General features: G+C 45.1%; 64 protein-coding genes (2 of these 64 running past the window's edge). All 64 read right to left on the minus strand.

Translation table 11 applies throughout. From position 1 onward, the window contains the following. Positions 1–1345: the 5' portion of a proline--tRNA ligase gene (locus tag J7E26_RS05050; protein WP_214799252.1), read on the minus strand. It extends 350 nt beyond the left edge of the window; the window shows 1345 of its 1695 coding nt (coding positions 1–1345); it begins with the start codon at positions 1343–1345; its stop codon lies off the left edge, out of view. A 32-nt stretch (positions 1346–1377) separates the two neighbouring features. Beyond that, positions 1378–2646, minus strand: coding sequence for an RIP metalloprotease RseP (gene rseP, locus J7E26_RS05055; RefSeq protein WP_214799254.1), 1269 nt, complete (start codon positions 2644–2646; stop codon positions 1378–1380). Between the two features lie 6 nt (positions 2647–2652). Next, complete coding sequence (gene dxr, locus J7E26_RS05060; protein ID WP_214799256.1) at positions 2653–3804, minus strand: 1-deoxy-D-xylulose-5-phosphate reductoisomerase; 1152 nt, start codon at positions 3802–3804, stop codon at positions 2653–2655. Positions 3805–3859: 55 nt separating this feature from the next. Next, entirely contained in the window at positions 3860–4657 is a 798-nt protein-coding gene (locus J7E26_RS05065) for a phosphatidate cytidylyltransferase (protein ID WP_214799258.1), read from the minus strand. Between the two features lie 3 nt (positions 4658–4660). Then, entirely contained in the window at positions 4661–5443 is a 783-nt protein-coding gene (locus J7E26_RS05070) for an undecaprenyl pyrophosphate synthase (RefSeq protein ID WP_214799260.1), read from the minus strand. Positions 5444–5569: 126 nt separating this feature from the next. Continuing rightward, positions 5570–6127 carry a ribosome recycling factor gene (gene frr / locus J7E26_RS05075; protein WP_061520548.1) on the minus strand — a complete coding sequence of 186 codons (558 nt, stop codon included), beginning with the start codon at positions 6125–6127 and terminating at the stop codon, positions 5570–5572. A 1-nt stretch (position 6128) separates the two neighbouring features. Beyond that, entirely contained in the window at positions 6129–6851 is a 723-nt protein-coding gene (gene pyrH / locus J7E26_RS05080; RefSeq protein ID WP_214799262.1) for a UMP kinase, read from the minus strand. A gap of 145 nt (positions 6852–6996) precedes the next feature. Beyond that, positions 6997–7878, minus strand: coding sequence for a translation elongation factor Ts (gene tsf / locus J7E26_RS05085; RefSeq protein ID WP_214799264.1), 882 nt, complete (start codon positions 7876–7878; stop codon positions 6997–6999). A 99-nt stretch (positions 7879–7977) separates the two neighbouring features. Further along, a complete protein-coding gene (rpsB, locus tag J7E26_RS05090; RefSeq protein ID WP_214799266.1) occupies positions 7978–8715 on the minus strand; it encodes a 30S ribosomal protein S2 in 738 nt (245 codons plus the stop codon). Between the two features lie 143 nt (positions 8716–8858). Further along, a complete protein-coding gene (locus J7E26_RS05095; RefSeq protein WP_214799268.1) occupies positions 8859–9335 on the minus strand; it encodes a DUF6115 domain-containing protein in 477 nt (158 codons plus the stop codon). 27 nt (positions 9336–9362) lie between these two features. Next, the gene (gene sigD, locus J7E26_RS05100) at positions 9363–10127 is read right to left on the minus strand and encodes a FliA/WhiG family RNA polymerase sigma factor (RefSeq protein WP_214799270.1); all 765 of its coding nucleotides are present in this window, start codon (positions 10125–10127) and stop codon (positions 9363–9365) included. A gap of 26 nt (positions 10128–10153) precedes the next feature. Further along, a complete protein-coding gene (gene cheD, locus J7E26_RS05105; RefSeq protein WP_214799272.1) occupies positions 10154–10654 on the minus strand; it encodes a chemotaxis protein CheD in 501 nt (166 codons plus the stop codon). After that, positions 10651–11280 carry a chemotaxis protein CheC gene (gene cheC, locus J7E26_RS05110; protein WP_214799274.1) on the minus strand — a complete coding sequence of 210 codons (630 nt, stop codon included), beginning with the start codon at positions 11278–11280 and terminating at the stop codon, positions 10651–10653. Before cheC ends, cheD begins: the two co-directional genes overlap by 4 nt. A gap of 15 nt (positions 11281–11295) precedes the next feature. Continuing rightward, positions 11296–11769: a chemotaxis protein CheW gene (gene cheW / locus J7E26_RS05115; protein ID WP_214799276.1), complete on the minus strand. Its 474-nt coding sequence runs from the start codon at positions 11767–11769 to the stop codon at positions 11296–11298. 20 nt (positions 11770–11789) lie between these two features. After that, positions 11790–13814, minus strand: a complete 2025-nt coding sequence (cheA, locus tag J7E26_RS05120; RefSeq protein ID WP_214799277.1) for a chemotaxis protein CheA — start codon at positions 13812–13814, stop codon at positions 11790–11792. 5 nt (positions 13815–13819) lie between these two features. Further along, positions 13820–14887 (minus strand): protein-glutamate methylesterase/protein-glutamine glutaminase, encoded by a 1068-nt coding sequence (locus tag J7E26_RS05125; RefSeq protein ID WP_214799280.1) that lies wholly within the window; start codon positions 14885–14887, stop codon positions 13820–13822. Next, positions 14884–15777: a MinD/ParA family protein gene (locus J7E26_RS05130; RefSeq protein WP_214799282.1), complete on the minus strand. Its 894-nt coding sequence runs from the start codon at positions 15775–15777 to the stop codon at positions 14884–14886. Before J7E26_RS05130 ends, J7E26_RS05125 begins: the two co-directional genes overlap by 4 nt. Beyond that, positions 15774–16868 (minus strand): flagellar biosynthesis GTPase FlhF, encoded by a 1095-nt coding sequence (gene flhF, locus J7E26_RS05135; RefSeq protein WP_214799283.1) that lies wholly within the window; start codon positions 16866–16868, stop codon positions 15774–15776. The genes J7E26_RS05130 and flhF overlap by 4 nt, the downstream gene beginning before the upstream one ends. Continuing rightward, positions 16868–18901: a flagellar biosynthesis protein FlhA gene (gene flhA, locus J7E26_RS05140; RefSeq protein WP_214799285.1), complete on the minus strand. Its 2034-nt coding sequence runs from the start codon at positions 18899–18901 to the stop codon at positions 16868–16870. The genes flhF and flhA overlap by 1 nt, the downstream gene beginning before the upstream one ends. A 33-nt stretch (positions 18902–18934) precedes the next feature. Next, on the minus strand, positions 18935–20014 hold the full coding sequence (flhB, locus tag J7E26_RS05145) for a flagellar biosynthesis protein FlhB (protein WP_214799287.1): 1080 nt from the start codon (positions 20012–20014) through the stop codon (positions 18935–18937). After that, a complete protein-coding gene (gene fliR / locus J7E26_RS05150) occupies positions 20014–20793 on the minus strand; it encodes a flagellar biosynthetic protein FliR (RefSeq protein WP_214799289.1) in 780 nt (259 codons plus the stop codon). Before fliR ends, flhB begins: the two co-directional genes overlap by 1 nt. 6 nt (positions 20794–20799) lie before the next feature. Further along, on the minus strand, positions 20800–21069 hold the full coding sequence (gene fliQ / locus J7E26_RS05155) for a flagellar biosynthesis protein FliQ (RefSeq protein WP_061520532.1): 270 nt from the start codon (positions 21067–21069) through the stop codon (positions 20800–20802). A 14-nt stretch (positions 21070–21083) separates the two neighbouring features. Continuing rightward, positions 21084–21749: a flagellar type III secretion system pore protein FliP gene (gene fliP, locus J7E26_RS05160; protein ID WP_214799291.1), complete on the minus strand. Its 666-nt coding sequence runs from the start codon at positions 21747–21749 to the stop codon at positions 21084–21086. Continuing rightward, a complete protein-coding gene (gene fliZ / locus J7E26_RS05165; protein ID WP_214799293.1) occupies positions 21742–22395 on the minus strand; it encodes a flagella biosynthesis regulatory protein FliZ in 654 nt (217 codons plus the stop codon). The genes fliP and fliZ overlap by 8 nt, the downstream gene beginning before the upstream one ends. A 14-nt stretch (positions 22396–22409) precedes the next feature. After that, entirely contained in the window at positions 22410–22772 is a 363-nt protein-coding gene (gene cheY / locus J7E26_RS05170) for a chemotaxis protein CheY (protein WP_003154238.1), read from the minus strand. Positions 22773–22799: 27 nt separating this feature from the next. Further along, complete coding sequence (gene fliY, locus J7E26_RS05175) at positions 22800–23927, minus strand: flagellar motor switch phosphatase FliY (protein WP_214799295.1); 1128 nt, start codon at positions 23925–23927, stop codon at positions 22800–22802. Beyond that, the gene (fliM, locus tag J7E26_RS05180) at positions 23917–24915 is read right to left on the minus strand and encodes a flagellar motor switch protein FliM (RefSeq protein ID WP_214799297.1); all 999 of its coding nucleotides are present in this window, start codon (positions 24913–24915) and stop codon (positions 23917–23919) included. Before fliM ends, fliY begins: the two co-directional genes overlap by 11 nt. A 33-nt stretch (positions 24916–24948) precedes the next feature. Continuing rightward, a complete protein-coding gene (gene fliL / locus J7E26_RS05185; RefSeq protein ID WP_214799299.1) occupies positions 24949–25368 on the minus strand; it encodes a flagellar basal body-associated protein FliL in 420 nt (139 codons plus the stop codon). Further along, complete coding sequence (gene swrD, locus J7E26_RS05190) at positions 25365–25580, minus strand: swarming motility protein SwrD (protein ID WP_214799301.1); 216 nt, start codon at positions 25578–25580, stop codon at positions 25365–25367. The genes fliL and swrD overlap by 4 nt, the downstream gene beginning before the upstream one ends. Before the next feature lie 39 nt (positions 25581–25619). Then, positions 25620–26396: a flagellar basal body rod protein FlgG gene (gene flgG / locus J7E26_RS05195; RefSeq protein ID WP_214799303.1), complete on the minus strand. Its 777-nt coding sequence runs from the start codon at positions 26394–26396 to the stop codon at positions 25620–25622. Between the two features lie 24 nt (positions 26397–26420). Beyond that, positions 26421–26846, minus strand: coding sequence for a flagellar hook assembly protein FlgD (gene flgD, locus J7E26_RS05200; RefSeq protein WP_214799305.1), 426 nt, complete (start codon positions 26844–26846; stop codon positions 26421–26423). Beyond that, positions 26847–28214 carry a flagellar hook-length control protein FliK gene (locus J7E26_RS05205; protein WP_214799307.1) on the minus strand — a complete coding sequence of 456 codons (1368 nt, stop codon included), beginning with the start codon at positions 28212–28214 and terminating at the stop codon, positions 26847–26849. Positions 28215–28226: 12 nt separating this feature from the next. Then, positions 28227–28835 (minus strand): MotE family protein, encoded by a 609-nt coding sequence (locus tag J7E26_RS05210; protein ID WP_214799309.1) that lies wholly within the window; start codon positions 28833–28835, stop codon positions 28227–28229. A gap of 11 nt (positions 28836–28846) precedes the next feature. Then, the gene (gene fliJ, locus J7E26_RS05215; protein ID WP_214799311.1) at positions 28847–29290 is read right to left on the minus strand and encodes a flagellar export protein FliJ; all 444 of its coding nucleotides are present in this window, start codon (positions 29288–29290) and stop codon (positions 28847–28849) included. Positions 29291–29293: 3 nt separating this feature from the next. Next, on the minus strand, positions 29294–30610 hold the full coding sequence (gene fliI / locus J7E26_RS05220) for a flagellar protein export ATPase FliI (RefSeq protein ID WP_214799313.1): 1317 nt from the start codon (positions 30608–30610) through the stop codon (positions 29294–29296). Further along, a complete protein-coding gene (fliH, locus tag J7E26_RS05225; RefSeq protein ID WP_214799315.1) occupies positions 30607–31362 on the minus strand; it encodes a flagellar assembly protein FliH in 756 nt (251 codons plus the stop codon). Before fliH ends, fliI begins: the two co-directional genes overlap by 4 nt. Then, complete coding sequence (gene fliG / locus J7E26_RS05230; RefSeq protein ID WP_214799316.1) at positions 31355–32371, minus strand: flagellar motor switch protein FliG; 1017 nt, start codon at positions 32369–32371, stop codon at positions 31355–31357. Before fliG ends, fliH begins: the two co-directional genes overlap by 8 nt. 12 nt (positions 32372–32383) lie before the next feature. Then, positions 32384–33994 carry a flagellar basal-body MS-ring/collar protein FliF gene (gene fliF, locus J7E26_RS05235; protein WP_214799318.1) on the minus strand — a complete coding sequence of 537 codons (1611 nt, stop codon included), beginning with the start codon at positions 33992–33994 and terminating at the stop codon, positions 32384–32386. Positions 33995–34037: 43 nt separating this feature from the next. Next, complete coding sequence (fliE, locus tag J7E26_RS05240; protein ID WP_214799320.1) at positions 34038–34358, minus strand: flagellar hook-basal body complex protein FliE; 321 nt, start codon at positions 34356–34358, stop codon at positions 34038–34040. Between the two features lie 10 nt (positions 34359–34368). Further along, a complete protein-coding gene (flgC, locus tag J7E26_RS05245) occupies positions 34369–34821 on the minus strand; it encodes a flagellar basal body rod protein FlgC (RefSeq protein ID WP_214799321.1) in 453 nt (150 codons plus the stop codon). Beyond that, the gene (gene flgB / locus J7E26_RS05250) at positions 34821–35210 is read right to left on the minus strand and encodes a flagellar basal body rod protein FlgB (protein WP_214799323.1); all 390 of its coding nucleotides are present in this window, start codon (positions 35208–35210) and stop codon (positions 34821–34823) included. The genes flgC and flgB overlap by 1 nt, the downstream gene beginning before the upstream one ends. Before the next feature lie 352 nt (positions 35211–35562). Next, entirely contained in the window at positions 35563–36342 is a 780-nt protein-coding gene (codY, locus tag J7E26_RS05255; protein WP_214799325.1) for a GTP-sensing pleiotropic transcriptional regulator CodY, read from the minus strand. A gap of 37 nt (positions 36343–36379) precedes the next feature. Beyond that, a complete protein-coding gene (gene hslU / locus J7E26_RS05260) occupies positions 36380–37792 on the minus strand; it encodes an ATP-dependent protease ATPase subunit HslU (protein ID WP_285288984.1) in 1413 nt (470 codons plus the stop codon). Positions 37793–37799: 7 nt separating this feature from the next. Then, positions 37800–38345, minus strand: a complete 546-nt coding sequence (hslV, locus tag J7E26_RS05265; protein ID WP_061528734.1) for an ATP-dependent protease subunit HslV — start codon at positions 38343–38345, stop codon at positions 37800–37802. Between the two features lie 15 nt (positions 38346–38360). Beyond that, entirely contained in the window at positions 38361–39320 is a 960-nt protein-coding gene (gene xerC, locus J7E26_RS05270) for a tyrosine recombinase XerC (RefSeq protein ID WP_214799329.1), read from the minus strand. A gap of 27 nt (positions 39321–39347) precedes the next feature. Beyond that, positions 39348–40655: an FADH(2)-oxidizing methylenetetrahydrofolate--tRNA-(uracil(54)-C(5))-methyltransferase TrmFO gene (gene trmFO, locus J7E26_RS05275; RefSeq protein ID WP_214799331.1), complete on the minus strand. Its 1308-nt coding sequence runs from the start codon at positions 40653–40655 to the stop codon at positions 39348–39350. Positions 40656–40720: 65 nt separating this feature from the next. After that, complete coding sequence (gene topA, locus J7E26_RS05280) at positions 40721–42796, minus strand: type I DNA topoisomerase (RefSeq protein WP_214799333.1); 2076 nt, start codon at positions 42794–42796, stop codon at positions 40721–40723. 182 nt (positions 42797–42978) lie between these two features. Continuing rightward, on the minus strand, positions 42979–43734 hold the full coding sequence (gene dprA, locus J7E26_RS05285; RefSeq protein ID WP_396019838.1) for a DNA-processing protein DprA: 756 nt from the start codon (positions 43732–43734) through the stop codon (positions 42979–42981). A 211-nt stretch (positions 43735–43945) separates the two neighbouring features. Beyond that, a complete protein-coding gene (gene sucD / locus J7E26_RS05290; RefSeq protein WP_214799337.1) occupies positions 43946–44848 on the minus strand; it encodes a succinate--CoA ligase subunit alpha in 903 nt (300 codons plus the stop codon). Between the two features lie 28 nt (positions 44849–44876). Next, positions 44877–46034 carry an ADP-forming succinate--CoA ligase subunit beta gene (sucC, locus tag J7E26_RS05295; RefSeq protein ID WP_214799339.1) on the minus strand — a complete coding sequence of 386 codons (1158 nt, stop codon included), beginning with the start codon at positions 46032–46034 and terminating at the stop codon, positions 44877–44879. Between the two features lie 174 nt (positions 46035–46208). Further along, entirely contained in the window at positions 46209–46490 is a 282-nt protein-coding gene (locus J7E26_RS05300; protein ID WP_214799341.1) for a FlhB-like flagellar biosynthesis protein, read from the minus strand. Then, on the minus strand, positions 46487–48205 hold the full coding sequence (locus J7E26_RS05305; RefSeq protein WP_214799343.1) for a glycosyl transferase: 1719 nt from the start codon (positions 48203–48205) through the stop codon (positions 46487–46489). Before J7E26_RS05305 ends, J7E26_RS05300 begins: the two co-directional genes overlap by 4 nt. A 16-nt stretch (positions 48206–48221) precedes the next feature. After that, positions 48222–48989, minus strand: coding sequence for a ribonuclease HII (locus J7E26_RS05310; RefSeq protein WP_214799345.1), 768 nt, complete (start codon positions 48987–48989; stop codon positions 48222–48224). 72 nt (positions 48990–49061) lie between these two features. Then, positions 49062–49910: a ribosome biogenesis GTPase YlqF gene (gene ylqF, locus J7E26_RS05315; protein WP_214799347.1), complete on the minus strand. Its 849-nt coding sequence runs from the start codon at positions 49908–49910 to the stop codon at positions 49062–49064. A gap of 142 nt (positions 49911–50052) precedes the next feature. After that, the gene (gene rplS / locus J7E26_RS05320; protein ID WP_003154288.1) at positions 50053–50400 is read right to left on the minus strand and encodes a 50S ribosomal protein L19; all 348 of its coding nucleotides are present in this window, start codon (positions 50398–50400) and stop codon (positions 50053–50055) included. A gap of 140 nt (positions 50401–50540) precedes the next feature. Continuing rightward, a complete protein-coding gene (gene trmD, locus J7E26_RS05325) occupies positions 50541–51272 on the minus strand; it encodes a tRNA (guanosine(37)-N1)-methyltransferase TrmD (protein WP_214813180.1) in 732 nt (243 codons plus the stop codon). Next, positions 51269–51793, minus strand: coding sequence for a ribosome maturation factor RimM (rimM, locus tag J7E26_RS05330; protein ID WP_214799350.1), 525 nt, complete (start codon positions 51791–51793; stop codon positions 51269–51271). The genes trmD and rimM overlap by 4 nt, the downstream gene beginning before the upstream one ends. 4 nt (positions 51794–51797) lie before the next feature. Then, entirely contained in the window at positions 51798–52184 is a 387-nt protein-coding gene (locus J7E26_RS05335) for a YlqD family protein (protein ID WP_214799352.1), read from the minus strand. A gap of 88 nt (positions 52185–52272) precedes the next feature. Next, positions 52273–52518 (minus strand): KH domain-containing protein, encoded by a 246-nt coding sequence (locus tag J7E26_RS05340; RefSeq protein ID WP_214799354.1) that lies wholly within the window; start codon positions 52516–52518, stop codon positions 52273–52275. Then, positions 52518–52790 (minus strand): 30S ribosomal protein S16, encoded by a 273-nt coding sequence (gene rpsP / locus J7E26_RS05345; RefSeq protein ID WP_214799356.1) that lies wholly within the window; start codon positions 52788–52790, stop codon positions 52518–52520. The genes J7E26_RS05340 and rpsP overlap by 1 nt, the downstream gene beginning before the upstream one ends. A 105-nt stretch (positions 52791–52895) precedes the next feature. After that, positions 52896–54236, minus strand: coding sequence for a signal recognition particle protein (ffh, locus tag J7E26_RS05350; RefSeq protein WP_214799359.1), 1341 nt, complete (start codon positions 54234–54236; stop codon positions 52896–52898). Between the two features lie 13 nt (positions 54237–54249). Beyond that, positions 54250–54582, minus strand: a complete 333-nt coding sequence (locus J7E26_RS05355; RefSeq protein ID WP_214799361.1) for a putative DNA-binding protein — start codon at positions 54580–54582, stop codon at positions 54250–54252. Between the two features lie 210 nt (positions 54583–54792). Continuing rightward, positions 54793–55782: a signal recognition particle-docking protein FtsY gene (ftsY, locus tag J7E26_RS05360; RefSeq protein ID WP_214799363.1), complete on the minus strand. Its 990-nt coding sequence runs from the start codon at positions 55780–55782 to the stop codon at positions 54793–54795. 20 nt (positions 55783–55802) lie between these two features. Then, a protein-coding gene (gene smc / locus J7E26_RS05365) for a chromosome segregation protein SMC (RefSeq protein WP_214799365.1) crosses the window boundary here: on the minus strand, positions 55803–56877 show its 3' end. Its footprint extends 2486 nt past the window's final position; 1075 of the gene's 3561 nt are visible here — the last part of the coding sequence; the start codon falls outside the window, past its right edge — the gene reads right to left on this strand; its stop codon occupies positions 55803–55805.

Genomic DNA, 56877 nt, shown 5'->3' on the forward strand with positions numbered 1-56877 from the left:
GCGTTCTGGATACGCCGATTCCGTAGCATCCCATCAGCATTGGCTGCGCACGTCCGTTTTCATCAAGATATGTCGCATTCATTGCCTCAGAATAACGCGTGCCGAGTTTAAAGACTTGTCCGACTTCGATACCTTCTGCGAAACGGATCGTTCCTTTTCCGTCAGGAGACGGATCGCCTTCCTGAATGATTCGGAGATCAGCATATTCTTTAACGGTAGCGTCGCGTTCAATATTAACGTTCCGGTAATGGCGGTCTTTTTCATTCGCACCGCTGACAGCATTCACCATGACTTTCACGGCTTGGTCGGCATAAATCTCAATATCTGAATCAACACCGACAGGGCCGATAAATCCGGGCTCCGTTCCGAGTTTTTCTGCTGCTTCTTCATATGACGCAAGCTCAACCACTTCTGCATTGAGAAGATTTTTCACTTTTACGTCATTGACCTCATGATCCCCTCTGACTAAAACGAGAACAAACCGATCATCCGCTTTAAACAGAATAGACTTGATGCAAGCACTCGGCTCGATTTGTAAGAAAGCAGAAAGTTCTTCAATGCTTTTGACATTCGGCGTATCGATTTTCTCAAGCGCCTCTGGTTTTTCATTCGAAGGCTCGCTGTTCATGACAACTTCCGCCATTTCCGTGTTTGCCGCATAAGGGGATTCGTCGGAATAAGCAATGGTATCTTCCCCTATTTCAGAAAGAGCCATAAACTCATGCGTGTCTTTTCCTCCCATTGCGCCTGAATCAGCAATAACCGGGCGGACGTTTAATTCGCAGCGGGCGAAAATGCTGCTGTACGCGCTGTACATGTTTTGGTACGTTTCCTCCAGGCTCTCTTCAGAAGAATGGAAAGAATATGCATCCTTCATAATAAATTCACGGCCCCGCAATAATCCGAAACGAGGGCGTTTTTCATCTCTGAATTTAGACTGGATCTGATAAAGAGTCAGCGGCAGACGCTTATAAGATTTAACCTCATCGCGCACGAGTGACGTAATAACTTCCTCATGTGTCGCTCCTAAAGCAAATTCACGGCCGTGACGGTCTTTTAACCGCATTAATTCAGGCCCGTACGTATACCATCTGCCTGATTCCTGCCAAGTTTCGGCCTGCTGAAGGGCTGGCATCAGCATTTCCACTGCGTTGATTTTTTCCATTTCTTCACGCACGATGTTCTGAATGTTTTGAATGACCCTGTAAGCAAGGGGCATATAGCTGTAAATCCCGCTCGTATTTTGTCTGATAAATCCCGCTCGTAAAAGAAGCTTATGGCTTTTTGCTTCAGCGTCAGCCGGCACTTCCCTCAGAGTCGGAATAAGCGTCAAACTTTGTCTCATGTCTTCGCACCTCTGATTTATTTACTAGTCAATTATAAGAATAAGCGCTGGATATCGTTCCATGTGACAACCAGCATAAGAAGCATTAAGAAAGCCACGCCGATAAACACAACAAACGCTTCCTTGTCACGGTTAATCGGTTTGCCGCGGATTGCTTCAATGAATAAAAACAGCAGTCTTCCGCCGTCAAGCGCCGGAATCGGCAGCAGGTTGACGATTCCGAGATTGATGCTTAAGAACGCAGCGAACTGGAATAGGTTGATAATGCCCGTTTTTGCAACCTGATCTGTCATATCGTAAATTCCGACGGGGCCTGCGAGCATATCAAGCTTAAACTGTCCCGTAACCAGCTTGCCCAGATTGGTCAGGATCGCTTTTGTCACATCAACCGTTGACGTGGCCCCGTATGAGATAGCCGCAAAAGCGCCCTTTTCAGTCGGGGCATAAGAGCCGAAACGGCCGATTGTGTTTTTGTTTTCATCTTTTACCGCTTCAGGTGTAACCGAAATATGAAGCGGCTTGCCATCCCTTTTGACGGCAACGTCTATTTTTTTTCCCGGATTTTCTTTTACCGCAGTAACAATATCGGTCCATGACCGCATTTTTTCTCCGTTAATGCTTTGAATGCGGTCGCCTTCTTGTAAACCCGCAGCCGCTGCGCGTCCGTTATCTGTCAGCTTCCCGAGCTCAGGCTGATTGGAAGGCACGCCTTGTATGAAACCGAGCATGACAAGAATGACATACGCTAAAATGAAGTTCATAATCGGACCGGCAGCGATGGCCTTAATCCGTTTCCAGACAGGCTTTGATCCGAATTGGCGATTGTACGGCGCGATTTGCACTTCTTCTCCGTCTACGATGAAAAAAGAGGTTTGACTGACTGTAAAGCTTGACAGTTCGTCTTCTTTCCCCTGCTCGTACCCGGAAATTTTCATTTCATGCTCAAGATCAGCCGTCTCTACTTCAATAATTAACGCATCGGGGTATTTTTCTTTTTGATTAATAATGACTTTCTCAACCTGGTCGTCTTTATTAAAAAGAAGCCCGACGGTATAACCGGGTTTAACTTCAATCATCTCCGGATCTTCACCGGCCATGCGGACGAAACCGCCGATCGGAAGGAGCCTGATCGTATATACGGTTTCATTTTTTTTAAATGAGAAAATTTTAGGGCCAAAGCCGATTGCAAATTCACGGCAGAGAATCCCCGCTCTTTGGGCAAGCAATAAATGCCCCAGTTCATGGAAGAAAACGAGCGTTCCGAAAATAATAATAAACGCTATAACTGTATTCACGAACATACCACCTTATGTGAGTATTGAATTGACGTATCCCCGGGTGTCTTTGTCCACTTCTTGAATATCCGCAAGACTCGGATGCTGAATCACGCTGTGACGATGCAGTGCTTTTTCAATCAGGTCCTCAATAGCTAAAAACGAAATGTGTCCGGCCAGAAAAGCAGCAACGGCCTCTTCATTCGCCGCATTTAAGACCGTCGGCATCGTTCCCCCTATTTTACCCGATTCAAAGGCAAATTGTAAGCAGCGGAACCTTTCAAAATCAGCTTTCGCAAAATGAAGGCTCCCGATCTCCCATAATTCAAGTCTTTTTGTTTCAGGGAGAGGCAGCCGGTCAGGATATGTCAGCGCGTATTGAATCGGCACTCTCATATCCGGATTGCCAAGCTGGGCAATGACACTTCTGTCGTGAAATTCAACCATCGAGTGAATGATGCTCTCCTTATGTAAAACAACGTCAATTTGTTCATACGGAATATCAAACAGCCAATGCGCCTCAATGACTTCAAGCCCTTTATTCATCATTGTAGCCGAATCAATCGTGATTTTTGCGCCCATCGACCAGTTTGGGTGATTCAGCGCATCTTCTATCGTCACTGATTCAAGCTCCTGCCGTGTCTTATCTCTGAAGCTTCCGCCGGATGCTGTAATAATCAGGCGTTCGATGTTTTTATTTTTCTCGCCTTGAAGCGCCTGAAAAATAGCGGAATGTTCGCTGTCAACCGGCAAGAGAGGCACACCGTATTGTTTTGCGTGTCCTTTCACTATATGCCCGGCAGTAACGAGAGTTTCCTTATTTGCAAGCGCGATTGTTTTTTTCTGTTCAATCGCTTTTAACGTCGGGATTAATCCGACGCTTCCGAGCAGCGCGTTGACAACGATATCCACTTCATCCATGACTGCCGCTTCAATCAGGCCTTCTTCTCCGATACCGATTTGACATTCATGAGAAAAAGACGCTTCTTTCACTTTTTGATATGTATCCATGTCGCCGACCGCTACAAATTTCGGCTGAAAGGTTTTGATTAACGGAATCGCCTTCTCGGCATTTTTGCCGAATGTCATTGAGACGAGACGAAATTGGTCTTGATGCATACGCAATACATCAAGCGTTTGCTCCCCTATTGATCCTGTTGCTCCTAAAAGACAAATATTCTTCAAAATGCCACTCCCATTCTATGCGTCCAGATCGATCTTATTTTCATATTAGCCTTTCTTATGAAAAAAGCGCAAGCAGAAAGTATAAGAACGGCATGACAAACAAAAAGCTGTCAAATCGATCTAAAATACCGCCGTGCCCCGGCAGGATTTTCCCCGAATCCTTTACTTCATAATGCCGTTTGAGCGCTGATTCCACTAAATCCCCGATCTGTCCGAAAACAGACAAAACCAGCGTAATCAAAAGCAGAAGCGGATATGAAATCGGAAGACCTGCAAACAGCTGAAATACTGCTGTACATATGAGGGCGATAATAATGCCGCCGAGAAATCCTTCCACTGTTTTGTTAGGACTGATTTCAGGCCACAGCTTACGTTTCCCGAGCGATTTTCCGACGAAATATGCGCCGGAATCTGTCGACCATATGACAACACAGGCATAAAAAATATATAAAAGCCCGCTTGTTTCAATGTTTCTGATTTCGATAAAATAATGAAAACATAACCCGATATAAATCGTCGCGAGGACGATAAAACCGACCTCATCAAAGGTGAAGGTGTTTTTCACCAGCACGGTGTAACTGAGCAATATCAGTACAGCGAAAATCGTCACTTCAATTTTCGCATCAAAGAAATGATATTTGCCCGGCATTATAAACAGCCACAATAACAGCAGGCTGATCAGTCCCGGAAATGAAAAAAACCTGAGCTTTTTCATCCGCAAAAGCTCAAAAAGCGCTATACTTCCCATTGCGTAAACAAATACGGTGAACGGCAATCCTCCGAAAATAACTAAAAATAAAAATAGTGCCGCCGCCAGAACACCTGTTAACAATCTTTGTTTCATTTCCACCATCCTCTAAATTCCGCCAAACCTCCGGCCCCGCTGTTGATATTCTCCCAATGCCTGTAAAAAGTGATTTTCTTTAAAGTCAGGCCACAAGACATCTGTAAAAACGAATTCGCTGTAAGCCACCTGCCAAAGCATAAAGTTGCTCAGCCTGATTTCTCCGCTCGTTCTGATAAGAAGCTCCGGATCCTGTATCGATTCAGTCATTAAATGATCGGAGAAAAGCGCTTCATCAATGTCTTCGATATTCAATGAGCCGTCTTTCACCCGCTCAGCGAGTGCTTTTGCAGCATTTACGATCTCTGTCCGTCCGCCGTAGTTCAAGGCAAAATTAAGAATCAGTCCGTCATTTTGTTCAGTATCTTTTACAGCCTTTTCTATCGCCTTGTACGTATGGGAAGGAAGCGCGGATTCATCCCCGATGATTTTCACCCGCACATTTTCCTCGATTAATTCAGGAAGATACGTGTTCAAAAACTCTTCCGGAAGCTTCATCAAAAAGTCCACTTCCATTTTCGGACGTTTCCAGTTTTCCGTAGAAAAGGCATATAGAGTCAGAACTTTGACGCCCAGCTGGTTTGCAAGCTTCGTGACTCTTTTTACCACTTTCATTCCTTCATGATGTCCGGCAATTCGCGGAAGTGAGCGTTTTTTCGCCCAGCGTCCGTTCCCGTCCATAATGATGGCAATGTGTGCGGGAATTTCACCCTTCAGTATGTCTTCTTTTGTATACCGTTCTAAGTTGGAAGCCGCATTCTGCTGATTCTTCCAATTTTTGAGTATGTTGAGCATGAGATTCCTCCGTCACCCAAAAAGGTTGCGTTGCTGATGATCAATGTTAATCAACAGTATTAACAAAAAAACCCCCTGTAAACATGAGAGGGTCTTTTCACATTATCTATTGTACAGAGTTTTTCATTAAACTTCCATGATTTCTTTTTCTTTGTCTTTTGTAACACTGTCAATTTTTGACACATACTCATCTGTCAGCTTTTGAACGTCTTCATTAGAAGCACGCAGCTCATCTTCAGTAATGTCACCGTTTTTCTCAAGTTTTTTGAGTTCATCGTTGCTGTCACGGCGTACATTACGGACTGCCACTTTCGCTTCTTCCGCGTATTTTTTCACCACTTTGACAAGTTCTTTCCGTCTTTCTTCCGTCAAAGCAGGGATGGCGATGCGGATGATTGTGCCGTCACTTGTAGGTGTTACGCCAAGATCCGCTTTTAAAATCGCTTTTTCAATATCGCCGATCGCTGTTTTATCATACGGTGTGACAACCAGCATACGAGCTTCAGGCACATTGATGGAAGACAGCTGGTTTAAAGGTGTTTGGGCACCGTAGTATTCAACTGTTACTTTATCTAATAGAGACGGATTGGCACGTCCCGCGCGGACTGACGCCAATTCACGAGAATAAGCGGCAACCGCTTTTTCCATACGTTCTTTCGTTTGTGTTAATACTTCGTTTGACACGTTATTTCCCCCTCACGATCGTTCCGATTGATTCGCCGATTACGGCGCGCTTAATGTTTCCTTCTTCCATAATAGAAAAGACGATCAGCGGAATATCATTATCCATACAGAGTGAAGAAGCTGTAGAATCCATGACTTCCAGCCCGTCTTTTAAAACATCGAGATAAGATAATGTTTCGTATTTTACTGCGGATTCATCTTTTCTCGGATCGGCATTATAAACACCGTCGACATTATTTTTAGCCATTAAGATCACATCCGCTTCAATTTCAGCGGCCCGCAGTGCTGCGGTTGTGTCCGTAGAGAAATAAGGATTTCCTGTACCCGCGGCAAAAATAACGACACGTTTTTTCTCCAAGTGGCGGATGGCTTTTCTTCTGATGTACGGCTCAGCGACCTGCCGCATTTCAATTGATGTTTGCACTCTGGACTGGATTCCGAGTGTTTCGAGGCTGTCCTGCAAAGCAAGTGAGTTCATGACAGTCGCAAGCATACCCATATAATCGGCCGTCGCACGGTCCATTCCTAAGTCACTGCCTGTTTTTCCGCGCCATAAGTTGCCGCCGCCTACGACTACGGCTACTTCGACGTCAAGCTCAGCGATTTCTTTTACCTGTTTTGCTATGGATTGAATGACAGTCGGATTAATTCCGTTTCCCTGTTCCCCTGCCAATGCTTCTCCGCTAAGCTTTAGAACGATACGATTGTATTTTGGTTTTTCCATGATAACCTCCAAGTGTAAACATTGCCGTTTCCTATTATGCAAGAGAAAAAAAGGTTTGTAAATATAGTTTTAAAAATAGGGAACACAAGTTGTGTCCCCTATACTGCCTGAAAAGCGGCGAAAGATTCGCCAAGGCTTTTCACCATTATTTTTTCACTTGGTTCATAACTTCTTCAGCAAAGTTTTCTTGGCGTTTTTCAATACCTTCTCCAACTTCGTAGCGGACGTAAGTTTGAACTGTTGCTTTTTTCGCAGCCACAACTTGTTTCACTTTTTCGTCTGGGTTTTTAACGAAAGCTTGGTCTAACAGGCAAATTTCTTCGAAGAACTTGTTCAGACGGCCTTCAACCATTTTAGCAACGATGTTTTCAGGTTTACCTTCTTGAAGGGCTTGCTGAGTCAGAATTTGACGCTCATGGTTCGCTTCTTCTTCAGACACTTGGTCGCGAGAAATGTAGCGAGGGTTTACTGCAGCAACGTGCATAGCGATGTCTTTCGCAAGATCTTCATCAGTTGTTCCGCTAAGAACAGATAATACGCCGATGCGGCCTCCCATGTGAAGGTAAGCGCCGAAAGCGTCGCTGTCTTCTTTTGTAAGAACGGCAAAACGGCGAAGAGTGATTTTCTCTCCGATTTTAGCAACGTTGCTTGTGATGTATTCTTCAACAGTAGAACCGTTTTCCATCTTTTGTCCCATTGCTTCTTCAAGATCAGCCGGAGCGTTTGCAAGAAGGTGGTCAGCAAGCGTGTTCAGAAGCTCTTTGAAGCCTTCGTTTTTCGCAACGAAATCAGTTTCAGAGTTTACTTCTAAGATAACGCCTTTGTTGCCGTCCGTTTTAATAAGCGTAGAACCTTCAGCAGCAATACGGTCAGCTTTTTTAGCCGCTTTAGCAATTCCTTTTTCTCTTAGAAGGTCGATTGCTTTGTCCATATCTCCGTCAGTTTCAGTTAACGCTTTTTTACAATCCATCATACCCGCGCCTGTTTTTTGACGCAGTTCTTTTACCTGCTGTGCAGTAATAGCCATGTTTATTCCTCCTTATATGTGTAAACAAGATATGTATAGATACATTTTTCTTGAAAAAAGGTGATAAAAGGCAGTCCCTCTTATCACCTTTTGATTAGGTTACGCAGTTGTCGTTTCTGTTTCAGGTGCAGTTTCTTCAGCTACCGCTTCTTCTTCGCCTTGCTTCGCTTCCAAGATAGCGTCTGCCATTTTTGAAGTAAGAAGTTTGACAGCGCGGATCGCGTCATCGTTTGCAGGGATTACGACATCAATTTCATCAGGATCACAGTTTGTATCTACGATTCCGATGATAGGAATGTTCAATTTGCGAGCTTCCGCAACAGCGATGCGCTCTTTGCGAGGATCGATGATGAATAATGCATCAGGAAGACCCTTCATATCTTTAATTCCGCCTAGGAATTTTTCAAGACGCTCTAATTCTTTTTTTAATTGAACAACTTCTTTTTTCGGAAGTACTTCAAACGTACCGTTTTCTTGCATTTTTTCAATGTCTTTCAAACGTTTAATACGTTTTTGGATTGTTTCGAAGTTTGTCAGTGTTCCGCCCAACCAGCGTTGGTTGACATAGAACATGCCAGAGCGTACAGCTTCTTCTTTAACAGAATCCTGGGCTTGTTTTTTTGTGCCGACGAAAAGGATTTTTCCGCCTTCAGCAGCAAGGTTTTTCGTGAAGTTGTAAGCTTCCTCTACTTTTTTCACTGTTTTTTGAAGGTCAATGATGTAGATTCCGTTACGCTCCGTGAAAATGTAACGCTTCATTTTTGGGTTCCAACGGCGTGTTTGGTGACCGAAGTGAACACCAGCTTCAAGCAATTGTTTCATAGAAATAACTGACATGTGATTTCCTCCTAATAAAATGGTTTTTTTCCTCCGCTTAGGTCATTTTTGTGCAGAACTGCCGCCTGCAGCACCCTCTGCATAAATCGTTAAGCGTGTGTATTTAACACCAAGAAATAATATAACACAGCTTTATGCGACAATCAAGAATCCTTTACAGCTTTGCCGCGAAATTTTAAAAACAGCTCGATTTCCGTCTTTCCGCTCTTCATCCTTTTGGCGATTTCGCCCGGAGTGAGCCCTTGTTCGTATAAATCTGAAACCTGCTCTTCAAACGAACGCCCGCCTTTGTTTTCGTCATTTTCAGCGCGTTCCACTTCACTGATCAGCGCTTCAATATGATCCGGAATGTCAGGCCGCCGCTTTGTTTCAGCGGGTTGAGGCGTGTCATTTGCGGTGTCTTCCATCCCGGCATTCGGGCTCCGGGTATCTTTGAGTCTCTCGTTTTCTTCTTTTAATTCGAGCAGAAACGCAGCAAGTGTGTTTTCCGTCTCTTCGAGTATCTTCTGCTGCTGACGCTCTGTCTCCTTAAGAGCTGAAAACCTCGTATACAGAATAATGACGGCATAAAGCAATACGCCGTGAAGCACAAAGCTCAAAAGCCATAATAGTGTTGACATGTTTTTCACTCGCTAACCATGAGTTCGTTATTGAATTACTTTTTCAAGCAAATGCTTTAATTTAAAAAGTGCCTTTGAATGAATCTGCGAGATCCGCGAAGTCGAAAGGTTCAGCACTTGTCCGATTTCGGTCAATGTCAGCTCTTCTTTATAAAATAGACTGACGACAAGCTGCTCTTTTTCAGAAAGCTCATGAATTTTTCCGGCAAGCTGAGCGATCAGCTCGTCCTTCATGATTTTTTCTTCCGGCGGCACGTTTTTGTCATCTCTGATCATTACTTGAATATTTTCACCGTCATCCTGATCGTGCAGCTTTTCATCGATTGACAAAAGATTGGCAAAAAAACCTTCGTTCATCGTTGACACCACGTCCTGCTCCGTCGTCCCCAGCTCTTCTGCGATCTCTGAGGGCGTCACATTGCGAAGGTAGCGCTGTTCCAATTTCTCAATCGCAGCCTCGACCTTTTTTGTCTTCTCCCGTGAAGTTCTGGGCAGCCAATCCTCTTTGCGCAGCCCGTCAATGATTGCACCGCGAATTCTAAACGAGGCGTAGGTATCAAATTTTAAATCCCGGCTGGGGTCAAATTTTTCAAGGGCATCATATAAACCAAGCATACCAAGGCTCATTAGATCGTCTTTATGCACCGATTTTGGCAGTCCGACAGAAATTCTGCCGACATGATATGTGACTAGCGGCATGTAGCGGCGCATTAAATCATCACCGGCTTTAGGATCTTTCCACTCTTTCCAGCGCGACCAAAGCACCTGATCTTCATAATTCAAGGATTGCATCGTTATCCCCCTACCTCATACCTTAATTAAATCGTTGTTTCACCTTGTTTAACAGTTCGGATATGCAGCATGCAGGACTTTGGTTCAAATTCAATCGTCCGGCCGCTTGAGCCGCCCGTATCTTCACTGATGACAGGAATGTTATACAATGTAAGCTGTTCTTTAATGGCCGCTACATTTCGGGGGCCGATTTTCATCAAGTCGTTCGTCATTTTAAATTTGAACATTTCCGCTCCCCCCGCGAGTTTAGCCTTTAGAGCAAACTTGCGGCAACCGGCTTCCAGCAGCATATCAATCGTCGCCTTTACGGCAGTGTCGGCATATTTTGCCCGGTTAAGCTCTGCTGTTTTCGATAAAGCCGAATCCGGCAGCATGACATGAACAAGTCCGGCTGTCTGCTTGTCTTTATCATATAAAACCAATCCCACACATGAACCGAGACCCGAAGTCCGGATTTTCTCCGGATAACGGGCGACCTGAACGTCAGCAATCCCTACTTTTACGACGACAGCTTCCGCATGGCTCATAAAGATGCACCCAATGAGACAAAGAGTTTTTCAAATGAATCATAGTCCGGCAGCATAAACATATGGGCTTTCAGCTCCTGCCGGCTGCTCTGGTCAAAAATAGAGGTGTCCACGACAATGGCATGCTCCCCGACTTGGCTTAGCTCCATTAATCCTTCGCTGATGACCGCTCCGAACATATCAAGGGAGACTTCCGGCACGCTCGGATAAATGTCCAGTTTCGTCAAATCAGCCAATGCCGTTAAATAGGAACCTGCTAAAATATTGCCCAGCTCATGTAAGGCAGAAGAGCTTAAATGGTCCTCGCTTAACTGATCAATATCAAAATCCGGATTGCCGATCAGCTCTCTGATAAACTGTTCCGCTTGATGAAAAGGCATAATGAGAAAGATAGAGCCGGTCATGTCGCCTTCCATTCTTAAAAAGATACTCGCAACCGGCGTTTCAGCGCCGCCAAAAAAATCAGCGAGCTCATCAAATGTCAGCAATGTAGCAAACGGCACTTCCATATCTATTTTTCTATTGAGCAGCTGAGCCATTGCAGAAGCCGAGTGGCCTGCACCGATATTCCCGACTTCCCGCAAAATGTCCATTTGCTCTTCTTTGATTCCTTTAAACATACTCATGTTGTCTTAACCCCTTTAAGCATAAGGTTGATCGGGCACAGACAGCGCAGAATCTTTGTCCAGCACCGCTTGCGCATCAATAATATTCAACAGTCTGTTTTCTTGCTTTACGATCTGTTTAATCCACACATCCGCTTCCTTTGTCTGGCTTTCAGGCGCAGACTCAATTTCATTTTCATGCACGGTAATGACGTCATTGGCTTCGTCCACGACCCATCCGACCTCCGCATCACGGTAAGCGATGATAATAATTCGTGATTCTTCAGTGATTTCTTGCTCAGGCAGGTTAAGACGCTTTCTTAAATCCAGAACCGGCGTGATCACGCCGCGTAAATTAATGACGCCGCGAATATAGGATTCAACACCTGGTATTCTCGTCGGTTTTTGCCACTTTTCAATTGATTTCACTTGTGAAACTGAAATCGCGTACTCTTTCCCGTTTATCATAAACACAATCATTTTTTCACCAGTTTTGATTTCCGCAGTCATGTGGGCACCTCCTCGTGTCGTTAGTAGATCAGCGCATTACAATCAATAATCAGCGCCACTTCGCCATTCCCAAGAATCGTGGCGCCGGAAATCGCAAAGACATTTGTTAAATAGTCGCCGAGTGATTTCAGTACGACTTCCTGCTGGCCGATAAAAGAGTCGACGACAAATGCAGTTGATTTATCGCCTTTTTTCACAACGATCATATGGAACTGCTCTGCGTCTTCTTTTGTATCGGTGATGTTAAACTCTTTTTTCAAGTAGACGATCGGCACGATCTGTCCTCTGAAATCAATGACTTCCCTGTCATGCGTCTGCAGGATATCCTTTTTATCAATAACTGCCGTCTCTATAATAGAAGAAATCGGTATCGCAAATGTCTCTTCTTCAAGTTTTATCAGCAAAACAGATATAATGGACAGTGTCAGCGGAAGCTGAATACTAAAGAGCGAGCCTTGGCCTTCTGCTGACTTTACACTGACTGATCCGCCGAGAGATTCGAGTTTGTTTTTAACGACATCCAATCCGACGCCCCGGCCTGAAATATCGGAAATTTGATCAGCAGTCGAGAAGCCGGGCGCAAAAATAAGTTCGTAGATTTCATTATCTTCAAGCGTTTCAGCTTCCCGGTCGGTAATCACGTTGCGTTCGAGCGCTTTTTCGAGAATCTTCTTTCTGTTCAGTCCCGCTCCGTCATCTTCAACCTCAATAAAGACGTGGTTGCCGCTGTGATAAGCCTTAAGAACGACCTGGCCGGATTCTGATTTCCCTTTACTTACGCGCACTTCAGGCGATTCTATACCGTGATCAATGCTGTTTCTGATTAAATGGACAAGCGGATCGCCGATTTCATCAATCACTGTGCGGTCAAGTTCGGTTTCAGCGCCGATGATGGACAGTTCTATTTTTTTGTTTAATTCCTTTTGAAGCTGGCGGATCATTCTCGGAAAACGGTTAAAGACCGTTTCTACTGGAACCATTCGCATATTGAGAATGATAGACTGGAGGTCTCCAGAGATTCTTGTCAGCCGTTCAACGGTTTCAGTCAATTCATTATGATCCAGCTCTTTGGCGATTTGCTCAAGCCGCCCCCGGTCAATGACCAGCTCTTCGAATAGATTCATCGAAGAATCAAGTCTTTCAATATTGACACGGATCGTTTTGGAGCCGCCGTTATGCTTCGTATGCTCTTCTGTCTTTGCGGGCTTCGGCTGTTTCTCGGCTTTTTTGACAGGCACGGTCTTCACTGGTTCAGCAGCTTGCGGCTCTTTCGGTTTTTCGGCCGATTTTAACGGCGCGCCGACAGAAACCTCCACGCGTTCCACTTCTGAAATGCCGCTTATGATTTGCTTAATCTCTTCAGCGGGCTGCTTTGTTAAGAAGCACACTTGAAAATCTGTGCCGAAATCCTCCGTTTCAAGCACTTCCGCACTCGGAATCGTTTTCGCGACTTCCCCAGCTTCATTCAGCTTTTCGAATATCATGTAAACCCGCACTGCTTTCAGCATGCAGTTTTCATTGAGGGACACCTTTATTTCATAGCGGCTGAATCCTTGCTCTTCTGCCTCTTCAATGACGGTCCGTTCGAATTCATCATAACCCCAAGCTGCCGCTTCCTTATTTTCTGCGGCTGGCGGTTCGGCTGTTTCAACGGAAGCTGCGGTCTCATGCACAGCGTTTACGTCGAGCTTCGCGCTCACTTCAGAAATATCCCTTTTGCCGTCTCCCCCGTCAATAATGGACTGCACCATCTCTTCAAGGTGGTCAAGCGCTTCAAACAGGACGTCCAGCCATTCTGATGTAACCGCCATCTCTCCGTTGCGGATGGCGTCCAGCACATTTTCCATCAGATGGGTTAAATGCGCCAAGTCTGTATACCCCATTGTTGCGCTCATGCCTTTCAGCGTATGGGCAGCTCTGAAGATGTCATGGACAATCTGAAGGTCTGCCGGATCTTTTTCCAAAAGCAGCAGCTTTTCGTTACATGTCTGCAAGTGCTCTTTACTTTCATCAATAAAGACATCTAAATATTGATTCATATCCAATTGATTCACACCCTCTCTTTTTTCACACAGCTCGTGATGGATGCTGCGATATCTTCTACATGTTTAATGTCATGAATGAGTCCCGCTTTTATGGCTGACTTCGGCATTCCGAACACAACACACGATTCGGCCGATTCCGCAATCGTTTTGACACCGCCGGCTCTAAGCATTTCTTTTACGCCTTCGGTTCCGTCACTGCCCATGCCGGTCATAATGACGGCCACCTTTTCATAATCGTGCAATCTGCTCGCTGAACGAAACAAATAATCGGCTGACGGCTTATGCCTGCTTGCCGTGTCATGAACATCAAGAACAATGCGGAGTCTCCCGCCGTCTTGTATAACCGTCATGTTTTTTCCGCCCGGGGCGATATACACACAGCCTGCTTTTGCTTCTTCACCGTTTTCTGCTTCTTTCACCTGTATATCTGACAAGTGGTTCAGCCTGTCTGCAAGTGAAGCGGTAAAGCCTTCAGGCATATGCTGAACGACAAGGACCGGCGCGTTTAAATCCTTCGGCAGGTTCGGAATGACCTTTTGCAGCGCCCGCGGCCCTCCTGTAGACGTCGCAATGAATACAGCCTGCTTGGCCGATCTTATTTTCGGTTTTTCAAGCCCGGCTGCAGCCGGGCGTTTAGGCGTGAGGGGTTCGGCCGAAACCGCTTCTGGTTTTTTGGATTGAGACAGTCCGGCAGCGATGACTCGTTCAATCAGCTGCTCTTTAATTTTATAAAGATCAAGGGAAATCGCTCCGGAAGGCTTTGTAATAAAGTCAAACGCTCCCATTTCCAAGCAGTTAATCGTGCGGTCTTTTCCTTGCTGTGTCTGGCTCGATACCATAATCACCGGAAGTTTATAAATGTCGATGATTTTCCGCAATGTATCCGTTCCGTTCATGACCGGCATTTCAATATCAAGCGTGACAACATCCGGCTGAAGAAGCTCTATTTTTTTTAACGCCTCTTCTCCGTTTCTTGCAGTCCCGATGACTTCTATCTGTATTTCCGCGGCCAGAAAATCGGTAATCATCTTTCTCATAAAAGCTGAGTCATCAACGACAAGCACACGAATCAATGTAAAGTCCTCCTCATCAAAAAAGAAGATAATTTCTCAATAAATGCCGGTTTTTCTTCTCTAGGTTTGTTTTCTTCCGTTTGAAACAAGACATCCGCCAGCAGACGGACGGACCTGCTGGCTTTTGCTTGAGGACTTTTTATTAAAAAAGGCACCTGGTCAATCACAGCCTGACTCACAAGCGGATCATCCGGTATAGAGCCGGCGAACTTGACGTCCGCACCCAAAAACGTGTGAATCGCGTGAGAAAGGCGGGCAAAAGTATCCAGTGCATTTTTTTTGCTGCGGGCGCGATTAACGGCAATGCTTATCGACAGCCGCTCATCTGCAATCAAGAGATGTTTAATTGCGCTGTAGGCATCCATAATGGCCGTCGGCTCAGGCGTTGTGACGGCGAGAATCTCTTCCGCTGATAAAATAAACGGCAGCTGCTCTTTTGATAAACCCGCTCCCATGTCAAACAAAACATAATCAAAGTCTCTTAAAACAGCGGAAAGATCATTCATAAAATACGACCACTTCTCCCTGTCCGCCCGGTATATGACATCAAGCCCCGTCCCTCCGGATATGTAGCGGATGCCTTTCGGACCGGCAGACAGTGATTGAGCCAGCGCATACCGGTTCTCCATCACATCGATGACGGTGCGGGAAGAAGAAGCCCCGATCAGCACATCAATGTTTCCCATTCCGATATCGAGATCGATAATGAGCACATTTTCCCCTTTTTCCTGCAGGGAAAGTGCCAAATTTAACGTGATATTGGATTTTCCGACTCCGCCCTTTCCGCTGATGACTGCCAATGTCTTTGCTTTCTTTTCATGCAGCTGCGGCTTCATCAGCTGCCGCTGTTTCATTTTTCTTCTTAATGACTCGGCCTGATCGGGTTTCATGCCATAAGCATCCTTACGAAGTCTTTCGGAGAAACAGTCAGTATGTCCTCAGGCACATTTTGTCCGTTTGTCAAAAAAGCCGCGCCGATCCTTGATTCTGTCAGCACTTGATAAACCGAACCGAGTGAGGCGGTCTCATCTGTTTTCGTAAAGATGAATTGATTCACCGGAACATCGGAAAACCGTGTCAGCACCTGTTTCATATCTTCATATTTTGCAGATGCCGATAATACAAGAAACGATTGTAAGCCGGATTCGAACGGAATCATCTCTTGTAATTCCGTAATATATTGCTCTTCTTTAAAGTTTCTTCCCGCGGTATCGATAAAGACATGGTCATATTCCGCAAATTTGGCTTGGGCTTTAAGACATTCTTCTTTCGAATAGCATACTTCAAGGGGCGCCTGTAACAGCTCCGCATATGTTTTCAGCTGTTCGACCGCGGCGATCCGGTAAGTATCCGTCGTTATAAACGCAATTTTCTTATGCTCCGCAAGCATCGATGAAGCGGCCAGTTTCGCGAGAGTTGTCGTTTTCCCGGCTCCTGTTGAACCAAAAAGCACCACGTATTTTGATTGAATGCCTTCCTGCCACCTGTCTTTTGAAGGAAGCTTTTCAGCTAATAGTTCCTGCAATTTGACAACGACGTTCTCTTTAGTCAAATCGCCTGCTGCAATTGAAGAATTGAGGAGCTCACTCAAAACCGTTTTCTGCATTTGGTCTGTAAGCCCCGCTTTATCCAAAAGACGTTCCGCTTTCTTTAAAGGTTCAGGCAGCACTTCTTTGTAATGAGACAGATCATAGGACGTGCTTTGATTCGGCGCTTGCTGAGGCGGCTGAATGGTTGGCACGGTGTCTGTCATTTCCGTCTTTTTCTTCTCCTCGCCGATATTTGGCGGAGTTTTTTTCGCTTCCCTTACGTCCCGATCTAACACCGCAATCACTTCAACAGCCTGCTCCGCCCGAAAGCCAAGCCATTTTCGTTTTTTCACTTGTTTCGAATTTAAAATCACGGCGTCGTTGCCGAGTTCTTTTTTGATTTGTTTTGCGGCTTCCTGCATTGAAGCGGCCGTAAATTTTTTAATCTTCATTAAATATCCACCACTCCAATGCTTTGTACTTCAACATTTGCTTCAAGCTCATTATAGGAAAGAACCGGAAGATCAGGGAAATAGCGTTCTAACAGCTGTTTTACATACATTCTGACCGGAGGAGAGCAAAGAAGAATGGCTGTTTCCTGCCGGATTGAAAGCTGCTCAGCCTCTTTGGCGACTGAACGGATGATGCTGTCTGACACGTCAGGCTCAAGCGACAAATAATTGCCTTGTTCAGTCTGCTGCACGCCATCTGCAATCGCCTTTTCCACCCGCCCTGAGCATGTCATGACTTTCAGTGTTTCATCATCTCTTGCGTACTGGGCGGTAATTTGTTTGGCCAGTGACTGCCTCGCATATTCTGTCAAAAGGTCCGAATCCGTCGTTAATTTTCCGTAATCGGCAAGTGTTTCAAAAATGGTAACCAGGTTCCGAATCGATACCTTTTCCTTCAATAGTTTCGCTAGCACCTTTTGAATGTCGCCGACAGATAACGGATTAGGGGTGACTTCATCCACAAGCACAGGGTAATTCTCCTTCAGATGATCGATAAGCTGTTTTGTTTCCTGTCTGCCGACCAGTTCATGGGCATGCTGTTTCATTTTTTCTGTAATATGCGTAGATACGACAGACGCGGGATCAACAACCGTATAGCCGAGCATGTCCGCTTCGTCCTTAGCGGCTTCTCCGATCCATTTCGCGGGAAGCCCGAACGACGGTTCAACCGTTTCAATTCCTTCAATGATGTCATCTTCAGGCGTCGGTGACATTGCTAAATAATGATCGAGCAAAAGTTCACCTTTTGCGACTTCGTTGCCTTTGATTTTCAATCGGTATTCGTTCGGCTGAAGCGCGATATTATCCCGAATGCGGACAACCGGAATCACAAGCCCTAATTCAAGCGCAAGCTGGCGTCTGATCATGACGATCCGATCCAGAAGATCACCGCCCTGCCCCGCATCTGCAAGCGGGATGAGACCGTAGCCGAATTCGAATTCGATCGGATCAATATGCAGAAGCTGCACAACGCTTTCCGGACTTTTCAGTTCATCCACTTGAGCCTCTTCTTCAAGAATTTCTTCCTCTTCTTCGTTCGGTTTGGCGGTTTTGGACAGCGTGTAAGCGCCAAACGCCAGCAAGCCGGCAATAGGGCCCGTAAGCAGGATGCCGATTGGCGTAAAGAGACCGAGCAAAAGAACGGTGGCTGCCGCTACATACAAAAGCTTAGGATATGCAAACAGCTGTCCTGTAATATCGTGACCGAGGTTTCCGTCTGACGCCGCTCTCGTTACGACAATTCCCGTAGCCGTGGAAATAAGCAGGGCGGGCATTTGGGAGACGATTCCGTCACCGACCGTCAGCATTGTAAAGTGAGAAGCTGCCTCTTGAATACTCATCCCCTGCTGAAGCATGCCGATAACAATTCCGAAGATAATATTAATCATCACGATAATAATTCCGGCGATGGCGTCCCCTTTAACAAATTTACTCGCACCGTCCATCGCACCGTAAAAGTCAGCTTCTCTTCCGACTTTTTCACGCCTGTGTTTCGCGTCCTGCTCCGTGATCATGCCGGCATTTAAATCAGCGTCAATACTCATTTGTTTTCCCGGCATTGCATCAAGCGTAAATCTGGCAGCGACTTCTGACACACGTTCGGCGCCTTTGGTAATAACGATAAATTGAATAATAATTAAAATAATAAAGACAACAAGTCCTACCAGCACATTTCCGCCGACAACGAAATTCCCGAATGTCTCAACAACTTTTCCGCCTTCTCCGTGAGAAAGAATGGAACGGGTCGTCGAAACATTAAGCGCGAGCCGAAACAACGTCAGCAATAGCAGCAATGACGGGAAAATTGAGAACTGCAGCGGTTCTTGCATATTCATTGTGGTGAGAAGCACGATCAACGCAAGAGAGATATTAATGATGATCAAAATACTTAACAACCATGGAGGAAATGGAATCACCAGCATTGCCACAATGAGGACAACACTTATTAAAACCGATAAATCTCTTGTTGACATGCTGTTTTTCTCTCCTTTTGAATCTGAAATTCACTATACTTTTTGTTTCGTTTTATATACATAAGCTAAAATTTCTGCGATGACTTTGAAAAAATCCTCCGGCACGGGCTGGTCAATCTCAACCTGGTCATATAACGCACGCGCAAGCGGTCTGTTTTCAATCGTCATGACATCATGCTCTTTGGCAATTTGCCTGATTTTTAAGGCGAGGTGATCGACCCCTTTGGCAACGATATAGGGGGCATCCATCTTCTTCTCGTCATATTTTAAAGCGATCGCATAATGGGTCGGGTTGGTAATGATGACATCGGCCTTCGGCACTTCCTGCATCATCCGCCTCATGGCCATTTCCCGCTGCTTCTGCTTAATTTTGGACTTGATAATCGGATCACCCTCCGACTTTTTATATTCATCTTTTATATCCTGCTTTGACATTCTGATATTTTTTTCATAGTCAAATCGCTGATATAAATAATCAAGACCCGCCAATACCATTAAAGCCCCCGATCCGGCAAGACCCATCCAAAGGGTCAGCTTGGAAACGAAGGTAAGGACTTCAGCCGGCGTTAAAAGCGGGAGGCGCAGAATGTCGCCATAATGCAGCCAGAGCACAAGAAAAGCGGCAAAACCGACCACGGCAATTTTCAAAATGGATTTAATCAGTTCAACGATTGCCCTGATACTGTAGATTCGCTTAAAACCTTTTAACGGGCTGATCTTATTGAGATCAGGCTTAAGGACTTCTGCAGAAAACAAGAATCCCACCTGCATGTAATTGCTTATGACACCCGCCAGAAGGGCAACAAGCAAAATCGGCGCAAGAATAATGGCTATATCTTTTACCACATCAACAAACAGCTCGTGCACGCTAGACATTGACAGCTGCATCGAGATTGATTTGGTATAAAACCTTTTAATAAAAGACAGCAGCCTGTCCCTCATAAAAGGCCCGATTGCTAATAGCGAAAGGAAAATCAGCAATAACGAAACCGCTGTATTGACATCCGTGCTTTTCGCAACCTGTCCTTTCTTCCTTGTGTCCTTTCGTTTTTTCGGTGTGGCTTTCTCTGTTTTTTCTCCTGCAAAGAATTGCAGATCCAGTCTTAATCTCATTATGTCACACCGACCAATGCCAATAGATTTCGCATCGTTTCAACGGTGAGGCTGAAAATACTGCGAACCACGACAAACATCACGGACATACAAACGATCAGCATAATAAAGCTGACAGCTATTTTTAAAGGAAGCCCGACAACGAAAACGTTCAGCTGCGGCACAGTCCTTGCCACAATGCCGAGGGCTAAATCAACTAAAAACAGACTGGCCACAACCGGCGCCGACATTTGAAAAGCGATAATAAACATGGCATTGAAGCTTTTTGCGATAAAAAGTGCAAACTGTTCATTTCCAAACGCCGGAAATGCCTGATCAAGCGGAATATACTGAAAGCTGTAATAAATACCGTCCAGCAAAAGGTAATGGGCATTTACGCTGAGCATAAATAACAGCGCCATCGTATACACGAATTGGCCGATCAAAGGACTTTGAGACCCTGACTGCGGATCAATCACATTGGCAATGGCAAACCCCATTTGAAAATCGATAAAGGAGCCGGCTATTTGAATAGCTGCCATTATCATGTAAGCGATCAGGCCGAGACTCAAACCGACGACTGCCTCTTTTACGGCAAGAAGCATATACTGTTCCCCTATTTCAATTGACGGTGCATGCTGCAGTGTGCTGAAGCAAATCACCGAAAGAAAAAAGGCAAAGCCGATACGGTGAACGGCCGGCACATTTCGGTGGCCGAACAGCGGAACCGTAACAAAAAAAGCAGAAATTCTAATAAAAACCAATAAAAAAGCGGGAAATAAATCAATGATTGAATTCATTTGATTCTACCCTGCAAATCGGTTCAGATGAGAGAACAGCTCAGTTGTAAACGAAAGAATCGTTGACAGCATCCACGGACCGAAAAAGATCAGCCCGAGCATAACCGCCACAATCTTCGGGATGAAAGCGAGAGTCTGTTCCTGGATTTGAGTTGTCGCTTGAAAGATACTGACGAGCAAACCGACTATTAAAGCGATTGCCAAGAGCGGCCCGCTGATCATAAGTGTTACATATACGGCTTTTTCCGCCATGGAAATTACAAATTCTGAACTCACATTTAGCACCTACCCTAAAAGCTGTCAAGCAAAGATTTCACGATTAAATACCATCCGTCGACCAAAACAAAAAGCAATATTTTAAAGGGCAGAGAGATCATAACCGGCGGAAGCATCATCATCCCCATTGACATTAAAACACTGGCCACAACCATATCGATAATCAAAAACGGAATAAAGATCATAAAGCCCATTTGAAAAGCGGTTTTGAGTTCTGAGATCGCATAGGCAGGCACCATCGTCGTCAAAGGAATATCCTGCAGCGATTCAGGTTTTTTCATTTTGGCGTAGTTCATAAACAGCGCCAGATCCTTCTGCCTTGTATGTTTGCTCATAAACTCTTTAATCGGCTTCTCGGCTTTTGTATAAGCTTCGTCGAGACTGATTTTGTTATCCATCAAAGGTGTTAAGGCTTCCTTATTAATCTCTGAAAATGTCGGAGCCATAATAAAAAATGTTAAAAACAGCGCGAGCCCGATTAAAACCTGATTCGGAGGCATGTTCTGCGTCGCCAGTGACGTTCTGACAAAAGAAAGGACGATGACGATTCTCGTAAAGCAGGTCATTAAAATCAGGATGCCCGGCGCCACTGAAAATACAGTCAAGAGCAATAGTAATTTAACAGTTGAGCTGACTTCGGTCGGATTGCTTGAATTAAAAAGATTAATGAACTCATTCATGATGATACGGGCCTTTCTTCTTTCCTTCAGAACGGTTTTGTTTCAGTTCGTTCAGCTGCTCTTTTAACGCTTTTGAAAACGTCGGGAGCATGGTTTGAGGCTTTTTCTCTGAACCCTTGCGCGGACTCACAATTTTAGGCCATTCCATCTTAGAGGACATCGCCTCTTCATATTGGCTCAGTATCGCTTCTCGCTCTTTTTCATCTTCAATTTCTTTCAAGAGCTGGATTGTATCGCCGACACCGACTACCAATACGCTGTTTCCGACTTTAATCAGCTGCACCGAACGATTTTGGCCGACTGAGGTTCCGCCGATATTTTCCACATATTGAAACGGCTTTAGCAGGCGGTTTCTTTTATTCATCAGTTTGACAAATCCATAGATCAGCAGAATGACAAATAATAGCGCTGCAATCATCTTCACAAAATCAAAAGCTGAGACAGAAGATGCAGAAGCATCCCCTATCTCATCATCAGCCGTTTGTTTCGTTTTATCGCTTTTTTTCTCTGTTTTGTTTGTTGATTGTTTGTCAAACCATTCGTTGACAGTTGAGTTGTCAGACCCCGCTGCAAAAGCAGCGAACGGATGTACATTGAGTAAAACGAAACAACAAATCAAAGCTAGTAAACCATGACTCTTTTTCAACAGTCGTACACCCTTTAGCTTAATGTTTTATTAATTGCTTCAAGCACGCGGTCCGCTTGGAACGGTTTCACGATAAAGTCTTTTGCGCCGGCTTGAATCGCGTCAATAACCATTGACTGCTGGCCCATGGCGGAACACATGATGATTTTTGCCTGCGGATCGATTTGTTTGATTTCTTTTAAAGCCGTAATTCCGTCCATTTCCGGCATTGTAATATCCATCGTCACCAGGTCAGGTGAATGCTCTTTGAATTTTTCAACGGCCTGCGCTCCGTCTGATGCTTCGGCCACGACGTCAAAACCGTTTTTTACTAAAATATCCTTTATCATCATTCTCATAAATGCTGCATCGTCTACAATTAAAATTCTGTGTGCCATAATCTGTTTCTCTCCTCTATTGTTCGGTTATTTTAAATTGTTAAGGCGGTCTGCCTGACTTAAAATATCAGTGACTCTTACGCCGAAGTTTTCTTCAATTACAACTACCTCGCCTTTGGCTACGATCCGCTGATTGACTAAAATATCAACAGGTTCACCCGCAAGCTTGTCCAGCTCGATTATACTTCCAGCAGAAAGCTCAAGTATTTCCTTGACGCTTCTTTTCGTTCTTCCAAGCTCAACCGTAATAGAAAGCGGAATATCCATCAGCATGTCAAGGTTATTTCTGGAAGCGTGTGCCGCGTCATTTTGATCAAATGCTTGAAATTCCACCGGCGCGACTTGAACAGGTGCAGCTTTTTTGGGAGTTCCCTGTCTCTTCTGCGTCTGCTGCTCCGGTTTTGACTGCGGTTCTTGCTGAACAGCCGGTTCCGGCTGCGGCTCGTACGTTTCCTGCGGTTCTGATACCTGCATACTTTCTTGGGTCTCATCCGTATTCATCAGCTCTGCGATCAGATCTTTCGCAAACGTGATCGGATAAAGCTGCATAATGCTCGAATCTATTAATTCTCCGACCTTTAACCGGAATGAAACTTTTACAAGCAAATCATCCTCAGGTATTCTGTCTGTGCCCTTTTCTTCTGTCACATCAAGCAGTTCAACCCGCGGCGGAGAAATATCAATCTTTTTACTGAATACGGTCGACATAGACGTTGCCGCCGACCCCATCATTTGGTTCATCGCTTCCTGTACGGCGCTCAGATGGATTTCACCGAGTGAAGGGTCAGCACCTTTGCCATCCCCTCCGATCATCAGGTCAGCAATGATCGCCGCGTCGTTTTGTTCGACAACAAGCAAGTTGCTGCCGTCAAAACCTTCTGTATAGTTCACTTCAATCGCAACATACGGATGAGGAAATTCATCGCTGATTTTGCTTTTTGAAATGACGGTCACACTCGGCGTTGTAATGTCCACTTTTTGATTTAAAAGGGTGGAAAGCGCCGTAGCCGAGCTGCCGAATGAAATGTTTCCGATTTCTCCGATCGCATCACGCTCCAGCTCAGACAAGTTCATGCCGGGCTGTTCAGACTCCTCCGATTGACTGCTGCCATTAAGAAGAGCATCGATTTCATCTTGAGATAATCTATTGTTCATCTTGTTCACCTCTTATGTCGTGATCTAAAATTTGCACTGCCTGTCTACGATTCACCCGGCCGGCCTGCCCTGAGAATTTCGGTTTGTTTCCGACCAATACAGTAAGAGGAGCAGTCACTGATTTGTCTAGAGTAATACAGTCCCCGACTTCCAAACTTAAAAACTCTTCTATTGTCAGTTCAGAAGCGCCCAATAGAGCCACAACAGGAACTTGAGCCGTCATGATGCGCTTTTCAAGAGACTTCGTTTCTTCCGGCTTTGCTTCATTTCGTTCAGATTGCATCCAATAATGAACGGAAAGCTTAGGTATAATCGGCTCAAGCACAACGTGCGGAATACAAAGATTGATGACACCGCTGATTTCACCGATTTGCGTATTGAGTGAAATCACAACAACAGTTTCATTAGGTGAAACCATTTGCACAAATTGAGGATTCACTTCAAATTCGGTCATTTCAGGATCAATATCGGCAATGGATTGCCACGCTTCTTTGTAGTTGCCCAGTGCATTTTCAAATAAATTAGAAATAATATTAGTTTCAATTTCCGTGAGATTGTCCGCCTTGTTATGGGTGATTCCGATGCCTCCCATGACGCGGTCAAGCATGGCGTATGCGATGGTAGGATTAACCTCCATCATAATTCTGCCTTCCATCGGATGGACGTCAAATAAATTTAAGATCGTCATGTTCGGTATTGAGCGGATAAACTCCTCATACGGCACCTGGTCAACTGAGCTGACAGATATGTGAATATAAGTTCTGAGCTTTGCAGAAAAGTGTGTTGTGAGAAGCCTCGCAAAGTTATCATGTATCCGGGTTAAACTCCGTATCTGGTCTTTAGAAAACCTGAGAGCCCGTTTAAAATCATATACCTTTACTTTTTTCTCTTTTACTTCCTTTTTCAGCTCTTCCGCATCCGCTTCACCCGTTGATATAGCAGAAAGCAATGCGTCGATTTCATTTTGGGAGAGAACTTCTCCTGACATTTTCTTCACCTCCGTATTCTGTCAAATTCGTTTTTATTGCAGATTAAAGGAGGTAATGTACACTTTCTGAACTTTTCCTGCTTGGAGATAGCTGTTTATTTTCTCTTTTAATGTATCTTTAAACGCTTCTCTTCCTTTATCTCCCTCAATCTCGTCGGCGCTTGTATCAGCTAAAATGGAAATAATGTTGTCCTTCACCTGAAAATCGCGTTTTTCAAGTTCTTCCTTCGCTTTTGACGAGTCTGTTTCAAGCTTGATTCCTATGCGGATGATGGTGTTTGACTTTAAGTTTGTCGTAATATCGTCTACAGACACAGTAGCTGCAACGACTTCATCAATTGTCGGCTTTTTGTCTTTCTCGGAATTTCCGCTTGCGACAAAATATGCTGCGGCTCCGAGGCCGGCAATGACAACCAAAATAATCAGCATAATGATGACTAATTTTTTCTTCATTCTTCTTCCTCTATTCCCTGATCCAGTGAAAATATTTGTATGTTGTGATAAAACGATACGACCTTTTCCAGCACTGTTTCTTCCGTTTCCTTTACTACGAACTTTTTGCCGTTGGACAGTGTAATCGTAGTATCCGGGAAGCACTCAATCTGCTCGATAAACAGCGCGTTAAGCGTAAAAGGCTGGCCGTTTAAACGGGTGACTTTAATCATAAAATCCGGAGAAGCGGTTTAACCGCCTCTCCTCCCTCCTTACCGTTTCAGATTAACCAGCTCCTGAAGGATTTCATCTGATGTCGTAATGATTTTTGAGTTTGATTGGAAACCGCGCTGAGCAACAATCATTTCGGTAAATTCATCTGTTAAATCAACATTGGACATTTCAAGATAGCCCGGCAGAAGCTTACCCGTGCCGTTTTCTCCCGGAATGTTGACTGCGCTCGGCGCTCCCGAACTTAATGATTCTCCGTAGAGGTTGCCCCCGATTTTTTCAAGACCGTCACTGTTTGGGAAAGTAACAAGCCCGATTTGTCCCGCATTGTGGACTTCATCCCCTGAATCAGTGTATGTAACGGTGCCGTCCGGGCCGATGCTGTAATCTTTCGCATCAGTAGGAATATTGATTTTGCCGCCGCCGATTTTTTCAAGGTAGTAACCGTCGGTTGTGACAATATTTCCATCATTGTCCTTCCCGAAATTCCCGGCCCGTGTATAAGCGATTCCTGCCCCGGTATTAATTTGAAAGTAGCCGTCTCCGTTAATGGCCAGGTCAGTTTTAATTTGGGTTGATTGAGGCGCGCCTGTAGCATGAACGACATCAATAGAAGAAGTGGCAGCACCTAGACCGATCTGCTTTGAATTGGTCACTGCCGAACCGCCGGCTACCGTTTGGCTGATCATATCTTTAAAGGTGACACGGCTTTTCTTAAAGCCCACTGTGTTGACGTTGGCGATATTATTGCCGATTACATCAAGTTTTGTTTGAAAGTTTTTCATCCCGCTGATACCAGAATATAATGAACGTAACATGTCAAATTCCCCCTAGGTTCCTTTTTATTTAGAAGTTTGGCTTACGGCCGTGACATTCCACGGACTGACCTCTTTATCGTTTTCGAGAACGAGCACATAATTGCCGTTTGAATGTTTTACTGAATTGACCGGACTTGTTTGCTCCGTCCCGTCGCTGTCGGTCCATGTCACATTTTTGCCGATCCAGTTTACATACATCGTAAACGGGTCTTGATTTTCCACGTATTTTGTCATCGTTTTATTCAGATTCATCATTTGTTCTAATGAAGAAAATGTCGCCATCTGACTGATAAATTCTTTATCATCAACCGGATTAAGCGGGTCCTGGTTTTGGACTTGGGCCATTAAAATCTTCAGAAATTCGTCTTTTCCTAAATTCGTGCTGCTGTTTGCGACGGCGTTGCTTTTAGCCGCAGCACTGCTTGCCGCAGCTGAGTTCACTGATGTCAATTATTCTTCCTCCATTTCATTAAGAGAAAGCTCTTCCAGCATATCTCCGAAATCACTTGACTGCTGCTTTTGCCTCTGCTCTCTCTGCCCCTCCTGCTGCTGCTTTTGCTGGTCAGCAAGCTGTCCGTAGACCGGCTGCTGGTCCGCACTTTGAAGCGGGACGGTGAAACGGTCGATTTGCACCGACATATTCGGGAGAGATTGTTTCAGCTGAGGAAGATGCTGTTCCAGCAGCTCTTTTGCAGATTGGCTTGATGCGATAATTTTGCTTTGAAACATTCCGTTTTCATTCGTTACCTTAATTGTGACAAATCCGAGATTTTCCGGGTTCAGACGAATCGTAAAACTGCCGGTTGATTTTCCGAACGGTGTATATTTCATCTGTTTCCATCCGCTGATGACCTGGTCAGCCAATGGTTTATTGTCAGGATTCTGCTGTTCGCTTGTCCCGATGGCTGATTGTTGTATACCAGCAAGACTTCGGTTTCCGGTAAACAGCATATGTGCAGCGTATTTGCTGTCTGCAGCCTTTAACGGAGCATCCGCGCCGCTGTTCGCCTTTTCCGTTTTTCCGGCTGAAGCCGTCATTTTCCTGCCGAACTCTTGAGACGATTCAGATGATTGAGATAACACAAGCGCTTTCAGCTCGGTCTCAGCCATACTCCATTCCTTCGTTCCTTTTTGAGAAAGGCCTGTGAGCTGCTCTATAACGCTTTGGAAGCTTTTCAGCTCAGCTGCCGACATTGTATAGAGCTTAGAAGCCGATTCGTTTTTCGGAAATAACGTATGCTGCAGATCTTGAATCAGGCGATCCGGAACACCTTGGCTTTTCAAAGCATCCAATAAACGGCTGCCTTCTTGATAAACTGCCTGCGCCTGAGTGCTGTCCGGCAGCTCTTGTTCATGCTGCAGAAGCTGGCACAGAGCGCCTTGAATAAAGAGAAGTCCAGACTCAACCGCATCACGCCCGGAATCCAGCTCCTCCGTTGAAGTCTGCGGATTTTGGATGTCAGGCTTCTCTTCATTCTGCTGTTTGGCTAACAGCGCTTCAACAGATTGAGCAAGCTTGTGTAATAAAGACAGGACGGTTTCATTTGTCTGCTTTCCTTCAAGCGCTTTTACCGGCTGCAGCAGCTGTTCCAATTGCTGTACTTTTTCTTCCGGGCCGGCCTTCAGCCAATCGCCGATTTTCGAAAGGGCATCCTTCAGCGCTTTATTGTCTGTCTCCGTCTCTTCTCCCGGCTGCTGAGGAGAGGTGATTTCAGACAGGAGCCAATTCTGAAAAAAACCTAAGCTGTTTTGATTTGCCTTTACATTGCTGTTTTGCGCCGTCTGCATGCGGTTTCCCGTTAATTCAAGCAGCTTCAATTTACATCACCCCTATTTTTCATCAGCGGATATTTTTTCTGTATATTTTGCCGCTTGTTCAGGAGTCATTTTCGTCAAGATTTCAGCAAGCTGCTTTTTACTTAATCCGTTTAAAATATCGAGCGCTTCCTTCTCCTTTAGCTGTGTAATGATACTTGCTGCCTTACCGCTGTCCATGCTTTTATATATATTGATTATTTTATCTTTCCCGGCTGAATCCGAAGCAGCGGTCTTTGCCGTTTCGTCCGTTTTTTTCTTCTGTTCTTCAGCTTCCTGCTTCAGTGAACGGATTTTCTGATTCAGGCTGTCTATTTCTGATTTGCTCGTGTCTAAATCTTTATTTAAAATATTAATTTCGCTTTTTTGTTCCTTGATGGTTTTCTCAAGCGAAGCCGTTCTGTCTTCCTGCTGCTTCTCCGCCGCATGTTTGCTTTCTTTCGTTTCAGGAACCAGTTGTTTCAAAACAGGCGTTTTAGCGGCCGTTTCCTGAATCGGCTTCATCACGTCTACGCCGGCAGCCCAGAGCACAATGCTTGCTACGATGATCAGGAAAATCAGCGGAATAATGATAAAAAGCAGGATTGAACCAAACTTTCCAGATCCCTTTTCTTTATCGGACATCTCATTCGCTCCTAATGCCCCTGAATCATAAACTGCTTAATTGAAATATCATCCATTTCTCTCATTTCTGCAGCTTTATCTTCAAGAGCGAACATATTAAACTGTTTTTCTCGCATTTTTTCAAATTTCTTTACTTCAATGTTTTTTTCTGTCAGCTGATCCTGCTTCTCATTCATTTCATTTCTTTTCATAATGACAAGCTTTTGGTAATGATAAATGGTGTTTTCAAGATTTGAAACGAATTGCTGGTAGTGTCTCATTTCTTGAACACTCATTCCGGTTCTCAGCTTTGATTCTTTATCTTTTTCCAACAATTCTTTTTTGCTCATATTTTCATATAGTTTCTCAGCTACTGTTTCAAATTCAGATACCGATTGCCGGTATTCTGATAATGATTGGTCTTTTTCATTTTCCTTTAATTCCAGCAGCTTTTGAAATCTGAATTGATACGCCACGTTTTATTCCTCTTTTCCTGTCAAACTCGTCAATGCCGCGATACTTTCTTCCAATTGAGCCGGTTCTTCTGTGCCTTGTTTTAAAAATTGAATAAGCTGCGGGTAAAACTGAATCGCTTCATCAATTTCTCTTGATGACCCTCTTTTGTATGCCCCGATATTAATGAGATCTTCAGAGTTTTGATAAGTTGACAGAAGGTCGCGGAATTTGTTTGCCGCATCTAAATGCTGTTTTTCCGAAATGTTTGACATGACCCTGCTGATGCTTTTCAGTATATTCACGGCGGGAAACTGCCCTTTGTTGGCAAGCGCCCGATCGAGAACGATATGTCCGTCTAAAATCCCGCGGACCGTATCTGCAATGGGTTCGTTCATGTCATCTCCGTCAACGAGAACGGTGTAAAAAGCGGTTATCGTGCCCTGTTCATTGGCGCCTGTTCGTTCTAATAAACGAGGTAATATAGCGAACACGGAAGGCGTATATCCTTTTGTCGTCGGCGGTTCGCCGGCAGCCAGCCCAATTTCCCGCTGAGCCATTGCCACCCTCGTGACAGAATCCATCATAAACATCACATTCTGCCCTTTGTCGCGGAAATATTCTGCAATGGCGGTGGCCGTATATGCTGCTTTCAGCCGCATCAAGGCGGGCTGGTCAGATGTAGCGACAACGACGATAGAACGTTTCAGGCCTTCTGCGCCTAAATCTTTCTCAATGAATTCCCGCACCTCGCGGCCCCGTTCACCGACAAGAGCGATAATATTTAAGTCGGCTTCCGTCTGCTTTGCAATCATTCCCATCAGGGTGCTTTTTCCGACTCCGCTTCCTGCAAAAATCCCGATTCTCTGTCCTTTGCCTACAGTCAGCAGGCTGTCAATTGACCTGACACCGACACCCATCTTTTCCCGGATCGGCGGCCGTTTCATCGGGTTTGGCGGAGACTGTTCGGTAGATACCGGGGATAAGCCTTTCGGAAGCGCCTTTCCGTCAAGCGGTTCACCGAATGCGTCGATTACTTGCCCGATCAGTCCTGCTCCCACTTTGATGCGGAGTGATTCGCCTGTAGCTTCCACAATGCTCCCCGGTGCAATACTGGCTGCTTCCAGATAGGGCATTAATAGAATACTTTCATCCTGAAAGCCTACGACCTCAGCTTTAATCGCTTTTCCGGCCCGGCCTTTCGGATAAATCAGACAAACGTCTCCGATCGAGCTTTCGGGTCCTTTCGATTCAATCATCAGTCCGATAACTCGCTTCACCTTGCCATAGCGTTTGTACGAATCCGCCATTTCAATCGCGTCTATTAAATGCTGCGTTTTCATTGATCCGCTCCCGCCTCAAGCGCCGTTAAAAGTTTTTGCTTCAATTGCATCAGCTGGGTATCTACGCCGGCATCAACCCGCCCAAACGGTGTTTCTATATAACAAGTGCCTTTTTCGGCTTTCTCATCGGCATACAGGCTTAACCTGCATTCTTTGTATAGCAGCTGCTGAATTTCGTCCTTATGCTGATAAACCGCTTCATAATACTCGGGATCAACATAAATTGAAATGTCATCATAATCTTTCACTTCGGCTATTACCTGTTTTACTAACAGAATGAAAGCCTCTTGATCATCGCTTTTTTGCTGCCATACTTTTTTAGCGAGCGCAACAGAAAGCTCAATGATTTCTTCCTCTGCGCTTTCTAGCTTCTCCTCGACCGACTGTCTGGCCATTTCGGTAATCGTGTTGGCTTGGCTGATGAGGTCTGCATATTGATCTGCCGCTTCAGCTTTTCCCAATGCCATGCCTTCTTTGTAGCCTTCTGCTTTTGCTTCTTCAATCAGCCGCTGTCTTTCTTCGGCCCAGCTGTTTTTCTCTTGTTCAATCTGCTGACGGGTGTGCTCCATCTGATTTTTCGCTTCTTCAGAAACCCGATCAGCTTCCGCTTTGGCTAACGCCATGAGAGCCTCCGGGTTTTCGGCACCCTCCTGATCAATCTGAGGATGACTTTGGCGAACTTCCTGCAAAGATAGTTTTCGCCTTTTTTGTTCAGGAGAAAATGATGATTGCTGTTTAATCACATTAGACAATAATATCGTCTCCTCCGCCTCGCGCGATCACAATTTCACCGGCTTCTTCAAGTTTTCGGACAACACCCACGATTCTTGATTGCGCCTCTTCCACGTCACGCAAACGCACAGGTCCCATGATTTCCATTTCTTCTTTAAAGGTTTCAACCATACGCTGCGACATATTGCTGAAGACGATCTCCTTGACTTCTTCGCTCGCAACTTTTAATGAAAGCAGAAGGTCGTCGTTTTCAACGTCTCTGATCACCCGCTGAATCGCGCGGTTATCAAGTGTAACAATATCTTCAAAGACAAACATCCGTTTCTTGATTTCGTCTGCCAAATCAGGATCCTGTATTTCCAATGAATCGAGAATTGTTTTTTCCGTTCCTCTGTCTACGCCGTTTAACACTTCGACAACAGCTTCAATGCCGCCAGTCTGTGTATAATCCTGCGTAAAGGAAGATGACAGCTTTTGTTCAAGAACCCGCTCCACTTCATTTATGATTTCAGGAGACGTTCTGTCCATAACGGCAATCCTTCTCGCAACCTCAGCCTGAACTTCCGGATTCAGCTCAGACAAAATCTGTCCGGACTGCACCGGGTCAAGATAAGATAAAATCAGCGCCATTGTTTGAGGGTGCTCCTGCTGGATGAAGTTCAAAATCTGCTCTGGTTCCGCTTTTCTTGCAAAGTCGAACGGTTTTACCTGCAGAGAGGAGGTAAGCCTGTTTAAAATGCTTACAGCCTTGTCTTCTCCGAGCGCCTTTTCAAGGACTTGGCGGGCATAATTTAATCCGCCTTGAGAAATATAGTCCTGAGCAATCGCAATATTATGGAACTCTTCAATGATTTCATCTTTTTTCTGATGGTCAACGCTTCTGACTCCCGAAATCTCGAGTGTCAGCCTTTCTATTTCTTCTTCAGACAAATGCTTGTATACGGAGGCTGATACATCAAGGCCTAAGGAAATCATGAGGATGGCTGCTTTTTGTTTTCCTGTAAGCTTGTTTTGATCACGTCTCGCCATTTTTCATTCCCCCTAATCCTCGGCCAGCCAGCTTCGAAGCAATTTCGCAAAGTCTTCCGGCTTTTCTTTTGCCATTTTTTCGAGCTGTTTTCGTCTGACTGTTTCTTCCGTTTCATTTTCTTCTTCGTTGATATCAGGCAATCGAATCGGCTCCTGCGCTGTTTCATACTCGTATTCTTCGTATTCATCATCCCGTGAACGTTTCTTTCTGATGAGAAGAATGATCAGCAGAATAATGGCCGCAAGCAGCACGCCGCCTGTAATGTATACCCAGATCGGCAGGCCTGATGAGTTGGCCGACGCAGTATTCAGGCTTACTTTTCCGTCAAACGGCTGAACGGAAACGACGATTTTGTTGTTGATATCATTGTTTGTAAGGTTTTGATTTTGCGTCTCATTTTTATCAAGAGACGTCCTGACGACAGTTCCCAAAATCTTTTGAATATCAGCCTGTCTTTGAGCTGTTAAAGACGCGGCATTTTTCGGATTCGGCGGTTCTACCATTACCTGGATGCCTAAATCCCGCACCTTATACGGGCTTTCCGCAATTTCTTTATGAATGCGATTTACTTCATAGTTGATTTTATTGCTGTTTTTTTCGTAGTCACCGCTGCCTGAACTTTCGTTTGTCTGGGCATAGTTTGCAGTGTCATTGCTGCCTGTTCCGGCTGTTCCGCCGTTGGCCGCCCCATCACCTTTATAAGTTTCTGAAACCTTTTCAGCGCTTACCGCTATCCCTTCCATGTTATCTTTATCGACAGGCTCGACAATGTCTTCAGTGCGTTTTTCCTTTGTGAAGTCTATATCAGCCGTAACAGAGACAACGACTTTATCTTGTCCCATCATTGTGCCGAGCAGAGACTGCACATGTTTTTGTATGTCTTTTTCGACCTGCGACTTAATACCCTGCTGAGAAGCATAACTGTCAGAAACAGACCCTGCACCGCTGTCGCTTTTGTCATAATATGTTGAATTTTGGTCCATTATGACGATATTATCTTCTTTTAAATTCGGAACGCTTTTAGAAACGAGATGGTACAGCCCGTTAATCTGGCTTTGATCGAGCGAGTAGCCCGGCTTGATCTGCAAAACGATGGATGCGGATGCCGCCGGCTGATCTTCGCCGACAAAAACAGCTTCTTTCGGCATATTAATCATAACCTTCGAGCTTTTAATACCGTCCATTTCATTAATCAGGTTCGATAATTCAGTTTGGGTCGCTTCAACCTTTAAGACGTCGAATTCATTGTCTGTCAGGCCGAAACCTGCGTTCTGTCCGAAAAACGAATAATCGATTGATCCCGTTTTCGGCAGGCCTTCTGCTGCAAGCTGCACTTTAAGTGTATCCACTTGGTTTTCCGGAACCATAATGACTGTCCCGCCGTCAGCAAGCTCAGAAGATACTTTTTTCGTATCAAGCTCTTCTTTGATTTTCCCGGCTTCTTCAGCCGATAAATCTTTGTAAAGAGGCACCATCTTTTCAGAAGAAGTAAAAATAATAACGACGATGAGTAAAATTATCGATGCGGCTAATCCGCCTATCATGAGTATCTTCTGTGTTTTTGATCTGTTGTTCCAAAACGCTGCCGTTTTGGTTTTCATTTGCATTAGAGTACGATTCATGTTAACCCCCGGTCATTCCAGTCATTCTCTTCAATCTGACCCCTTACATCTGCATTCTCATGATTTCCTGATAGGCTTCCACCGCTTTGTTGCGGAATTCAGTTGCAGCCGTCAGAGAAATATTTGCTTTTTGGGCAGCGATCATGACCTCGTCAAGGTTGACATCCTTTCCTGCAGCCAATTTGTTCGTTATATGGTCAGATTGCACTTGAGACTCATTTAACGAATCAATAGAGTTTTTTAAAAGCTCCGAAAAGCTTGTTTGATTTGAAGAGTCAGTTTTTTGACTTTGGTTCAATTGATTCGTTACGTTTTGAGTGTTTTGGGTATTTTGAAGCTGAAAAGGAGTAATAGCGTTAACCACTTACATCACCTTACTTTCCGATTTCTAAAGCCTTCAAGAGCATGCCCTTGGAAGCATTCATTGCCGTTACGTTTGCTTCATATGATCTCGTGCTGCTGACAAGGTCAACCATTTCTTTTAACGGATCAACATTAGGCTTTTGCACATATCCGTCTTTATTCGCATCTGGGTTTTGCGGATCGTAAACGAGATTAAAATCCGATGGATCTTCCGTAATACCGGATACCTTAACACCGTTTCCGACACTGCCGCTTCCGCTCAGCTTGGAGTTTAAGAGTGATGAAAACGATTCTCCGCCGGATTGCAGGGAAACCAGTTTTCTCCTGTAAGGCACCCACTCTCCGTTAACCTGCTTCGCTCTTGTCGTATCCATGTTAGCCAAGTTAGACGATACGGCGTCCATCCGGACACGCTGTGCGGTTAAAGCGGAACCTGAAATATTTAAGCTTTGAAAAGCACTCATTATTTTCCTCCTGTCAGAACGGTTTTCAGAGAATTGAATTTGCCGCTCATTCTTTCGACCAAAGCCTGATAATTGATTTGGTTCTCAGCTAAACTTGTCATCTCTTTATCAATGTCCACATTATTTCCGTTTTGCTGATAAGATGTGTCTCCGCTGGACACGATTGAATAATCAGTCCCTGAATCCGTAAAGTCAACGTGACGATAGTCGGTTTTTACAGCCTCAAGGTTGGTTGTTTCCTGATCTAATAAATTTTGGAAAGAGACTTTTTTTGCCTTATAGTTCGGTGTATCTATATTGGCGATATTATCAGTTATGACTTTTTGCTTAATGTTCGCTCTCCCCAAGGCATTATCAAGATTTTGTATGGTTCCAGAAAATAAGTCCAAATCCACTTACCTCCACTTCAGTTATTTCCCTCCTAAAAATCCTTGTCGAGATTTGTAAAACCATATGCTTATTGTAAGAAATAACAGGCTTAAAGTCTATGAAGTTATGCTAAAAAAAAGTGCTCAATTATATCTATTTTATAAGTGGGTATTAAGTCCTAGAGTATTTGTCCTACAATAATTTGTTTGATATAAGCCTGAAAATAGCAGAATTTCTGTATTTTCCCCAGCTTCCGCACAGCAAAATGGATTATCTCAGAACACCTGTCATTAATCAACTTTAAACTGCAACTTTTCACCCATTGTTCATAAAAAAAGCAGGACCCCTTTCACAAGGGACCCTGCTTTTGGATTAATGAGATTTCAGGTTTTCTAATTCAATTAGGAATTTGTTGTTCAGGACTTTAATATAAGTCCCCTTCATTCCGAGTGATCTTGACTCAATGACACCGGCGCTTTCTAATTTTCTCAGCGCGTTGACGATCACAGAACGCGTAATGCCTACACGGTCCGCAATTTTACTTGCGACCAGCAGCCCTTCGTTACCGTCAAGCTCTTCAAAGATGTGCTCAATGGCTTCAAGCTCACTGTATGACAGAGAGCTGATCGCCATTTGAACGACCGCTTTGCTTCGTGCTTCTTCTTCAATTTCTTCTGCTTTTTCCCTTAAAATCTCCATTCCTACAACGGTTGCTCCGTATTCGGCAAGAATGAGATCATCGTCCTCAAATTGATCCTGCAGACGGGACAGGATGAGCGTACCCAGACGCTCGCCACCGCCGATAATCGGCACAATCGTAGTTAAGCCGGCTTGGAAAAGGTCTCTGTTTTCGACCGGGAATGCCGTATATTCGCTGTTGATATCGAGGTTTGAAGATGTCTCCGGAACGTTAAACAGATTTTTTGTGTACTCTTCCGGGAATTGACGGTCTTCAAGCATTTTTTTCATACGGTCATTTTCAATTTGCTGATTAATAGAATAGCCTAAAAGCTTCCCTCTGCGGCTGACAACGAATATATTGGCGTCAATGACGTCACGGAGAGTCTCAGCCATTTCCTTAAAGTTTACGGGTTTGCCTGCAGCAGCTTGCAGCATGCTGTTAATAATGCGTGTTTTTTGTAGTAAAGCCATAATAAATAATCCTCCTAGAATTCCTCTTATTAAATTTTCACAATATAAATTGACTTAAATCTTTGTTGTTTGCAATCGTTCCGAGCTTTTCTTCAACGTATTGCGGCGTGATGGACACTTTTTCCATCGTCACGTCCGGCGCTTCAAAAGAAAGGTCCTCTAAAAGCCGTTCCAATATCGTATGAAGCCTTCTCGCACCGATGTTATCTGTATCCTGATTCACATGATAAGCCACTTCTGCGATCTTACGAATAGCTTCGTCAGAAAATTCAAGAGATATACCTTCTGTCTGCAATAATGCCTGATATTGTTTCAGAAGCGCGTTATCTGGTTCAACCAAAATCTTCACAAAATCATCCGCTGTCAGTTTGCTCAATTCTACACGAATCGGGAAACGCCCCTGCAGCTCCGGAATCAGATCAGACGGTTTTGCCATATGAAACGCTCCGGCAGCTATAAACAGCACATGATCGGTTTTGACGGATCCGTATTTGGTGACGACTGTAGAGCCTTCGACAATCGGAAGGATATCCCTTTGAACGCCTTCTCTCGATACGTCAGCGGAGGATGACGCTCCTCCGTTTTTTGCGATTTTATCTATTTCATCAATAAAGATAATGCCGCCTTCTTCAGCTCTCAAAACGGCTTCCTGGCCTACTTCATCCATATCAATCAGTTTACTTGCCTCTTCATTGGTCAGAACCTTCCTTGCTTCTTTGACCGTCATTTTTCGGCGTTTTTTCTTTTTGGGCATCAGGTTGCTCAGCGCATCCTGCATATTCATACCCATTTGCTCCATGCCTGAGCCTTGCAGCATGTCAAACATCGACGGCTGCTGCTCTTCCACCTCTACGGTCACGTAATGGTCTTCCAGCTCTCCTAACGCGAGCTGATGCGCCATGCGTTTTCTTTTTTCTTCAAGGCTTGCTTCTTCCTGATGTTCAGATTCATCATCATTTGCCGGCTGACTGCCTCCGAACAGCATTTCAAACGGATTTTTCACACCCGTTTGTTTTTTCTTTCCCGGAACAAGAAGCCGCACAATGCGTTTGTTTGCATTTTCTTCAGCCTGTTCTTTTACTTCGCTGATTTTTTCTTCCTTAATGAGCCGTACGGACGTCTCTACAAGGTCTCTGACCATTGATTCGACATCTCTGCCTACATATCCGACTTCTGTAAATTTAGTTGCTTCAATCTTTATAAATGGCGCACCGGTAAGCTTGGCGATCCGTCTGGCGATCTCTGTTTTCCCCACCCCGGTAGGGCCCATCATAAGGATGTTTTTAGGAACGATCTCATCTCTCAGCTTTTCATCAAGAAGACTTCTGCGATAGCGGTTTCTTAATGCCACGGCGACAGCTTTTTTTGCATCTTGCTGCCCTACAATGTATTGGTCTAACCGATCTACAATTTGTCTCGGTGTTAACGGTTTGTTTTCCATGCGCCTCAAGTCCTTTCTATTCAAGTTCTTCCAAAATGATTTGATCGTTTGTGTATACACAAATCTCGCCCGCGATTTCCAAAGCGGCTTTGGCAATATCTCTGGCAGACAGGTTTTCGCCGGCATATGTTTTAAGCGCCCGGCCGGCGGACAGGGCATAGTTGCCGCCGGAGCCGATCGCTAATATGCCGTCATCCGGCTCAATGACTTCACCTGTTCCCGATACGAGAAGCAAGGTATCCTGGTTCATGACAATCAGCATGGCTTCCAGCTTGCGCAGCACTTTGTCGCTGCGCCATTCTTTCGCAAGCTCAACTGACGCGCGTTTTAAGTTGCCGTTGTATTCTTCGAGTTTCGCCTCAAACATTTCAAAAAGAGTGAAAGCGTCTGCAACAGATCCCGCAAAGCCGGCTAAAACCTTTCCGTTGAACAATTTTCTCACTTTTCTTGCGGTATGTTTCATGACAACGGCCTGACCGAATGTGACCTGGCCGTCTCCTGACATGGCGCTTTTTCCTTTATGCTGCACGGCAAAAATCGTTGTCGCATGAAAAGATGACATGAGAAGGGCCTCCTTTTAATTTTCTTTAAAAGCTCTTGGATGGTGGGACATATATGTGTTTCTCAGCATTTCCTTCGATACGTGCGTATATATCTGCGTAGAAGACAGATTGGAATGGCCCAGAAGTTCCTGGACGCTTCTTAAATCCGCTCCTTCATTTAACAGATGGGTCGCAAATGTATGGCGAAGCATATGCGGGTGTATATGTAGAGTGCCGGATGCTTTTTTTACAAGCCCGCTTAAAATATACCGGATTCCTCTGGCTGTAAGCGGGCCGCCTCTTTGATTGACAAATAACACATCATGAGGTTCTTTTGCTTTTTTCAGCAGGCACTGCCTTCCGCTGTTTATGTAAAGCTCCAGCGCTTCCCGGGCATATGAACCAAACGGAATATAGCGCTGCTTTTTGCCTTTTCCGTGAACGAGCACCGTGTCCATGAACAAATCAAGGTCGCTCACAGTCAGCAAACAGCATTCACTGACCCTCATTCCGGTCGCATAAAGAAGCTCCAGCAATGCTTGATCCCGCATCCCGGACGGCTGGCTTTTGTCAGAAACAGCGAATAGCTCCTCAAGTTCTTTTTGATAAAGAAATTTCGGAATCCGTTTCTCCTGTTTCGGCAGATGAACAAGCTGAAACGGATTCTCTTCTACAAGCTTTTCCCTCATTAAAAATTTATAGAAGCTTCTCAAAGCTGAAATTTTTTTGCTGATTGTTTTTCTTGACAGACCTTTTTCATAAGCTTCTGTCAAAAATATCCTTACATCATGATATGCAGCTTCTTTCATTCCATTTATATTTTGAGCATGCAGGAACATCTCAAATTCTTCAATCGAATTAACATAATTCACAATAGTATATTGTGAATAATTTTTTTCAATTTGTAAATATTCAACGAATAACTTTAAAAAAAAGTTAACATTCTCCGCCAATTTGAAGACCTCCCTCTCCGAAGGGCTTTTAAATGGTATCATATTATGCGTTGAAGTTGCAATGAAAAGCTATACCGTTTTCGAAATAGTTTGAATAGTCTCAATTGCCCGTTTAGCGTATTCTTCATTGCGTTCTTTCTTGTTTTTAATTTTAACAGGCAATTCTTTTAAAAGCCCAAAGTTTGCATTCATCGGCTGGAAGTTCTTCTGATTGGTTGTCGTAATATAGTGAGCCATGCTGCCTATCGCCGTCTCTTGCGGGAAGGTGACCAGCTCTTGCTCCAGCACGAGTTTCGCGGCGTTGATGCCTGCCACAAGACCGGAGGCCGCGGATTCAACATAACCTTCCACCCCGGTCATCTGGCCTGCGAAAAACAGGTCGTTCCGGTTTTTGAACTGGTATGTCGGCTTCAGTAAACTCGGCGAGTTAATGAATGTATTTCTGTGCATGACGCCGTATCTGACGATGTCAACATTTTCAAGGCCGGGGATCAATTTAAGCACTTCTTTCTGATCTCCCCATTTCAAATGTGTCTGAAATCCTACAATATTATAAAGCGTTCCCGCCGCGTCGTCCTGTCTGAGCTGAACGACGGCGTATGGACGCTTGCCTGTTCTAGGATCTTCAAGGCCGACCGGTTTCATCGGACCGAAAAGCATTGTTTTTTTGCCTCTTTTCGCCATGACTTCAATCGGCATGCAGCCTTCAAAGAAAATTTCTTTTTCAAACTCTTTTAACGGGACCGTCTCAGCCGTTGTCAGCGCTTCGTGGAAACGGTCGAACTCCTCCTCTGTCATAGGGCAGTTTAAATATGCCGCTTCACCCTTGTCATAACGGGATTTTAAGTACACTTTATCCATATCAAGGCTGTCTTTTTCGACAATCGGCGCCGCTGCGTCATAAAAATAAAGGTAGTCTTCGCCGGTCAGCTCTTTCAGCTGCTGTGAGAGCGATTCAGAGGTGAGCGGCCCCGTCGCGATGATTGTCGGGCCTTCCGGAATTTCTGTTACTTCTTCATGAAGAACCGTTACGTTCGGGTGGTTTTTCACGAGATTCGTCACGCTTTGTGCAAATTCATGGCGGTCAACGGCAAGCGCCCCTCCCGCAGGTACGGAACACTCATCGGCCGCTTTAATGATCGCTGAATCAAGCGCGCGCATTTCCTCCTTTAATACGCCCACTGCATTAGCAAGCGTATTTGAACGCAATGAGTTGCTGCACACAAGCTCGGCAAATTTATCGGTATGGTGGGCCGCCGTCTGCTTTACGGGACGCATTTCATACAGTTTTACTTGAATTCCGCGTTTTGCAAGCTGCCACGCCGCTTCACTTCCGGCAAGGCCTGCTCCTATCACATTGACTGTTTGCTGGTTCATCTATTTTCATCTCCTGTTGTTTGTCTCTCCACACACAAAGAAGGTGAGCAAGGCTCTGCTCACCGCTATTTCTGTGGTTCTTCCTTATAATCACATTCCACGCATTGGACTTGTATGCCTTTTTTGAGTTTTTTCTCTACGAGCATATTTTCACATTTCGGGCATTTTCGTTCAATCGGTTTGTCCCAGGATACGAAATCGCATTCAGGGTAACGGTCACAGCCGTAAAACACGCGTTTCTTTTTCGATTTTCGTTCAACAATATTTCCTTCATGGCACTTAGGGCACTTTACGCCGATTTGTTTGACGATCGGTTTTGTATTCCGGCAGTCAGGAAAATTAGAGCACGCCATGAATTTGCCGTAACGCCCCATTTTATACACCATTCGGGAGCCGCATAGCTCACAGTCTTCATCAGCGTATTCAGGCTCAATCTCTACTTCTTTCATCTCGGCTTCCGCTTTTTTCACCCGTTTTTCGAAATCGGTATAAAAGCTGTCAATGATTTGTACCCATTCCGTCTGGCCGTCTTCCACATGGTCAAGATCTCTTTCCATTTTGGCCGTAAATTCAACGTTAATGATCTCCGGAAAAAATTCCATGATGAGGTCAAGCACGATCTGACCTAATTCCGTCGGCACAAACCGTTTATTGTCCAGTGCGACGTAACCGCGTCGCTGGATGGTGTCAAGAGTCGGCGCATATGTTGACGGACGGCCTATCCCAAGCTCTTCAAGGGTTTTGACTAGGCGTGCCTCTGTGTAGCGCGGAGGCGGCTGAGTAAAGTGCTGTTCAGGCTCAATATCCTTTGATAAGACCGTGTCTCCTTCTTTAAGATCTGGGAGCATGCGATCTTTTTCTTCAAGCTGATCGTCTTTTCCCTCTACATAGACTTTCATAAAACCGGAGAACTTGACTTTACTTCCGTTAGCCCGGAATGTCAATCCGTTGTTGCTGAGGTCGACACTCATCGTATCCAAGACGGCAGATGCCATTTGGCTGGCGACAAAGCGTTCCCAAATCAGCTTGTATAATCTGAGCTGGTCTCTTCCCAGCACGGCTTTTAAATCGGCAGGTTTTCTGAGCACGGAAGTCGGGCGGATCGCTTCGTGGGCGTCTTGTGTATTTTCATTCTTCTTCGCCGCTTTGCGTTTTCCGGCTAAAAACTCTTTTCCGTATGCCTGGTCAATAAAGGATGCAGCTTCATCAACGGCCGTGTTTGAAATCCGGGTTGAATCCGTTCTCATATACGTAATTAAACCGACCGTTCCTTCTTTGCCGAGGTCAATTCCTTCATATAATTGCTGGGCGATCATCATCGTTTTCTTCGCTCGGAAATTAAGTTTCCGGGCAGCCTCCTGCTGAAGGGTGGACGTCGTAAACGGCAGAGCGGGATTACGTTTCCGTTCTTTTTTCGTTACCTTGTCTACCGTATATTTGTTCCCTTTCAGTTCAGCGAGAACAGCTTTCACGTCTTCTTCGCTTTTTAAAGGAAGCTTTTTGCCGTTTTTCCCGAAAAAGCCTGCTTCAAATGTTTCTTTGTCTTTTAAAAATGAGCCGGTAATCGTCCAGTATTCTTCAGGCTTAAAGTCGTTGATTTCTTTCTCGCGGTCAATAATCAGACGGAGCGCAACGGATTGCACGCGGCCCGCGCTGAGCCCTTTTTTCACTTTTTTCCAAAGGATCGGGCTGATCTTGTATCCGACGAGTCTGTCTAATATGCGCCGCGCCTGCTGCGCATCGACAAGATCCATATTAATCATGCGCGGATGTTTAAATGATTCTTTAATGGCATCTTTCGTTATTTCATTAAAGACCACCCGGCAGTCAGAGCCGAGGTCAAGATCAAGGCTGTGGGCAAGATGCCATGCAATCGCTTCCCCTTCTCTGTCGGGGTCAGCCGCGAGATAGACTTTTTTGGCTTTCTTTGCCGCTGTTTTTAATTCTTTTAAAACAGGGCCTTTTCCTCGGATCGTAATATATTTCGGTTCAAAGTTCTGTTCGATGTCAACTCCCATTTGACTTTTCGGGAGATCCCGGACATGTCCCATTGAAGCTTTGACTTTATATTTTTTACCTAAATAACGTTCAATCGTTTTCGCCTTAGCCGGCGATTCCACGATGACTAGATAATCAGACATTTTCATCCCCCTCAAGAGGTGTTCTCTCTCTTCTCAAGTATCAATTCATTTTAGAGCTGCCTTTTTATGGCTTTCAACATTTCATTCTTTATGATGAACGTCATTTTATACATGAAAATCAATGTGCAACTTTAAATCCTCACTATTATTAAATATTACAATGCCGTTTGTCAAACGATATTTCAAAAGGGTTCCGTATACTGAACGTTTTGCCCGGTCAGCTCTCCGTCAATATCCTCTGCGCATAACACAGCTTTCGCCCCTTCTTGAATCAGTTTTATAGGTCCTCCGGAATATGGATTAAATATGGAACCGGGAACGGCAAATACTTCTCTTCCTTGTTCAAGAGCTTGATAGGCCGTGATTAATGAACCGCTTTTTTCTTTTCCCTGTACAACTACAATTCCTTCACTTAATCCGCTGATGATGCGGTTTCTCATCGGAAAATGCCACTTTTTAGGCTTTGTTTCAGGGGGATGCTCTGATAGAAGGAGCTGATGTTCAGCCATGTATTCTGCTAACGGGAGATTTTCTCGGGGATAGATATGGTGAAAGCCGCCGGCTATTACGCCGATCGTATGCCCTTTTGCCCTGATGCTCGCCTTATGAGACAATCCGTCTATACCTGCTGCGAGCCCGCTTACAATAATCCAGCCTTTTTTTGAAAGTTCAGCGGTAAGATGATGAACCGCTTTTATCCCGTCTTCCGTCGGTTTCCTCGTTCCTACAATCCCGATTTTTCTTCCTTTTTCGAGAAGTGATGCATCTCCTTTTGCAAATAACACAGCCGGCGGATCATAAATCGTTTTCAGCCATGAAGGATATCGGCTTGATGAAATCGGAATGACTGAAATCCCTTGGCGGCGGAAATCTGAAAGAGCACCTTCAAGCTTCGGGCTCTCACGCTCAATTTGCAGCTTAATGGCTTCAGAATCTATTTTCCCTCCTGATAAAGCGGTTAAAGGATGAGGATCTCGTGCAAAAGACAGAGTAGAATCGGCTTTCCACCATTTTAATAGAAGAGACGGGGATATGAATTGTTTGATTCTGCAGATGATCAGACTCCGTGACGTTTGATCCAACTCAAAATGACCTCCTCTTTTTTAACAGCAAAAATAGGAACAGCCGTTACGGCTGCCCCTTTTATCATTAGTGAGTTTTGCACGTTTCAAATAAGCCTTTTTCTTTTAACACCTTAATCAGCGTTTCCCCCATGACAGATGGTGTTTCCGCTACTTCAATACCGCAGGCGTTCATCGTTTTGACTTTTTCATCCGCTGTGCCTTTTCCTCCGGAGATGATAGCGCCGGCATGTCCCATGCGTTTTCCAGGAGGTGCGGTTTTACCGCCGATAAAGCCGACAACAGGTTTTGTCATGTTGGCTTTTACCCACTCTGCCGCTTCCTCTTCAGCAGTACCGCCGATTTCACCGATCATAATAACGGCATGTGTCTCAGGATCTTCGTTAAACGCTTTTAACACGTCAATAAAGTTCGTGCCGTTGACCGGGTCTCCGCCGATTCCCACAGCCGTAGACTGGCCTACACCCGCTTCTGAAAGCTGATGCACGGCTTCGTATGTTAATGTTCCCGAACGGGACACAACGCCTACATGGCCCTTTTTATGAATGTATCCCGGCATAATGCCGATTTTGCATTCTTCAGGTGTAATAACGCCGGGACAGTTCGGTCCTATTAATCTCGTTTTCTTGCCTTCCATAAAGCGCTTCACTTTCACCATGTCCAAAACAGGAATGTGCTCAGTGATGCAAATGACTAGATCAAGTTCAGCGTCTACCGCTTCCATGATTGCATCCGCCGCAAATGGAGCCGGAACATAGATGACTGACGCGTTAGCGCCTGTCGTATGAACAGCTTCTGCGACCGTATTAAATACAGGCACTCCTTCCGCTTCTGTTCCGCCTTTTCCAGGTGTTACCCCGCCAACGATGTTCGTGCCGTATTCAAGCATTTGCTTCGTATGAAATAAAGCGGTAGAACCTGTAATCCCCTGTACAATAACTCTTGTATCTTTATTGATAAAAACACTCATTATCTGGTCCCCTGCCTTTCATTCTTTCCTAAACTAAGGATACGATTTTCTGCGCGCCGTCTGCCATTGATTCCGCAGATGTGATATTTAAGCCTGATTCATTCAGGATTTTCTTTCCTAAATCTACGTTTGTCCCTTCAAGGCGCACGACCAGCGGCAATGTCAATCCGACTTGTCTCGTCGCTTCAACAACACCCTCTGCGATGACATCACACTTCATGATGCCTCCGAAAATATTGACGAAAATCCCTTTTACGTTTTGATCGGAAAGAATGATTTTAAATGCTTCCGTTACTTTTTCAGCGGTTGCGCCGCCCCCGACATCCAGGAAGTTTGCAGGTTCTCCGCCGTAGTGTTTAATGATATCCATCGTAGACATCGCAAGACCCGCGCCGTTTACCATACAGCCGATATTTCCATCAAGGGAGATATAGCTTAAATCGTACTTAGACGCTTCGATTTCTTTCGGATCCTCTTCGTCTAAATCTCTATATTCCAAAATGTCTTTTTGTCTGTATAACGCATTGCTGTCGAAGTTCAGCTTAGCATCCAGCGCCATGACGTTTCCGTCTCCCGTTACGACGAGAGGGTTGATTTCGGCGATAGAGCAGTCCTTCTCAACAAATGCTTTATATAGGCCAAGCATAAATTTAGCGGCTTTACCGACAAGCTCTTTCGGGATGTTAATTGCGAATGCAATTTCCCTGGCTTGATAGCCTTGAAGGCCGACAGCCGGATCAATGACCGCTTTTTTGATTTTCTCCGGTGTTTTTTCCGCTACTTCTTCAATTTCCGTGCCGCCTTCTTCAGACGCCATTAACACGATTCTTGAAGTGGCGCGGTCAAGTACAAGCCCGACGTAATATTCTTTTTTAATATCGCAGCCTTCTTCAATAAGTAAGCGTTTTATTACTCGTCCGTCAGGACCCGTTTGATGTGTGACGAGCGTTTTGCCTAACAATTCTTCGGCATATTGCTTCACTTCATCTTTTGTTTTTGCAATCTTTACCCCACCAGCTTTGCCGCGGCCGCCAGCATGGATTTGCGCCTTTACGACATAAACCGAGCTTGACAGACTCTCTGCTTTTTCAACTGCTTCCTCTGCTGTAAAAGCCACTTTACCTTCAGGAACAGACACCCCATATTTTCTGAGGACTTCTTTTCCCTGGTACTCATGGATATTCATTTCCCATCCTCCTAACTTATGTAGCAAAACTAAAAATAGACTGCGCTTTCATTCTATATAATACTGGAAGAATTGTCTAGGGTTCGAAACAAAATCTTTCTATCCTTCCAAACATTCTAACTTTTATTTTATTAAAAATATAAATTTCAACGGAGTCCGGGAAATGAATGTACCTTATTTTTCGTTTTTCAGACTGTCATCGAGCCTGTATACAAATGAAAAAATCTCAGCAACAGTTTCATAAAGCGCCTCCGGAATTTGATCGTCAACTGTTAAATGGCGCATTAATTCGACAAGAGTCGTGTCTTCCTGAATGGGGACTCCCGCCTTTTCAGCTTCTTTGATGATATTTTCCGCCACATGCCCTCTGCCTGTCGCGATGACTCTGGGAGCGTTATCTTTCTGCCGGTCATAATGCAGGGCGACAGCTTTTCTTAACGGGGTTTGTTCTTTCATATTTTCACATCCACTTCCTGCCCTCCGCTTTTTGCCATAAACTCCTCCATCACAGCATTTTGTTCTTCAGGCCGTCTTTTTTTTGCCGTAACGCCGGACAGGCTGTAGCCCGTTTCTTTTAAAGCCTCTTTCAGACCCGGCACGAATGGATCAATTGCCGCTTGCAGCTCAAAGTCGGTTTCGATAGAAATGGTCATCACATTTTGCTGAATCATACAATCGACGATGGTTTCTTTTAACGTCTCCAGCTGCAGCAAAAAAAGCAGCCTGCAATGTGACGGGTCAAGCTTTCCGTCAGGCTTTTTCTGTCCTTTAAAAAGAACGGTCATATCATGTTCATATGCAGACGGGCCGAGCGGAAATGACAGCATGATCTGCGTGAAGGACGGATGGGTTTGTTCGATAAAAAGCTGACCGTTTAATTTGTGCATAAGCGGCTCTGCCTCTTGTTTAACCGATTGCGGCACATCTTGAAGCAAACGGGCGGCATGGAGGGCCGTCTTTAAAGATTGTTTATCAGCCGTTTGCGGAGAAACGCCTTGTTCAAACGATTTAATGAATGTTAATTCATCGCGGGCGCCCAATCCTTTTTTCAGCCTCTGTAAAAGGCTTAGCACGTCATGCTTTTCAGCAAATTTCAGTTCTGTCAGCTGCACAGCTTTTTCGAAAACAGCTGCCTCTTGATCGGTCAGCTGTGCGGTGTGAAGAACAGACGGTGCTTTACCTGTTTTTTCTAAAGAAAATAGGGTTTTGATCACGTTCGCTGTTTCTTTCACCGGTTGGTTTTCGTTTTTTTCAGCGGACACCAGCAATTTCTCCAGAAGCTGTTTTGCCTCTCTCTTAGGTATTTCAGTGCCTGTCCCGACACTTGGTAAAGCGCGTCTGTCTGAGTGGCTGTCTGCGGGGGTTTTCACATTTCCCGATGTTTCACGGACCGGGAAAGGTTTTTTCTCTGCTGTCAATTCGCCTTCTTCTTTCTGGCCTGTCTCAGAAAGAGGCATATCCGCAGCCGATGCAAGCTTTTTCAAAAGGCGCTCGGCATGAAGATCAGTTTCTGAGTTTAATACATCAGCTACGGCCTCCTTGAGGCCTGAAAGCTCTTTTCCCGATTGGGGAGCCTGATTGATCGCCTGAAGCAGCCGGGACAGCAGACGGCGGGTCGGAACCGGATATTTGACGGCATGAATGCCTGACAATACCTCCGGATGAACGGGAAGCTCCCGTTTCAGCGCGAATACGACTGTGTCTGCCGCCTTCTTCAATTCGGCGGGCGGCAGGGATCCCGCCCAGCGGACAGCAGCTTTAAGATTGTTTTCTGTCATCGGCAGCTTGTTTTTCATAAATGTTCCGGCGATTTGAAGAGATGCCGGGTCAGATTTAATGGAAAGGGCGTTTAAAAGCCTGCCGGCGGCATCTTGAACGGTTTTAGGGCTGCCTTCAAACCGGTCAACGACCTGAAGGCGGCCCATTTTTTCTGCCGGCTGTTTATCATAGGAAAACCAGTAGTACGCCTGCGGGCGGATTTCGGCTTCAAGGTTGCCCTGTATCGTTTGGCCGCCGATTTGGATGAGGGCGCTTTGATCCCCCAGTAAACGGAGAACCTTCCCTAAAAGCAGCCTCTGTGTTCCGCTTTGTTTATCACCGTCTTGCTGCGCGGCAGCGCTTCCTGCCATCAGCTGTTTGAACGCCGTTTGTATATCGCCGCTTATGTTCATGTCTTAAGCCCCTCTTCTAACAATAAGATTGAACGGGAGCGAACGTTTTTCTGTGAATAGTTGTCGGTCCGTATGCCGCAAGAGCTTCAAGATGTTCTTTCGTTCCGTAGCCTTTGTTTTTCTCGAAGCCGTACATCGGGTATGTTTTCGCATACTCGGCCATCAGGCGGTCCCGCGTCACTTTGGCTATACAGGCTCCGGCAGCGATCGAAACGCTTTTCGCATCGCCTTTTACAATAGACGATTGCGGGATATCGACCGGAAGCGTCATTGCGTCTGCAAGCAGATAATCCGGCGCTTTTTCCAGCTCATTAACTGCCTTGACCATCGCCAGTCTTGCCGCCTCGTATATGTTTATCCGGTCAATGACAGAAGCGTCAACAATGCCGATTCCGATGGATACCGCTTCTTCCGTAATCCGGCTGTAATACTCCTCCAGCTTCTTCTCGGAAAGCTTTTTTGAATCTGTCAGGCCGAGGATTTCGCATTCCGCCGGCAATATAACGGCGCCTGCGACAACCGGTCCGGCCAGCGGCCCTCTCCCCGCTTCGTCAATACCCGCAATGAGATGGAAGCCCTTTTTGTATGACAGCCTTTCGTAGGCCGTCATGTTCAGCCACTGCTCTTTGAGCGCTTTTTCCTTCGCATACTTTTTCAGCCATTGCTCTGCAAGCGCCTGTACGCTTTTTCTGGGGTCTTTTTCGCATTGGGCAAGGAATGGGTCGCGTTCGTCCTTCACCTCTTGCAGGCGCTCTTTTACGCTTTTTACGGTTAATGTATTCACTTTCTCTTCTCCCTTACTTTATGTATATCGGTCCGGCGCGGAAAAAATAAAGACCCGCATCGCTGCGCGTCTTTATTCTGATGGTTTTTCAAATGACAGCCTGCCGAACTTTTCCGTCCGGATGTCCCGGATGATGACCTCTGTCGTTTTATCGTAGTCAATAAGCCCGCCGCTCATGATACAGCCGCGTTTTTCGCCGATTGCGTCAAAAAGGGCAGCAATGTCTTCCGGAATGTCTTGAAGGCTGTAGCGCTCTTTTAAACGATCGGGATAATGCTCTTCCAGAAAGCGCAGCCCGAAAACGGCTACGTCTTGTAAATTGATGATGGAATCTTTGATCGCCCCGGTGATTGCCAGGCGCAAACCGACGAGCTCATCTTCAAATTTAGGCCATAAAATACCCGGCGTATCTAAAAGCTCTAATTCCTTGCCCACTTTCACCCATTGCTGGGATGTGGTAATACCGGGTCTGTCCCCTGTCTTGGCAATGTTCTTCTTGGCGAGTCGGTTGATAAGCGTTGATTTTCCGACGTTCGGAATCCCGATAATTAAAGCGCGGATGGCCCTCGGCTTGATGCCTTTTGCTTTCATTTTATCGAACTTATCCTTTAACAGCTCCTTCGAGGATGGCACGATTTGATGCAAGCCTTGTCCGTTGACGGAGTTGATGGAAAGAGAGGGAATGCCCTGCTGTTCAAAATGGGTTTTCCACTGCGCCGTCACTGCTGCGTCGGCTTTATCTGCTTTATTTAACAGCATAATGCGCGGCTTATTTTTTAAAATCTCCTCAATCATCGGATTTCTGGATGACATGGGGATTCTCGCGTCAACCAATTCGTATACGATATCAATTAATTTTAGTTTTTCTGTTACTTCCCGTCTTGCTTTAGCCATATGGCCCGGGAACCATTGAATGGTCATGTGACTCTGACACCTGCCTTATTTCCCGAAACCGTAAGTTCCGGTGATCTCTTATGTATTTTACGTTGCTTATGCCGCTTTTACAAATTTAATATAAAAAAAGAGCCTGTTACGGGTAACAAGCTCTTTTCGTTCGTTATCATTATCGTCTGATTTCTTTAATACGAGCCGCTTTTCCGCGAAGTTCACGCAGGTAGTAAAGCTTAGCACGGCGTACTTTACCGTAACGCACAACTTCGATTTTCGCGATTTTTGGTGTGTGTACAGGGAAAGTACGTTCAACGCCAACACCGTAAGAAATCTTACGAACTGTGAACGTTTCGCTGATTCCACCACCACGACGCTTAATCACAACACCTTCAAAGATCTGGATACGCTCACGGTTACCCTCAACAACTTTTACGTGTACACGTAAAGTGTCACCAGGACGGAACGCAGGAAGATCAGTGCGAAGCTGTTCTTTTGTGATATCTTGAATTAGTTTTTGCATCGTTTTCAACTCCTTCCAACAGATGCTCTTAGCCACAATTGCCCGGCACAGCGGAACATCGTTTTCAAGCTTTTGAAGGATAAGCCCTCTTAAGCCACAAATAGTATCATATCATAACTTCATTGCCTGTGCAATAGGATCTATTCGTTTTCCCACTCAGAAATCCATTTTCTTTGTTCGTCAGTAAGCGGATAGTTTTCAAGAAGATCCGGCCGCCTTAAAAAGGTTCTCCTGATTGATTCTTTATTCCGCCACTCTTTTATTTTTGCGTGGTTGCCGGAAAGAAGGGTGTCTGGCACTTTTAAACCTTTATAATCTGCGGGCCTTGTATAATGCGGATGCTCTAAAAGCCCCGTGCTGAAGGAATCCTCCACGTGGGACGCTTCTTTTCCGAGGACTCCCGGCAAAAGCCTGACAACACTGTCGGCAATCATCATCGCAGGGAGCTCTCCTCCCGTCAGCACAAAGTCTCCGATCGAGATTTCATCTGTTGCGAGGTGCTCCCGGATGCGTTCATCATACCCTTCATAGTGGCCGCAGATAAACATCAAATGCTCCTCGCGCGCCAGCTCCTCCGCTTTCTTCTGCGTGAAACGCTCACCTTGCGGGCAGACGAGAATAATGCGCGACTTAGCGTCTGTATCGGCTGTCAGCTTTTCAACCGCATCAAAGACAGGCTGAGGCTTTAACACCATTCCTGCGCCCCCGCCGTACGGGTAATCGTCAACCGTTTGGTGCTTATTATCAGAAAAGGCCCGGAAATTAATGACGTCAAAGCGCACCGCTTCTTTTTCCTGCGCTTTCAGCAGGATGGATGAGCCGAGCACACCTTGAAACATCTCGGGAAACAGTGTTAAAAAGTCGATTTTCATTCGTCTATTAACCCTTCCATTACATGAATCTTAATTTTCTTCTCGTTTATATTAATATCCTTTACCACAGAAGCAATATACGGAATGAGCGCATCTTTTTTTCCTTTTCTAGCTACTACCCAAACGTCATTAGCCCCCGGTGTCAAAATTTCTCTGACTGTGCCGATCAGCTCTCCGTCTTCTGAAACAACCTCGCAGCCGATGATTTCATGAAAATAAAATTCGTCTTCCTCAAGCTCTCCCAGATCTTCTTCCGGAACTTTGATGATCGCGTTTTTTAAATTTTCTACTTCGTTTAAGCTCGGTCTTTCTTTGAATTGCAGCAGGTGAAACTGTTTATGAAGCCTGTGTGTATTTACCGTAACTTTTACAGGCTCCGCCGCACCCTCCATAAACAGATACAGCGTATTGCCGGGCTTGTACCGTTCTTCGGCAAAGTCCGTTTTAGAAATAACCCGCACTTCGCCTTTAATGCCGTGAGTATTTACAATTTTGCCTACGTTAAACCATCTGTCTGTCATATCATCACCTCGGGCGAATTTCAATTACTACCCCGTCTTTTATGACGATGGTATTTGCCGCTGTTTTTTCATGCCAGTTATCACCGACTTCAATCGAAAGCAGCGCATCGATTTCCTTTTCCTTCACTTCGCTTCCAAGCGGCAGTGTGTGTGTCTGGCCCATCTGGAAATCGATCATTTTGATTTTGTCTTGTCTTTTTTCAATGGCTTTTTTAAAAGATTCCGCCACATCCGGATTCTGCTGATCTTTTTCATGTTTTCTAAGCTGAAAATAGAGCTGGCTGCATTCTCGTTCAAGCATTTGCTTTTTTTCTGCAAAAGAGGCTAAAAGCTTTTCCTTACTTTGCTCGGTCAGAACCTGCATAACGGTTACCCTGTGAATAATCTGCATAGGACCAGACTCCCCACTTTTCCAACATATTCTGTTCATTTGCTTTTTTTTACGTGTAAAAAAAGGGGAGGTGCCGGCCCTCTCCCTTTTAGTCAAATATCTCAAATTGAACTCTCTTAGAAGACTGTGCGCCAGCTGCAAAAACAACGGTTCGAATCGCTTTTGCAGTCCGGCCTTGCTTTCCGATAATTTTACCGGTATCTGACTCATTGACAGATAAGCGAAGCGCAATCTTTTGATCGGTCTCTTCTTTTGTGACCCGGATGTCTTCCGGATGGTCGACAAGCGGAGCCACAACACTGACAATCAAATCTTCCAAGTGTTGATCAGTCATTACTTGCCTTGTTTAGCGTTGTGGAATTTTTCCATAATTCCTTGGCTTGAGAACAAGTTGCGAACTGTATCAGAAGGTTTAGCTCCTGTTTGAAGCCATTTAAGAGCAAGTTCTTCGTTGATTTTAACTTCAGCCGGTTTTAAAACCGGGTTGTATGTGCCGACTGTTTCGATGAAACGGCCGTCACGCGGTGAACGAGAATCTGCTACAACAATACGATAGAAAGGAGATTTTTTTGCTCCCATACGTTTTAAACGAATTTTTACTGCCATTTTACTAGCACCTCCGAAAATATTTCAACAAGATAGTATATTAACAATGATAAAAGTGTTTGTAAAGTGTTTTTTCTTAACAACGGTTTTATCATGTATAACCGATTACATAAAAGGTAATTTAAAGCCTTTTTTCTTCCCTTTTGACATGTTTGTCATTTGCTTCATCATTTTTTTCATTTCCTCAAACTGCTTTAAAAGACGGTTGACTTCCTGAACGGATGTTCCGCTTCCTTTCGCAATCCGCTTGCGCCGGCTGGCATTGATGATATCCGGCTGTTCTTTTTCAAGAACAGTCATTGATTTAATGATCGCTTCTACATGATTAAGCTGTTTTTCATCCACTTGGATGTTTTTTAAGCCCTTCATTTTGCCTGCGCCGGGCATCATTTGCAGCAGTTCGTCAAGAGGGCCCATGTTTCTGACCTGACCGAGCTGCTCCAAAAAGTCGTCCAATGTGAAGCTCATCGTCCTCATTTTTTGTTCAAGCTCTTTGGCTTTGTCTTCATCGACTGTCGCCTGAGCTTTTTCGATCAAGGTTAACACGTCGCCCATTCCGAGAATCCGGGAAGCCATCCGTTCAGGATGGAACGCTTCAAGCGCGTCGAGTTTTTCTCCCAATCCCGCAAACTTAATCGGCGTGTTTGTCACTGCGCGGATAGAAAGCGCCGCGCCGCCGCGGGTATCCCCGTCAAGCTTCGTCAATACCACACCGGTTAATCCGAGCTGATCATTGAAGCTTTTGGCGACGTTTACCGCATCCTGACCGGTCATTGAGTCTACGACAAGGAACATTTCCTCAGGATTTGCGACTTCCTTCACGCCGGCGAGCTCATCCATCAATTCATGATCAATGTGCAGGCGTCCGGCGGTATCTATAATCACATAATCATAGTGCTCTTCCTTCGCTTTTTCAATCGCCTGTTTAGCGATTTCCACCGGGCTGACCTGATCGCCGAGTGAAAAAACGGGCATATCAAGCTGTTTCCCCAGTGTTTCCAGCTGCTTGATCGCAGCGGGGCGGTAGATATCCGCAGCTACGAGCAGCGGTTTGCGATTATGCTTTTTACGCAGCAGGTTGGCAAGCTTCCCCGTGGTTGTCGTTTTACCGGCACCTTGGAGCCCGACCATCATAATAACGGTCGGCGGGCGTTTGGCAACGGCGATTTTGCTCTCTTCGCCGCCCATCAGCTCAGTAAGCTCTTCTTTTACAACTTTAATAACCTGCTGTCCGGGTGTCAGACTCTTCATGACGTCTTGCCCGACGGCCCGTTCACTTACTTTTTTCACAAAATCCTTTACGACTTTAAAGTTAACGTCAGCCTCAAGAAGTGCAAGACGAACTTCACGCATCATCTCTTTCACGTCTTGTTCGCTGACTTTTCCTTTTCCGCGGATTTTTGAAATCGTCTTTTGCAGTCGGTCGGCTAATCCTTCAAATGCCATTGTTTGCCGCCTCCTAATCTAATTTCTCAAGCGCTTCAATCAGAGCCGTCATTTCTTTTTCTTCCTGCAAGCCGGAAGCAAGCTCTTTCAGCTTTGTAAACATCTCTTTACGCTCCTGAAACTTCTTAAAAAGGAGCAGTTTTTCTTCATATTGTTCAAGCATCGCTTCTGTCCGTTTGATGTTGTCGTAAACGGCTTGTCTTGAAACGTCATACTCTTCGGCTATTTCACCAAGGGAGAAATCGTCCAAATAATAAAGCGACATATAGCTCTTTTGTTTTGACGTCAACAACGACTGGTAAAAGTCAAACAAATAGTTCATTCTCGTCGTTTTTTCGAGCGACATTTGAGCTCTCCCCTTTGTTAAGTCAAATCCCTTTACGAAAACTTAGTTTACATGGTTTCAAAGCAACTGTCAAGTTTTTATCTTGTCAATGAAAAGCTGGCCGAAATCCCTTCATTCTCTCTAGAATATTGTGCCGTTTTCATTTTATTCCGCGGCTTTCTGTAAGCGAAAAGCCGGAGCGCTTTTTGCGCCCCGGCTGAAACCGGCAGTCTATTCTTCCGCATTTTCCACTAAGTCTGAAAAGAGTCCGTATACGTATGACTCCGCATCAAACCGCTGGAGATCATCGACTTTTTCGCCGAGGCCGACCAGCTTGACCGGAATGTGGAGCTCATTACGGATCGCCAAAACAATTCCGCCTTTTGCGGTTCCGTCGAGCTTCGTTAATGCGATTCCCGTCACATTTGTCGCTTTGGAGAATTCTTTAGCCTGCGCCATCGCATTTTGTCCTGTCGTCGCATCGAGAGCGAGCAGAACCTCATGGGGCGCGTCAGGCACTTCTCTTTCAATGACGCGTTTTACTTTTTCAAGCTCTTTCATTAAGTTTACTTTATTTTGAAGGCGGCCGGCCGTATCACAAATTAACACATCCGCGCCTCTCGCTTTTGCTGCATGTACCGCATCGTAAATAACCGCCGCAGGATCACTTCCGGCAGCCTGCTTAATCACAGGCACGCCAGACCGTTCTCCCCATACTTCAAGCTGTTCGATCGCTCCCGCCCTGAATGTGTCTCCGGCAGCCAGCACGACTGACTTGCCCTCGTTTTTGAGCTTATGGGCAAGCTTTCCGATCGTTGTCGTTTTTCCGACGCCGTTTACACCGACAAGCAGGATGACATTCAAGCGGCCGTCCTGAATATTCAATTCAGAAATTTGTTCATCGCCGCTGTTATAAATCTCGACAAGCTTTTCAGAAATAACGGACTGAACTTCCTGAGGATCTTGGATATTCTTCAGCTTCACTTCTTTTTTCAGCTCGTCAATCAGCTCCATTACTGTTGTAAAGCCTACGTCCGCGCTGATCAGCAATTCCTCAAGCTCTTCAAAAAAGTCTTCGTCGACTTTTCGGTAGCGGGAGACGAGATCGTTCACTTTATTTGAGAAAGAGTTTCTCGTTTTTTCAAGTCCTTCTTTAAATTTTTCAGATACGGAGTCTGTCTGTTTCGTGATTTTCTCTTTTAATTTTTTAAAAAAGCTCATCTTTCAAACCTCTTTCCTCGTTACTGAACGAATTCTTTTGTTTCTTCCAGTTTCACTGAAACCATCCTGGAGACGCCGGATTCCTGCATGGTGACGCCGTAGAGGACATCCGCTTCTTCCATCGTGCCTTTCCTGTGGGTGATGACGATAAACTGGCTGTCGCCGCTGTATTTCTTTAAGTATTGCGCAAACCTGAAGACATTGGCTTCATCAAGCGCAGCTTCAACTTCATCAAGAACGCAAAACGGCACAGGCCTTACCTTCAGAATGGAGAACAAAAGGGCAATCGCTGTAAGCGCCCGTTCTCCGCCTGACAACAGATTTAAGTTTTGCAGTTTTTTCCCCGGAGGCTGCGCGATGATGTCCACGCCTGAGTGGAGAAGGTCATTCGGATCGGTAAGCTTCAGTTCGGCGCGTCCTCCTCCGAATAAGGAACGGAACACGTCATTAAAGTGAGAACGGATTTGGACAAACGTCTCATGAAAACGCTTCGTCATTTCGGAATCCATCTCTTCAATGACTTGGAACAACGTATTTTTCGCTTCTGTCAGATCATTTTTTTGCTCTGTTAAAAACTCATACCGCTCATTGACTCTTTCAAATTCATCAATGCTTCCAAGATTGACCGTTCCAAGCTCTTCAATTGACAGCTTGATCAGCTTGACCCGTTTTCTTGCTTCTTCAGGTTCTGTTTCGAGCTGATACTTTTCTTTCGCCCCTTCAAAGGATAAGCTGTATTCTTCCCGTAAATATTGCAGTAAATTATCGAGCTCTACTTCCATCCGGCCCAGCTTTACTTCTTCATCTTTCAGGATGGCTGTTTTTTGCTTGTACAGGCGTTTCATCTCTTTCAGTTCAAGCTCGTTCGTATCAAGAGCCCGCTGGAGTTTGACACGCTGGTCGCGACGTAACGCAATCAGTTCAATCGTTCTCGTTTTATCGTGCAGCTTATGCTTTGCCGCTTCTTCAAGCTGCTCTTCCCCGCTCGTGCTTGAGGTCATCTCCGAGGTTAAGAAGCTTAAATCTTCTTTCGTTTCTTTTAAGGCGAGCTGTGTTTCTTCAAGCTCTTTTTTCAGCCTTGTGAGATTTTCCTCT

The organism is Bacillus sp. ISL-51 (assembly GCF_018613535.1).
Classification (GTDB): Bacteria; Bacillota; Bacilli; order Bacillales; family Bacillaceae; genus Bacillus.

What these genes read in the sequence shown, in the direction of transcription:
- rseP (WP_214799254.1), bottom strand. Translation starts at nt 2,646, where the DNA reads ATGTTCGTGAATACAGTTATAGCGTTTATTATTATTTTCGGAACGCTC.
- J7E26_RS05065 (WP_214799258.1), bottom strand. Translation starts at nt 4,657, where the DNA reads ATGGTGGAAATGAAACAAAGATTGTTAACAGGTGTTCTGGCGGCGGCA.
- J7E26_RS05070 (WP_214799260.1), bottom strand. Translation starts at nt 5,443, where the DNA reads ATGCTCAACATACTCAAAAATTGGAAGAATCAGCAGAATGCGGCTTCC.
- pyrH (WP_214799262.1), bottom strand. Translation starts at nt 6,851, where the DNA reads ATGGAAAAACCAAAATACAATCGTATCGTTCTAAAGCTTAGCGGAGAA.
- tsf (WP_214799264.1), bottom strand. Translation starts at nt 7,878, where the DNA reads ATGGCTATTACTGCACAGCAGGTAAAAGAACTGCGTCAAAAAACAGGC.
- rpsB (WP_214799266.1), bottom strand. Translation starts at nt 8,715, where the DNA reads ATGTCAGTTATTTCTATGAAACAATTGCTTGAAGCTGGTGTTCACTTC.
- J7E26_RS05095 (WP_214799268.1), bottom strand. Translation starts at nt 9,335, where the DNA reads ATGTCAACACTATTATGGCTTTTGAGCTTTGTGCTTCACGGCGTATTG.
- sigD (WP_214799270.1), bottom strand. Translation starts at nt 10,127, where the DNA reads ATGCAATCCTTGAATTATGAAGATCAGGTGCTTTGGTCGCGCTGGAAA.
- cheD (WP_214799272.1), bottom strand. Translation starts at nt 10,654, where the DNA reads ATGAGCCATGCGGAAGCTGTCGTCGTAAAAGTAGGGATTGCTGACGTT.
- cheC (WP_214799274.1), bottom strand. Translation starts at nt 11,280, where the DNA reads ATGAGTATGTTTAAAGGAATCAAAGAAGAGCAAATGGACATTTTGCGG.
- cheW (WP_214799276.1), bottom strand. Translation starts at nt 11,769, where the DNA reads ATGACTGCGGAAATCAAAACTGGTGAAAAAATGATTGTGTTTATGATA.
- J7E26_RS05130 (WP_214799282.1), bottom strand. Translation starts at nt 15,777, where the DNA reads ATGAAACCCGATCAGGCCGAGTCATTAAGAAGAAAAATGAAACAGCGG.
- flhF (WP_214799283.1), bottom strand. Translation starts at nt 16,868, where the DNA reads ATGAAGATTAAAAAATTTACGGCCGCTTCAATGCAGGAAGCCGCAAAA.
- flhA (WP_214799285.1), bottom strand. Translation starts at nt 18,901, where the DNA reads ATGTCAACAAGAGATTTATCGGTTTTAATAAGTGTTGTCCTCATTGTG.
- flhB (WP_214799287.1), bottom strand. Translation starts at nt 20,014, where the DNA reads ATGAGATTAAGACTGGATCTGCAATTCTTTGCAGGAGAAAAAACAGAG.
- fliR (WP_214799289.1), bottom strand. Translation starts at nt 20,793, where the DNA reads ATGAATTCAATCATTGATTTATTTCCCGCTTTTTTATTGGTTTTTATT.
- fliP (WP_214799291.1), bottom strand. Translation starts at nt 21,749, where the DNA reads ATGAATGAGTTCATTAATCTTTTTAATTCAAGCAATCCGACCGAAGTC.
- cheY (WP_003154238.1), bottom strand. Translation starts at nt 22,772, where the DNA reads ATGGCACACAGAATTTTAATTGTAGACGATGCAGCATTTATGAGAATG.
- fliY (WP_214799295.1), bottom strand. Translation starts at nt 23,927, where the DNA reads ATGAACAATAGATTATCTCAAGATGAAATCGATGCTCTTCTTAATGGC.
- fliM (WP_214799297.1), bottom strand. Translation starts at nt 24,915, where the DNA reads ATGTCAGGAGAAGTTCTCTCCCAAAATGAAATCGACGCATTGCTTTCT.
- fliL (WP_214799299.1), bottom strand. Translation starts at nt 25,368, where the DNA reads ATGAAGAAAAAATTAGTCATCATTATGCTGATTATTTTGGTTGTCATT.
- swrD (WP_214799301.1), bottom strand. Translation starts at nt 25,580, where the DNA reads ATGATTAAAGTCACCCGTTTAAACGGCCAGCCTTTTACGCTTAACGCG.
- flgG (WP_214799303.1), bottom strand. Translation starts at nt 26,396, where the DNA reads ATGTTACGTTCATTATATTCTGGTATCAGCGGGATGAAAAACTTTCAA.
- J7E26_RS05210 (WP_214799309.1), bottom strand. Translation starts at nt 28,835, where the DNA reads ATGTCCGATAAAGAAAAGGGATCTGGAAAGTTTGGTTCAATCCTGCTT.
- fliI (WP_214799313.1), bottom strand. Translation starts at nt 30,610, where the DNA reads ATGAAAACGCAGCATTTAATAGACGCGATTGAAATGGCGGATTCGTAC.
- fliG (WP_214799316.1), bottom strand. Translation starts at nt 32,371, where the DNA reads ATGGCGAGACGTGATCAAAACAAGCTTACAGGAAAACAAAAAGCAGCC.
- fliF (WP_214799318.1), bottom strand. Translation starts at nt 33,994, where the DNA reads ATGAATCGTACTCTAATGCAAATGAAAACCAAAACGGCAGCGTTTTGG.
- flgC (WP_214799321.1), bottom strand. Translation starts at nt 34,821, where the DNA reads ATGAGTGCTTTTCAAAGCTTAAATATTTCAGGTTCCGCTTTAACCGCA.
- codY (WP_214799325.1), bottom strand. Translation starts at nt 36,342, where the DNA reads ATGGCTTTACTACAAAAAACACGCATTATTAACAGCATGCTGCAAGCT.
- hslV (WP_061528734.1), bottom strand. Translation starts at nt 38,345, where the DNA reads ATGTCATCTTTTCATGCGACAACGATTTTTGCCGTGCAGCATAAAGGA.
- xerC (WP_214799329.1), bottom strand. Translation starts at nt 39,320, where the DNA reads ATGATACCATTTAAAAGCCCTTCGGAGAGGGAGGTCTTCAAATTGGCG.
- trmFO (WP_214799331.1), bottom strand. Translation starts at nt 40,655, where the DNA reads ATGAACCAGCAAACAGTCAATGTGATAGGAGCAGGCCTTGCCGGAAGT.
- topA (WP_214799333.1), bottom strand. Translation starts at nt 42,796, where the DNA reads ATGTCTGATTATCTAGTCATCGTGGAATCGCCGGCTAAGGCGAAAACG.
- sucD (WP_214799337.1), bottom strand. Translation starts at nt 44,848, where the DNA reads ATGAGTGTTTTTATCAATAAAGATACAAGAGTTATTGTACAGGGGATT.
- sucC (WP_214799339.1), bottom strand. Translation starts at nt 46,034, where the DNA reads ATGAATATCCATGAGTACCAGGGAAAAGAAGTCCTCAGAAAATATGGG.
- J7E26_RS05300 (WP_214799341.1), bottom strand. Translation starts at nt 46,490, where the DNA reads ATGAAAGAACAAACCCCGTTAAGAAAAGCTGTCGCCCTGCATTATGAC.
- J7E26_RS05305 (WP_214799343.1), bottom strand. Translation starts at nt 48,205, where the DNA reads ATGAACATAAGCGGCGATATACAAACGGCGTTCAAACAGCTGATGGCA.
- ylqF (WP_214799347.1), bottom strand. Translation starts at nt 49,910, where the DNA reads ATGACCATTCAATGGTTCCCGGGCCATATGGCTAAAGCAAGACGGGAA.
- rplS (WP_003154288.1), bottom strand. Translation starts at nt 50,400, where the DNA reads ATGCAAAAACTAATTCAAGATATCACAAAAGAACAGCTTCGCACTGAT.
- trmD (WP_214813180.1), bottom strand. Translation starts at nt 51,272, where the DNA reads ATGAAAATCGACTTTTTAACACTGTTTCCCGAGATGTTTCAAGGTGTG.
- rimM (WP_214799350.1), bottom strand. Translation starts at nt 51,793, where the DNA reads ATGACAGACAGATGGTTTAACGTAGGCAAAATTGTAAATACTCACGGC.
- J7E26_RS05335 (WP_214799352.1), bottom strand. Translation starts at nt 52,184, where the DNA reads ATGCAGATTATTCACAGGGTAACCGTTATGCAGGTTCTGACCGAGCAA.
- J7E26_RS05340 (WP_214799354.1), bottom strand. Translation starts at nt 52,518, where the DNA reads ATGACTGATCAACACTTGGAAGATTTGATTGTCAGTGTTGTGGCTCCG.
- rpsP (WP_214799356.1), bottom strand. Translation starts at nt 52,790, where the DNA reads ATGGCAGTAAAAATTCGTTTAAAACGTATGGGAGCAAAAAAATCTCCT.
- ffh (WP_214799359.1), bottom strand. Translation starts at nt 54,236, where the DNA reads ATGGCATTTGAAGGATTAGCCGACCGACTGCAAAAGACGATTTCAAAA.
- J7E26_RS05355 (WP_214799361.1), bottom strand. Translation starts at nt 54,582, where the DNA reads ATGTCGCTCGAAAAAACGACGAGAATGAACTATTTGTTTGACTTTTAC.
- ftsY (WP_214799363.1), bottom strand. Translation starts at nt 55,782, where the DNA reads ATGAGCTTTTTTAAAAAATTAAAAGAGAAAATCACGAAACAGACAGAC.